Origin of the sequence: Brevibacillus nigriterrae (assembly GCF_049846925.1) — a bacterium.
GTDB lineage: Bacteria > Bacillota > Bacilli > Brevibacillales > Brevibacillaceae > Brevibacillus_H.
This window is the reverse complement of the sequence record NZ_JBNCMT010000001.1, coordinates 114518-172188: the sequence shown is the minus strand read 5'-3', so window position 1 is coordinate 172188 and position 57671 is coordinate 114518. Positions and strand designations below refer to the sequence as shown.

58 protein-coding genes, 1 tRNA gene and 1 pseudogene (1 of these 60 cut by a window edge) are annotated in these 57671 nt (G+C 43.0%); 41 read left to right on the top strand and 19 right to left on the bottom strand.

All coding sequences use genetic code 11. The features are described 5' to 3' along the window. Positions 1-306 carry the 5' portion of a hypothetical protein gene (locus ACPW7N_RS00920; protein ID WP_425649106.1) on the bottom strand. It extends 720 nt beyond the left edge of the window, so only the first 306 of its 1026 coding nucleotides appear in the window; it begins with the start codon at positions 304-306; its stop codon lies off the left edge, out of view. After that, positions 303-1064: an MBL fold metallo-hydrolase gene (locus ACPW7N_RS00915; RefSeq protein WP_425649105.1), complete on the bottom strand. Its 762-nt coding sequence runs from the start codon at positions 1062-1064 to the stop codon at positions 303-305. The genes ACPW7N_RS00920 and ACPW7N_RS00915 overlap by 4 nt, the downstream gene beginning before the upstream one ends. 76 nt (positions 1065-1140) lie before the next feature. On the opposite strand from ACPW7N_RS00915, the gene ACPW7N_RS00910 reads away from it, so the two are divergent. Both ACPW7N_RS00910 and ybaK read left to right on the top strand, forming a co-directional pair. Next, a complete protein-coding gene (locus ACPW7N_RS00910; protein ID WP_425649104.1) occupies positions 1141-1632 on the top strand; it encodes an Lrp/AsnC family transcriptional regulator in 492 nt (163 codons plus the stop codon). Continuing rightward, positions 1629-2108 carry a Cys-tRNA(Pro) deacylase gene (gene ybaK, locus ACPW7N_RS00905; protein WP_425649103.1) on the top strand — a complete coding sequence of 160 codons (480 nt, stop codon included), beginning with the start codon at positions 1629-1631 and terminating at the stop codon, positions 2106-2108. Before ACPW7N_RS00910 ends, ybaK begins: the two co-directional genes overlap by 4 nt. A 51-nt stretch (positions 2109-2159) precedes the next feature. On the opposite strand, the gene cbpB is transcribed toward ybaK, so the two are convergent. From cbpB to ACPW7N_RS00885, 4 genes are all read right to left on the bottom strand, one after another. Further along, positions 2160-2600: a cyclic-di-AMP-binding protein CbpB gene (gene cbpB / locus ACPW7N_RS00900; RefSeq protein ID WP_425649102.1), complete on the bottom strand. Its 441-nt coding sequence runs from the start codon at positions 2598-2600 to the stop codon at positions 2160-2162. Positions 2601-2785: 185 nt separating this feature from the next. Continuing rightward, complete coding sequence (locus ACPW7N_RS00895) at positions 2786-3895, bottom strand: acyltransferase family protein (protein WP_425649101.1); 1110 nt, start codon at positions 3893-3895, stop codon at positions 2786-2788. 99 nt (positions 3896-3994) lie between these two features. Then, a complete protein-coding gene (locus ACPW7N_RS00890) occupies positions 3995-4825 on the bottom strand; it encodes a lipoate--protein ligase family protein (protein WP_425649267.1) in 831 nt (276 codons plus the stop codon). A 174-nt stretch (positions 4826-4999) separates the two neighbouring features. Next, a complete protein-coding gene (locus ACPW7N_RS00885; RefSeq protein WP_425649100.1) occupies positions 5000-6244 on the bottom strand; it encodes an S-layer homology domain-containing protein in 1245 nt (414 codons plus the stop codon). 408 nt (positions 6245-6652) lie between these two features. Here ACPW7N_RS00885 and ACPW7N_RS00880 point away from each other — a divergent pair, with 408 nt between their 5' ends. The 10 genes from ACPW7N_RS00880 (at position 6653) to mutL (ending at position 20362) form a co-directional block, all read left to right on the top strand. After that, positions 6653-6802: a hypothetical protein gene (locus ACPW7N_RS00880; protein ID WP_425649099.1), complete on the top strand. Its 150-nt coding sequence runs from the start codon at positions 6653-6655 to the stop codon at positions 6800-6802. Between the two features lie 353 nt (positions 6803-7155). Then, on the top strand, positions 7156-9075 hold the full coding sequence (locus ACPW7N_RS00875; protein ID WP_425649098.1) for a DUF294 nucleotidyltransferase-like domain-containing protein: 1920 nt from the start codon (positions 7156-7158) through the stop codon (positions 9073-9075). After that, the gene (locus tag ACPW7N_RS00870; protein ID WP_425649097.1) at positions 9072-9806 is read left to right on the top strand and encodes a 3'-5' exonuclease; all 735 of its coding nucleotides are present in this window, start codon (positions 9072-9074) and stop codon (positions 9804-9806) included. Before ACPW7N_RS00875 ends, ACPW7N_RS00870 begins: the two co-directional genes overlap by 4 nt. 122 nt (positions 9807-9928) lie before the next feature. Further along, positions 9929-11470, top strand: a complete 1542-nt coding sequence (locus ACPW7N_RS00865) for a SpoIIE family protein phosphatase (RefSeq protein WP_425649096.1) — start codon at positions 9929-9931, stop codon at positions 11468-11470. Between the two features lie 113 nt (positions 11471-11583). Further along, positions 11584-13116, top strand: a complete 1533-nt coding sequence (miaB, locus tag ACPW7N_RS00860) for a tRNA (N6-isopentenyl adenosine(37)-C2)-methylthiotransferase MiaB (protein ID WP_425649095.1) — start codon at positions 11584-11586, stop codon at positions 13114-13116. A 3-nt stretch (positions 13117-13119) separates the two neighbouring features. Beyond that, positions 13120-13569 (top strand): YlbF/YmcA family competence regulator, encoded by a 450-nt coding sequence (locus ACPW7N_RS00855; protein ID WP_425649094.1) that lies wholly within the window; start codon positions 13120-13122, stop codon positions 13567-13569. A gap of 84 nt (positions 13570-13653) precedes the next feature. Next, positions 13654-14208, top strand: coding sequence for an outer spore coat protein CotE (cotE, locus tag ACPW7N_RS00850; protein WP_425649093.1), 555 nt, complete (start codon positions 13654-13656; stop codon positions 14206-14208). A 262-nt stretch (positions 14209-14470) separates the two neighbouring features. Further along, complete coding sequence (locus ACPW7N_RS00845) at positions 14471-15748, top strand: putative amidoligase domain-containing protein (RefSeq protein ID WP_425649092.1); 1278 nt, start codon at positions 14471-14473, stop codon at positions 15746-15748. Positions 15749-15799: 51 nt separating this feature from the next. After that, positions 15800-18391: a DNA mismatch repair protein MutS gene (gene mutS, locus ACPW7N_RS00840; protein ID WP_425649091.1), complete on the top strand. Its 2592-nt coding sequence runs from the start codon at positions 15800-15802 to the stop codon at positions 18389-18391. Positions 18392-18418: 27 nt separating this feature from the next. Further along, on the top strand, positions 18419-20362 hold the full coding sequence (gene mutL, locus ACPW7N_RS00835; RefSeq protein ID WP_425649090.1) for a DNA mismatch repair endonuclease MutL: 1944 nt from the start codon (positions 18419-18421) through the stop codon (positions 20360-20362). Positions 20363-20408: 46 nt separating this feature from the next. On the opposite strand, the gene ACPW7N_RS00830 is transcribed toward mutL, so the two are convergent. After that, a complete protein-coding gene (locus tag ACPW7N_RS00830; RefSeq protein WP_425649089.1) occupies positions 20409-21137 on the bottom strand; it encodes a hypothetical protein in 729 nt (242 codons plus the stop codon). A 324-nt stretch (positions 21138-21461) separates the two neighbouring features. Here ACPW7N_RS00830 and ACPW7N_RS00825 point away from each other — a divergent pair, with 324 nt between their 5' ends. Genes ACPW7N_RS00825 through hfq form a run of 3 tightly spaced genes read left to right on the top strand, consistent with a single transcriptional unit; the run spans position 21462 to position 23468 of the window. Then, entirely contained in the window at positions 21462-22232 is a 771-nt protein-coding gene (locus ACPW7N_RS00825; protein ID WP_425649088.1) for a class I SAM-dependent methyltransferase, read from the top strand. Positions 22233-22243: 11 nt separating this feature from the next. Further along, positions 22244-23200: a tRNA (adenosine(37)-N6)-dimethylallyltransferase MiaA gene (miaA, locus tag ACPW7N_RS00820; protein ID WP_425649087.1), complete on the top strand. Its 957-nt coding sequence runs from the start codon at positions 22244-22246 to the stop codon at positions 23198-23200. Positions 23201-23231: 31 nt separating this feature from the next. After that, a complete protein-coding gene (gene hfq / locus ACPW7N_RS00815; RefSeq protein ID WP_425649086.1) occupies positions 23232-23468 on the top strand; it encodes an RNA chaperone Hfq in 237 nt (78 codons plus the stop codon). Between the two features lie 322 nt (positions 23469-23790). Here hfq and ACPW7N_RS00810 read toward each other — a convergent pair whose 3' ends face one another. Together ACPW7N_RS00810 and ACPW7N_RS00805 are read right to left on the bottom strand one after the other, a co-directional pair. Beyond that, positions 23791-24960, bottom strand: coding sequence for an iron-containing alcohol dehydrogenase (locus tag ACPW7N_RS00810; RefSeq protein WP_425649085.1), 1170 nt, complete (start codon positions 24958-24960; stop codon positions 23791-23793). Continuing rightward, on the bottom strand, positions 24953-26215 hold the full coding sequence (locus tag ACPW7N_RS00805) for a cysteine desulfurase-like protein (protein ID WP_425649084.1): 1263 nt from the start codon (positions 26213-26215) through the stop codon (positions 24953-24955). Before ACPW7N_RS00805 ends, ACPW7N_RS00810 begins: the two co-directional genes overlap by 8 nt. Before the next feature lie 216 nt (positions 26216-26431). On the opposite strand from ACPW7N_RS00805, the gene ACPW7N_RS00800 reads away from it, so the two are divergent. Both ACPW7N_RS00800 and ACPW7N_RS00795 read left to right on the top strand, forming a co-directional pair. Further along, positions 26432-27865 (top strand): amidase, encoded by a 1434-nt coding sequence (locus ACPW7N_RS00800; protein ID WP_425649083.1) that lies wholly within the window; start codon positions 26432-26434, stop codon positions 27863-27865. A gap of 89 nt (positions 27866-27954) precedes the next feature. Continuing rightward, positions 27955-28236 (top strand): YolD-like family protein, encoded by a 282-nt coding sequence (locus tag ACPW7N_RS00795; protein WP_425649082.1) that lies wholly within the window; start codon positions 27955-27957, stop codon positions 28234-28236. Between the two features lie 114 nt (positions 28237-28350). Here the strand turns inward: ACPW7N_RS00795 and ACPW7N_RS00790 are convergent. Beyond that, positions 28351-28677: pseudogene (locus tag ACPW7N_RS00790) on the bottom strand (hypothetical protein); the annotation flags it as partial. Positions 28678-28827: 150 nt separating this feature from the next. Here ACPW7N_RS00790 and ACPW7N_RS00785 point away from each other — a divergent pair. From ACPW7N_RS00785 to glnA (ACPW7N_RS00750), 8 genes are all read left to right on the top strand, one after another. Beyond that, positions 28828-29268, top strand: a complete 441-nt coding sequence (locus ACPW7N_RS00785) for a ribosomal-processing cysteine protease Prp (RefSeq protein WP_425649081.1) — start codon at positions 28828-28830, stop codon at positions 29266-29268. A 97-nt stretch (positions 29269-29365) separates the two neighbouring features. Beyond that, a complete protein-coding gene (locus ACPW7N_RS00780) occupies positions 29366-30304 on the top strand; it encodes an AAA family ATPase (protein WP_425649080.1) in 939 nt (312 codons plus the stop codon). A 151-nt stretch (positions 30305-30455) separates the two neighbouring features. Next, the gene (gene hflX / locus ACPW7N_RS00775) at positions 30456-31751 is read left to right on the top strand and encodes a GTPase HflX (protein ID WP_425649079.1); all 1296 of its coding nucleotides are present in this window, start codon (positions 30456-30458) and stop codon (positions 31749-31751) included. A 43-nt stretch (positions 31752-31794) separates the two neighbouring features. Continuing rightward, positions 31795-33072 carry a methionine gamma-lyase family protein gene (locus tag ACPW7N_RS00770; protein WP_425649078.1) on the top strand — a complete coding sequence of 426 codons (1278 nt, stop codon included), beginning with the start codon at positions 31795-31797 and terminating at the stop codon, positions 33070-33072. Between the two features lie 225 nt (positions 33073-33297). Next, complete coding sequence (locus tag ACPW7N_RS00765; RefSeq protein WP_425649077.1) at positions 33298-33708, top strand: MerR family transcriptional regulator; 411 nt, start codon at positions 33298-33300, stop codon at positions 33706-33708. 40 nt (positions 33709-33748) lie between these two features. Then, positions 33749-35083: a type I glutamate--ammonia ligase gene (gene glnA, locus ACPW7N_RS00760; RefSeq protein WP_425649076.1), complete on the top strand. Its 1335-nt coding sequence runs from the start codon at positions 33749-33751 to the stop codon at positions 35081-35083. A 240-nt stretch (positions 35084-35323) separates the two neighbouring features. Continuing rightward, positions 35324-35734: a MerR family transcriptional regulator gene (locus ACPW7N_RS00755; protein WP_425649075.1), complete on the top strand. Its 411-nt coding sequence runs from the start codon at positions 35324-35326 to the stop codon at positions 35732-35734. A gap of 39 nt (positions 35735-35773) precedes the next feature. Further along, positions 35774-37108: a type I glutamate--ammonia ligase gene (glnA, locus tag ACPW7N_RS00750; protein WP_425649074.1), complete on the top strand. Its 1335-nt coding sequence runs from the start codon at positions 35774-35776 to the stop codon at positions 37106-37108. Between the two features lie 1385 nt (positions 37109-38493). Here glnA (ACPW7N_RS00750) and ACPW7N_RS00745 read toward each other — a convergent pair. The 5 genes from ACPW7N_RS00745 to ACPW7N_RS00725 form a co-directional block, all read right to left on the bottom strand. Continuing rightward, on the bottom strand, positions 38494-38676 hold the full coding sequence (locus ACPW7N_RS00745; protein WP_425649073.1) for a hypothetical protein: 183 nt from the start codon (positions 38674-38676) through the stop codon (positions 38494-38496). A gap of 209 nt (positions 38677-38885) precedes the next feature. Next, positions 38886-39053: a hypothetical protein gene (locus ACPW7N_RS00740; RefSeq protein ID WP_425649072.1), complete on the bottom strand. Its 168-nt coding sequence runs from the start codon at positions 39051-39053 to the stop codon at positions 38886-38888. Between the two features lie 482 nt (positions 39054-39535). Beyond that, positions 39536-39700 carry a hypothetical protein gene (locus ACPW7N_RS00735; protein WP_425649071.1) on the bottom strand — a complete coding sequence of 55 codons (165 nt, stop codon included), beginning with the start codon at positions 39698-39700 and terminating at the stop codon, positions 39536-39538. A 347-nt stretch (positions 39701-40047) separates the two neighbouring features. Beyond that, positions 40048-40593 (bottom strand): YdcF family protein, encoded by a 546-nt coding sequence (locus ACPW7N_RS00730; protein ID WP_425649070.1) that lies wholly within the window; start codon positions 40591-40593, stop codon positions 40048-40050. 191 nt (positions 40594-40784) lie between these two features. Continuing rightward, positions 40785-41357, bottom strand: a complete 573-nt coding sequence (locus ACPW7N_RS00725; RefSeq protein WP_425649069.1) for a DUF3231 family protein — start codon at positions 41355-41357, stop codon at positions 40785-40787. A 383-nt stretch (positions 41358-41740) separates the two neighbouring features. Between ACPW7N_RS00725 and ACPW7N_RS00720 the strand changes: the two genes are divergently transcribed. The 7 genes from ACPW7N_RS00720 (at position 41741) to ACPW7N_RS00690 (ending at position 47950) form a co-directional block, all read left to right on the top strand. After that, positions 41741-42676 (top strand): hypothetical protein, encoded by a 936-nt coding sequence (locus ACPW7N_RS00720; protein ID WP_425649068.1) that lies wholly within the window; start codon positions 41741-41743, stop codon positions 42674-42676. A 328-nt stretch (positions 42677-43004) separates the two neighbouring features. After that, positions 43005-43781, top strand: a complete 777-nt coding sequence (locus ACPW7N_RS00715) for an NUDIX hydrolase (protein ID WP_425649067.1) — start codon at positions 43005-43007, stop codon at positions 43779-43781. Between the two features lie 63 nt (positions 43782-43844). Continuing rightward, complete coding sequence (locus ACPW7N_RS00710) at positions 43845-44402, top strand: cysteine hydrolase family protein (protein ID WP_425649066.1); 558 nt, start codon at positions 43845-43847, stop codon at positions 44400-44402. Between the two features lie 18 nt (positions 44403-44420). Continuing rightward, positions 44421-45884, top strand: a complete 1464-nt coding sequence (locus tag ACPW7N_RS00705) for a nicotinate phosphoribosyltransferase (RefSeq protein ID WP_425649065.1) — start codon at positions 44421-44423, stop codon at positions 45882-45884. A 10-nt stretch (positions 45885-45894) separates the two neighbouring features. Further along, entirely contained in the window at positions 45895-46509 is a 615-nt protein-coding gene (gene nadD / locus ACPW7N_RS00700; RefSeq protein ID WP_425649064.1) for a nicotinate-nucleotide adenylyltransferase, read from the top strand. 17 nt (positions 46510-46526) lie between these two features. Next, positions 46527-47345, top strand: a complete 819-nt coding sequence (gene nadE, locus ACPW7N_RS00695) for an ammonia-dependent NAD(+) synthetase (RefSeq protein WP_425649063.1) — start codon at positions 46527-46529, stop codon at positions 47343-47345. A gap of 113 nt (positions 47346-47458) precedes the next feature. Further along, positions 47459-47950 (top strand): DUF456 domain-containing protein, encoded by a 492-nt coding sequence (locus ACPW7N_RS00690; RefSeq protein ID WP_425649062.1) that lies wholly within the window; start codon positions 47459-47461, stop codon positions 47948-47950. A gap of 61 nt (positions 47951-48011) precedes the next feature. Here the strand turns inward: ACPW7N_RS00690 and lexA are convergent, their stop codons facing one another. Beyond that, positions 48012-48635: a transcriptional repressor LexA gene (gene lexA, locus ACPW7N_RS00685; RefSeq protein ID WP_425649061.1), complete on the bottom strand. Its 624-nt coding sequence runs from the start codon at positions 48633-48635 to the stop codon at positions 48012-48014. Positions 48636-48788: 153 nt separating this feature from the next. Here lexA and yneA point away from each other — a divergent pair, with 153 nt between their 5' ends. From yneA to ACPW7N_RS00665, 4 genes are all read left to right on the top strand, one after another. Beyond that, positions 48789-49130, top strand: a complete 342-nt coding sequence (yneA, locus tag ACPW7N_RS00680; RefSeq protein ID WP_425649060.1) for a cell division suppressor protein YneA — start codon at positions 48789-48791, stop codon at positions 49128-49130. Positions 49131-49255: 125 nt separating this feature from the next. Continuing rightward, positions 49256-49456, top strand: coding sequence for a DUF896 domain-containing protein (locus ACPW7N_RS00675; RefSeq protein WP_425649059.1), 201 nt, complete (start codon positions 49256-49258; stop codon positions 49454-49456). Positions 49457-49555: 99 nt separating this feature from the next. After that, on the top strand, positions 49556-49924 hold the full coding sequence (gene crcB, locus ACPW7N_RS00670) for a fluoride efflux transporter CrcB (protein WP_425649058.1): 369 nt from the start codon (positions 49556-49558) through the stop codon (positions 49922-49924). A 141-nt stretch (positions 49925-50065) separates the two neighbouring features. Beyond that, positions 50066-52318 carry a HelD family protein gene (locus tag ACPW7N_RS00665; protein ID WP_425649057.1) on the top strand — a complete coding sequence of 751 codons (2253 nt, stop codon included), beginning with the start codon at positions 50066-50068 and terminating at the stop codon, positions 52316-52318. Positions 52319-52420: 102 nt separating this feature from the next. Here ACPW7N_RS00665 and ACPW7N_RS00660 read toward each other — a convergent pair whose 3' ends face one another. Further along, entirely contained in the window at positions 52421-52723 is a 303-nt protein-coding gene (locus tag ACPW7N_RS00660) for an iron-sulfur cluster assembly accessory protein (protein ID WP_425649056.1), read from the bottom strand. Positions 52724-52880: 157 nt separating this feature from the next. Beyond that, positions 52881-53261 (bottom strand): helix-turn-helix domain-containing protein, encoded by a 381-nt coding sequence (locus ACPW7N_RS00655; protein ID WP_425649055.1) that lies wholly within the window; start codon positions 53259-53261, stop codon positions 52881-52883. 101 nt (positions 53262-53362) lie between these two features. Between ACPW7N_RS00655 and ltaE the strand changes: the two genes are divergently transcribed. From ltaE to ACPW7N_RS00640, 3 genes are all read left to right on the top strand, one after another. Beyond that, positions 53363-54382 (top strand): low-specificity L-threonine aldolase, encoded by a 1020-nt coding sequence (gene ltaE / locus ACPW7N_RS00650; protein ID WP_425649054.1) that lies wholly within the window; start codon positions 53363-53365, stop codon positions 54380-54382. 246 nt (positions 54383-54628) lie between these two features. After that, positions 54629-55843: a helix-turn-helix domain-containing protein gene (locus ACPW7N_RS00645; protein WP_425649053.1), complete on the top strand. Its 1215-nt coding sequence runs from the start codon at positions 54629-54631 to the stop codon at positions 55841-55843. A 4-nt stretch (positions 55844-55847) separates the two neighbouring features. After that, on the top strand, positions 55848-55988 hold the full coding sequence (locus tag ACPW7N_RS00640) for a hypothetical protein (protein WP_425649052.1): 141 nt from the start codon (positions 55848-55850) through the stop codon (positions 55986-55988). Between the two features lie 124 nt (positions 55989-56112). On the opposite strand, the gene ACPW7N_RS00635 is transcribed toward ACPW7N_RS00640, so the two are convergent. Further along, positions 56113-56262, bottom strand: a complete 150-nt coding sequence (locus tag ACPW7N_RS00635; RefSeq protein WP_425649051.1) for a hypothetical protein — start codon at positions 56260-56262, stop codon at positions 56113-56115. 139 nt (positions 56263-56401) lie between these two features. On the opposite strand from ACPW7N_RS00635, the gene ACPW7N_RS00630 reads away from it, so the two are divergent. Together ACPW7N_RS00630 and ACPW7N_RS00625 are read left to right on the top strand one after the other, a co-directional pair. Beyond that, positions 56402-56477, top strand: a tRNA-Thr gene (locus ACPW7N_RS00630). A 490-nt stretch (positions 56478-56967) separates the two neighbouring features. Next, positions 56968-57519, top strand: coding sequence for a DJ-1/PfpI family protein (locus ACPW7N_RS00625; protein ID WP_425649050.1), 552 nt, complete (start codon positions 56968-56970; stop codon positions 57517-57519). The last annotated feature ends 152 nt before the right edge of the window (positions 57520-57671 follow it).

Here is a 57671-nt window from a genome sequence, read left to right as displayed (position 1 = left end):
CCATGTCATGGAATTGTTCATCACAGGGTCGTATTGAATTTCTTGTGGGGCTAGATAAATCAGTTCATAATTTTGTGAATCTCTTGCGCCGAATACCAGCCCAACAAAAGCAACTGGAGGGGGAATGGCAACTTCTGCTTTCAGACGAAAACTCTCAAAAGATATTTCTTCCTTTAGAAAGACCGGTTCTCCTAGCTTTTCAAGAAATAAAGCCTTTTGCCCTTGATACTCTCCTGGGGTTGCTCCAGAGTTGGATAAATCAAACGCTTCCCAATCATCCCACAGGCTCCAGCTTCGCTTACTCATACTGACACGTCACCCACCCATTCTCCGTCTTCAGGAATCAACACTCGGTGTATCAATGCTCTCGCCTCCAATTCGTGCCGCAAATCATTTCTTGTGAGCAAACAATGGTTAATGGAATCCATGTGAACGGCTATGATCTGCGTATTGGGAGCGAATTGACAAACTTGCACTATATCGTTTACATCCATTGTGATGGGATCACCTGTTGCAAATTGGGCCGCACCTGTATTCAAGACAGTGATCGTAGGGGTATAGGTAGCGAGAGCATGCTCCACATCCTCACACCAGATCGTATCTCCAGCAATGTATACCGAGGGTTCGCCCTCTGCATGAAGAACGAAGCCAGATACAATGCCCATCAGCTTACCGATTTCACCTGTGCCATGCTGACCACCTGTACGGTCCAACCGAATACCGTTCCACATCAATGTCTCCTGAATTGGGTTCACTTGTGAAAAGCCTGCTTCTTGCAATTTGTCCCGATCAGAAGGCTGGCAGAAAACCGGAATCTGCTTGGGAAGAAGTTGTTTGGCTGTTTCATCGAAGTGATCTGGATGACAATGAGTGATGATGATGGCATCCACTTGTGTTAAAGAGTCTGCCCTGAGTGGAAGATCAACAAGAGGATTTCTTCGATCATTAGTGGAATTCAAAATAGGAGGCATTGTTTCTTTCGGCGACAACATGGGATCAACGAGTATGCGATAACCGTTGAATTCCAGCAGAAGTGTTGCATGGCGAATCAGTTGCATTTTCATTTCATTCACTCCTTAGTTGATGGTAGATTAAGAATACGTGAAACCCAAGCGCAAATGAATGTTCTGGTGAAAGCAAATGTCACATTTTACTTACACTGTGAAAGGATTTATCCGTATGCTGATAGATGAAATCGATGTAAAGATTATCGAGTTGCTGATGCAGGATTCTCGTACACAATGGAAAACAATCGGTGAACAGATTCACATGACAGGACAAGCAGTAGCCGCACGCATCCGCAAAATGGAGGATATGGGCATCATCGAGGGGTTCACCTTGCGAGTCAATCCAACCAAGATGGGGTTGATCGTAACTGCCTTTATCACCGTATTTATGAAATCTCCCAATCATCAATCGTTTTTTCAATTTATCGAGACGCAGACAAACGTGGAAGAAGTCCATCGGGTCACAGGAGAAGGGTGTTATTTCGTGAAAGCGAACTTCCCGTCACACGATGAGTTGAATGAATTCCTTGATCAACTGCTCATGCATGCGAACTATCGGGTATCCATATCCCTGAAGAGAATGTTTTCTCATCAGAACAAGGTCACCAAGGAGGATGACAGATGAAACAGAGTAAAACGAATGCCATGCGGCTTTTAGACAAAGAAAAAATCGACTATGCGATGATGACCTATCAAACAGACGATGGGAAAATAGATGGGGTTTCAGTTGCCAATAAGATTGGAAGGGAAGCAGGGGTAGTATATAAAACCCTGATTTCTCAAGGTACCAGCAAGGCCTATTTTGTTTTTGTGATTCCAGTTGAGGCTGAGCTCGATTTGAAAAAGGCGGCAAGGGCTGTTGGAGAAAAGAAAGTGGAGATGATCCCGGTTAAGGATATTACGAAAGTGTCAGGCTATATTCGTGGGGGGTGTTCACCGATTGGCATGAAAAAGTTGTTTACTACAATCATCGATGAACGAGCTCAATCACTTGATACTATGATTGTCAGCGGCGGAAATATCGGAGTACAGATCGAGTTGAAGGCAGAGAATCTGGCCAAGGTAACAAAAGCAAACTTTGCTGATGTAGCACAAATCTGACGATACAGACGAAACGGAAGTCAATCAGTCTCCGATTGACTTCCGTTTTTTCTATTCAATCCCTCGTGCATGGCGATACAATTCGGCGAGAATGGATCGACGAGTCAGTATCCCTACAAATACACCATCTTCATTCTCTACACAAATAAACGGGTGGTTAATCGAGAGCTCCAACGCTCGCAGGAAATCACCCTGATCAGAGATTCTGGGAATCTTGTGGATCATTACATCTTCTACTTTGCGATCATCCAGTTTTTCATATTCAATCCGCTCGATTCCCAGGATAGATTCTACAATGACGGTAGTACTCAACAGGCCGTGAATACGGTATTCCATATCGAGAACGGGAATGACTGAGTATCCCGATTTGATCAGTACAAGCAATGCGTGTTGCAACGAATTGCCAAGCTGCACATGTGCAACGTTAGAAGCCGGGATGATTAAATCTGTTATGTTAGCCTGAGGAAGCTCTGGTATTGAGTTAGCCAACATGATCACTTCCTTTCAGTACAAACGTTTCTGTCGTAAAACGAAAAAAAGCCCAGCGTATGCCAGGCCAATAATCGAGGTGTGGGAGACAAACTGTTCCCACTACTAGTATGGCCCGAAATCGACTTATTTTCATTAGGAATTTGTTGCCACAGGGCACTGGTGACCAAGCGGTAAGACTGTTCTTTCTATGCACGGTATGGCTGCATTTGTTGCTGGTGTTGATGCTTTTTCCTTGCCTTTACCCATAACGTGCTGATGCGGGTGTTGTTATATAGTATTATACTGACAGGTACAGTCAGTATGAACATACTTGCCATAATCGCTGGAACTGACCAGAATCGTACGTGATAGATCACATAGCTTTCCAACAGGAACAGAATCAATGGATGCGTCATATAAATGGCCATATTATGTTTTGCCATTCTTGACAACCAAGTCCCAATATGTGGTATTCTGCCTAATCGTGCCATTACTGGATAAAAGGCAATCATCAAGCTAAGTGTGTAAACCATATAGAGCGGGGTAAAGATATTGAGCCCTTCCAGGTAGGTCATTTTGCCAGTCAGATAGCGATGGATAAGAATGAAAGAGGTTGTCCCTAAAATTATCCAACTAAACGGAGCAAGGCGACGTACCCAGATTCTCCACTGGTCAACATGGAGTCCGGCAAATGCACCCAACAGAAAATAAAACAAATACATATACACATACAGCTGGTTATACACATAGCTGTGTTTTAAAAGCGACAATAGCATGTTGGCATTCCAGTCAATCTGATTCAGTACAGGAGCAGAAAAAAAGTGTTGATAGGCTCCGTACAGCATCATCTGTAAAACGCCAATCAGGACGACGAGTCGGAATCGAATGTATTTTTCAATCACGCGTTTACTGAGCATGAAAAGTACAGTTACCTGTAAATACAACGGAATGTAATACAGGTGATAAAAGGAACTGCCGCTAATCAGACTGGTCAAGTATTCCGGAACCAATACAGATGGATCAGTTGTTTGGAATCGGGTGTAAGTATAGATTCCTGTCCAGATCAAATAGGGCAGAATAATATTTACCCAACGTTTGCGCCAAAAAACACTCCAATCGACGTCCCGATGTCGATACCAGTAAAACAGCAACATGCCTGTACCAAAGATGAAAAACGCCCTGCTGAATCGCAGTAAAATGATCAGTATGGCTTCAATGTCATAGTTCCATGCGAATTCATTCTGTGCTTCGATAAAGAAACCGAGAATGTGAAGTAAAAGGATTGACAGCGCCCCGAATACAAAGAAAGCGTTCAAATCCTCGAAAGATCCTCTACGGTTGCTCTCCATGATGTGTTTTTAAGAAACCTCCCGAAAAACGTCAAAACATTACTAGATGTCTGGCGTATTGATGAGTTATGGAAGCCTCCAAGTTTCTTCCATAATCTCTCTGGCTGTGAAAGAAAACAACTGCAACTTATCCTGCAGATGTTGCTTTGCCTGTTCAAATGCGGATACGTTTAATCGAAAAGGGACTTGCTCAGCTTTATGTGTCTGACAAAAAGAATCCCACAAGGAAGTTTTTACTTCATCAACGGTAACATGTCTCCCCGCCAACTCAGTAATACTTCCAATCGTAGTGGCGTCGATAAAAGGAATCGGTTTGTTGTTTTCCATCAAGTGTAGTCCTGCTTCCTGATAGAAATTCTCCATGAGAAGTCCCCGCTCCAGACCGCTTCCTTCAATATTAATGCATAACTGAAGAATCGAGCCATATCGTGTCCTGCGCTGGGCCATACCGCCAATTTTTTTGCCGTTGATAGCAAAGTCGTAGTCGCCTACGCAATAAGAGCCTGTCACTTCACCCACTTCTATTTTACCATACGACTCCAAACCTTCCTGTAACATCGTAGCTGCCAAGCGGAAAAACTCATCAATGGTGACAGAAAGATTTGGTAATAATATGGCAATATTCAATACTCCGGCATCCAAGGGCACACAAGCACCGCCAGAAGAGCGCAAAAGGGCGCCATAGCCATTTTTGGCAGTCGTCCGTAGGGCAGCTTCCAGATTAGGAAGTCTGGCGTCACGGCGTCCTAAAAAGAGAGCTCGTTCATATACCCAGAGATGTACGATCGGTTTCGAATCTGCCTCAGCCATAGAGTTTGCCAGGGCCTCATCCATAGCAATCGGAAAGACAGGACTTTGTGTATGAATGCCTGAATCCATCCAGAGAACCTGATCCATGATGGGAAATTGTGACAAGGTGCAGCCTCCTTTCCATGCCAAAAGTCGGTTCCCATTATACACGTGGTTTGTCTAATTTTCAAACAAAGCAGGCAAAATGGAAAGAATGCCCGGGATTGGTTAGCTTCCCGGGCATTTCTACATTAAATTAAATTGATAGGGTGAAGCGGGAGATTACCTAGTCAGTGCCTTGAAGGAGAAGTTATCGAAGAAAGTACCCTTCTCAGGCAATCCTTCACCGGATTTTCTTTGCAAGTAAAGGCCAACGGTGGTAGGTTGCTTCAATTGATCTTTTTGCTCAAATACAAAGTTTCCATTCAGATAGATGGAAAAGGAACTATCTTTGACAACCACCTTGAGTTTGTTCGTTGATTGCAACTTGTAGGAAACCTGGGTCAAAACCTTTACTTCACTGCTGTTTGCATCTTTTACGGTGCCAACAGTCAATTTGCCCTTTTCTACATAGATTACTTTGGGGTCATCGTCTTTACCGGAGATATAGAGTCCGCCTAACCCGTCTGTTCCTTTTGCAAGCACATCTACTTGCATCTCATAGTTTTGGGATTCATCTGATTTTTCCCAGTTTAACGGAAGGAAAAGATGATCCAGGTCTTTTTCAAATGTAAAAGCGGTAGCAGTTTTGTTGTAAACACCCCACGTACCTAAAGATGAGCCAGTTTTCCAGTTTGAGCTTAACTTGGAATCGGTAAACGAGTCAGTAATTGTTGTCCCTTGTGGCGGTTTTGGTGGCTCAGGCTTTGGTTCCGTGGTAGGCGGGAATACAACTTTGGTTTCATCCAGATTGGCACGGTACAGAAGAGAGGCAGCTTCTGCACGAGTAATCGGTGCCAACGGACGGAATGTACGGTCATTGAATCCCTTGATTAATTCATTTTTAATGGCTAGTGCAATATACGGACGAAGTGCTTTGGAAATATCATCTTCATCCCGGAAATTATCCAGCAAGTCAAGATCAGCATTTTGTGTTCTGTCGTAGCCCATCAAGCGTACCAGTGCGACGGCAATATCTTCACGTACAGCGTACTCATCTGGCTTATACAGATAGGAAGAGCCAGACTTGTAGCCAGTTAAATACGATTTAGCTAATTCGACATAATAGAATGCCCAGTGACGTTTGCTTACATCCTTGAAAGTTTGGCTCACAGAGTGGGACCGGTCGATATCAATATCTGCTGCAGCAATCATGATTTTGGCAAATTCGGCCCTGGTAATCTTGTTGTCCGGGCGGAATGTACGATCGTTGTAACCAGAAATAATACCTCGATCAGCCATATCCATGATCGCTTCATAGGCCCAATGACTCCTTGGCACGTCTGTAAAGCTTGTTGCTGCAAAAGCCTGAGGCAGCATACTGAAAATGAGCAATGTTGATAAAAGTAAAGTAAATATCTTTCTCATTACCTTATCCTCCTTCGATCGTCTGTGAAAGTTTCTGTCATGTATGACGTTGGGAATTACAGGAAAGTTGCAGGAGGACAGGCCTAACCCTAAAAAATAAGACAGCAGTCTGATAATCACTGCTGTCTTTTATCTGTTTAGTAGGTCAATAGCACGATTTTCTGTCACATCGTTTAGGAGGACATGAACAAGATTTTCGTTTTCTGCATTTTCTTCCACGATGGCAACTAGACGAAGAAGACGAAGAAGACGAGGAAGATGAAGATGATGAAGAAGACGACGAAGACGAAGACGACGAAGACTGATGACAAGACTCATTTTTAGGCGGTAATAGAGGTCTGGGCCTTGGTGGAGGTGGAGGGGGGGCAATTGGTGGAAATGGTGACACGATTGGTGGCCTTGGCGGCGGTGGCGGCAGCGGAGGCGGTAGAGGGCCAGGAACAACCGTTGTTTGTGGTGAAACAACCGTTGTTTGTGGCGAAACGACTGTTGTCTGTGGCGACACCACCGTTGTTTGCGGTGACACAATTACTGGTGGAATCGGGAAAGGCACAATAATGACTCTTCGCCGTTTGAATTTGAAGCATGGATCGGGAACATAAGGATTATTCAAGATTAGCCATTGTAAGGAAATGCCGAACTTGCAAGAAATTGATTCAAGAGATTCTCCTCGGGCAGCTAAGTATTGGTACAAATTGATATCCTCCTTTCATCCTTATTGGCTAATGTATGCGGTACAATGGACATGCGAAAGGACTAAAGCCTATTACTAGGAAAATGTGCGGATGAATGTAACAATTCGAAACGTCCTCCTTTTTGAACAACTTATTAAATCTGAAGATTTTACGTATAATTCAGAAAAATCTTCTGGTACGATGGTGGGAAAAGGTGTTATTGCAGGAGGAATTACGATGGACTCGTTGGAAATTCGGAAAAAGTGGGAGACTCATCCAATCCTTCAAGTGCTGACAGAAGAGCAGAAAACAATGCTGTTGCAAGCGATGGAGATTATTGAATTACCTGCAGGCAGTGTATTTATTCATGAAGGCATGATTGATTCTGATTTGTTTCTTCTAGTTGAAGGAATGGCCAAGAACACATTTATCAGTGACGAAGGAGAAGAAATTACGGTTCTTTTTTACCATCCGAATGATCTGATTGGGTTAGTGTCAGCCATTTCTCATCGAAGAACAAGGTTTTCCATTCAAACCGTTATGGACTCCATAGTTTTGCGAATGCCTCATGTCGTGTTTGAACAGCTCCTGCGAGTAAATTATCCTTTTGCAGAAAAAGTAATGAGAATCATCAGCCAACGCTTTGATACCTTGTATCAGGAAATTCAGCAAGAGCACTCCTACCATTCTACTGGCTTCGATACTTTCCCCTACCGCAAAAAAATCGGTGAAATCATGAGCTCTCCCGTCATAACAGCTTGGGAAGGCGACCGATTGACAAGCTTGGCGTCCAAGATGATGGAGTCACGAGTGTCATCGCTAGTCATTCTATCTTCCGGGGCCGAGGTCAAAGGAATTGTTACAAGAGAAGATATCATTCGCATTGTTGCATCTGATCCGTCCAACTTGACCACGTATCATGCGAGAGATGTCATGAGTACAACCCTGCTGACGCTTCCTCCAGAAGCATATTATTATGAAGCAATTGTCATGATGGCAAAGCATAAAATACAGCATATTCCTGTTGTCACGCACACCCATTCGCTGGAAGGGATCATCACCATGCGCAACCTTACGGAAGCCAAAGGAGGAACCATCCTCTCTGTTGTCGATGAAGTGGAATCCCAAACGACTGTGGAGGGATTGCAAAATTCTCGACAACAGATCTACCGAATTCTTGATTCAATGGTAAAGGAAAATGCGGCAGCGCACGAAATGTGCAGTTTGATAACCGAACTGAATGATCGTCTGGTTCGCAAAGTGATCACGATCAGCGAAGAGAGCATGAGAAACGAAGGGTATGGGAATCCACCGGTAGAGTACTGCTGGTTGACAATGGGAAGTGAGGGCAGACGAGAGCAGACGCTCAGCACCGATCAGGATAATGCGATAATCTATCAAGATGTGGAGCCGCATGGGAAGAAACAGGCAAATGACTATTTCGCTCGTTTGGCTGACAAAATTGTTACTGGATTGGAGCAATGCGGTTTTCCTAGATGTTCTGGCAATGTCATGGCAACCAATCCCCGTTGGCGTCATTCCGTCAATGACTGGAAGCGGGAAATTGATCAATGGTTGGAATCTGTGGAAGGGGATGAATTACGAAACTTTACCATTTTCCTTGACTTTCGTCCCGCATATGGCTCTTTTGCCCTGGCTGAAGAAGTTCGGACCTATTTGATTTCCCTGTGTATGAACGATCGTTACCTCTTGCATCGACTGGCGGAAGATGATGAGGAGCATCAAGTGCCGCTCGGGGTGTTTGGTCGAATTCTTACAGAACGCAATAAAGCCCATCACGATGAAATCAATATCAAGCATGGCGGAGTGATGCATATTGTGAATGCCATGCGGATTTTTGCCTTGCGCGAGGGAATTCACGCCAATTCCACCATCGAACGATTGCACGCACTAACACAGCGGCAATTGTTTTCTGCAGAAGACGCAAGCAATATACAGGAAGCATTTAATACGCTGATGGTCCTCCGTATTCGTCAGAATCTAAAACAAATACAAGAAGGAAAGGAAGCGAACAATTACGTCTGTATTAAAACACTGTCCAAACGGGAATACATTCGTCTGAAAAAATCGCTGTCTACCGCCAAGTGGTTGCAACAGTTGGTAGCACATCGATTGCAGGTAGGGGGGAGGCTATGATTCGTTTTGTCGCAAACTGGGTAACCGAGCGTTTCCTGAACAAACAACAGAAGTATCAATGTGATCAGGAGTTGGCTGAAGAAATGATCCGCCTGCTCTCCATCAATAAAAGCGTGAAACATAATCCGTATGAAAAATTGTTGGAAAAAACTTTTGTCGTTTTTGATACTGAGACCACAGGATTTCATCCTTATGGGGGAGATGAGCTTCTCTCGATTGGAGCTGTCGTCGTAGAGAAAGGGAAGGTTGCGAGCGACAAAACGTTCTTTGAATGGATTAACCCCAACCGTTCAATTCCTCCAGAAATCCAGGAACTGCTGCAGATTACGGAAACTGACATCGCAGGTGCCCCCAAGGCAATGGAAGTCATTCGTGATTTTTTACAGTTCACAGGACCGGCTTGCATCGTGGCCCATAACCTGGAATTTGATTTGCATTTTTTGAATCGGCATCTTACCCTGTGCTGCAAAGAAAAGATCAAGAATCAAGCAATAGACACGTTTACTCTCACCTATCATATGTTCTCTACCTTGCCTTCCCATAACCTCGATACACTCCTGGCTACTTTCGATATCTCTCTTCGCAGGCGCCACCATGCCCTGGATGATGCGATCATGACAGCAGAATTGTTTACTGAACTATTGCAGATTTTGGATGAAAGAGGAATCCATTCGTTAATTGGTCTTGAACATTACATCCGAATGCAAGCCACTCAATACGGTTCATTCTGAAAGTAAGTTTTTTAAAAGTAAAAAGATTTTTTATGAACTTTCTTAGAGATTGGTTGTATCGGTATCCAATGAAAATTATGATGATAAGATGAAGAATCTGCCAAGCGGAGTAGTGGGGAAAGATGAGTCAAGAAAATCGGACATTGAGTGAGGAACTGAAAAAACTGTCGATCATCCAAAAGACATTTGAGCAGATGGATGGAAATGAATCATTACTGGGGCTTTTACTCACCTGCTCCTATGAAGGGTGTCTGGTAATGGATTTGGACGGAATCATCCAGGCGGTGAATCCGGTATGCAAGCGTATGACGGGATTATCCGCCAATCAACTGGTCGGACAAGCCTTTTATTCGAGAATTCATCCCGAAGATATTGATGCTACGATGTTTCGTTTTTCCATGCTCAAAATGGATATTCCCACTCGAAAAGCAGAGTGCCGCTACCTTGATGCCCGTGGCTTCTATATATGGATGGAAGCCAAAGGGAAATTGCTAAAAGACCATGAAGGCAACTCGCTAGGCATACTCGTCCATTTTTACAACAGCACAGAGCGAAAATCGATTGAAGATCAGTATTTGTTAAAGGAGAAAGTGTTCGAGAACGCACTGGAAGGCATCGTCATTACGGATCCTGACGGGAGAATCCTGATGGTGAACCCGGCATTTTGTTCCATTACGGGCTATAGCAAGGAAGAGGTAATCGGACAAAATCCAAGAATGCTGAAATCCGAAATCCACGACAAGGCCTTCTTCAAATCACTCTGGCAATCGTTGAAAGAAACGGGCAAGTGGGAAGGGGAGATTTGGAACAAACGGAAAAATGGAGAGATTTTCGTCGAGTGGGCGACCATTCGTGCGATTCGCAGCGAGAAGGGTAAAGATATGTTTTATGCCTCCGTGTTTACTGACATTACCAATCGGAAACAGGTGGAGGAAAAATTGCATTATGATTTACAGCTAGCTAAACAGGTACAAAAAAGCGTACTTAGTTCCCCGGTGAAAAATGAGCGAGTCGAAATTGACGCCTTGTACATCCCTTCGGAAGAATTGGGTGGGGATATGTATGCATGGTATGAAATTGATGAATACCGATATGGTGTCATTGTGTTGGACGTGGTGGGTCACGGTGTTGCTGCCTCTCTGATCAGTATGTCCATCCGTTCGCTGCTGCAAGGACTCATTACACGACTGATTGATCCGGTTCTTGTCATGAAAGAGCTGAACCGCCATATGCGGGCATTGTACCACTCCAGTGATTTAATCGGCGATCAGTTCCTTACGGCGATCTATGTCCTGGTTGATACAAAGCAAAAGATGCTCTCCTACGCTAATGCGGGACATCCTGCTGGGCTTTTGCTGAAAAATGATCAAACCGTACTGCCGTTGGATCAGGGAGGGGTACCGATTGGCCTGTTTAGCGATGTTCCCGTGATGAAGTACCACATTCCCCTCGAGGGTTCTTCACGAATCATCCTGCTGACAGATGGTTTGATCGATGCAATCAGCCAAAACTACGAGGTGGCGTTGAAGCATTTGCAAAAAGAGATCATGGATCATCTGAATGGCTCGAATGAGGCTTTGTTGAAAAAAGTAATTTCTGCATTCGTAACCTCCAATCACCAGGATGATATTTGTCTGGTTAGTATTAAAGTTGAATCTGATTAAACAAATTGTAATAAACCTCCTTCATTTTATTTCATTTCAGGCATTTGACTATGCTATAATACTTTGATGTAGCAACGAATATTTGTCATGGAATATGATGTTGAGGTGAGATAATGGCAGAAAAGAACGAGGGAACGGACTTAAAATCCTGTACCCCTGCTCCAGAAGAAAAAGATTTCAGCAAGTACTTTCAGCCGCCAAGCTTGAAAGAAGCGAAAAAACGCGGTAAGGAAGAGATTATGGTTGTCAGCTTTTCCGATGACCCGGTAATCGAACAAGCGGTTCAGGAAGTTCGCCAGATTACAGAGGGTAAGGATCTGAAATTCACGCTGAGAACCTATGGATGCCAGATGAACGAGCACGATAGTGAAACGATTGCTGGTATTCTGATGCAACTAGGCTATGAGCCAACGGATGATGAGGATGAAGCAGATGTCGTTCTCTTCAATACTTGTGCCGTTCGTGAAAATGCCGAAGACAAGGTATTCGGTGAGTTGGGACACATGAAGCGCCGGAAACGGAATAATCCGAATCTCATCCTGGGTGTCTGCGGCTGTATGTCGCAAGAAGAAGGGGTCGTTAACCGGATTCTCAAGAGCTTCCAGCAGGTGGATCTGATCTTTGGAACACACAACATTCATCGTTTGCCAGTCTTGCTGCGAGATGCGATGTACTCCAAGGAGATGGTGATTGAGGTTTGGTCCAAGGAAGGCGACATCATCGAGAACATGCCGAAAATCCGTGAAGGCAATATCAAAGCATGGGTAAATATCATGTACGGTTGCGACAAGTTTTGTACATATTGCATCGTGCCATACACCCGTGGGAAAGAACGCAGTCGTCGTCCAGAAGACGTGATTGCTGAAGTGCGTGACCTGGCTCGCCAAGGGTATAAGGAAATTATGCTGCTTGGCCAAAATGTCAACGCCTATGGTAAAGACTTCGAAGACATGGAGTACGGATTCGGTGATTTGCTTGACGAAATCCGTAAAATTGATATTCCTCGTATTCGTTTTACCACGAGCCACCCTCGGGATTTTGATGATCATTTGATCGAAGTTCTGGCGAAACGTGGCAACCTGGTTGAATATATTCATCTTCCGGTGCAATCAGGCAGCACAGATGTACTCAAATCAATGGCTCGCAAATATTCACGTGAACATTACCTTGAGTTGGTTCGCAAGATCAAGGCAGCCATTCCTGATGTCAGCCTGAGCACAGACATTATCGTTGGTTTCCCTGGTGAAACAGAGGAACAGTTCCAGGAAACGATCTCGCTTGTAGAAGAAGTAGGCTATGATTTTGCCTATACCTTCATCTACTCGGCTCGTGAAGGGACACCAGCGGCTGGCATGGAAGATACCGTTCCTGAAGACGTGAAGAAGAATCGATTGCATCGTCTGATGGACGTTCAAAACAAGATCAGCTTGGAGAAAAATCTGAAGCTGCTCGGAGAAACAATGGAAGTATTAGTAGAAGGCGAAAGCAAAAACAACCCCGAAGTCATGTCCGGGCGTACTCGCACCAATAAGCTCGTCCACTTTGCCGGAGATAAATCTCTTATCGGACAAATTGTGAATGTGCGAATTATAGATGCGAAAACATGGACATTGCACGGTGAGGTTGTAACCAAAGTAGAGGTGTAAAAAATGGCAGAATCCACATTCATTACAGATAAGGAAATTCTTGAAAAAGCAAGAGAGATTGCGATGATGATTTCCAAGTCCAAAGAGGTAGATTTCTACAAACGAGCAGAAAACCAGATCAAGCACAATGAACGCGTGCAAGACCTGATTCATGAAGTGAAACAAAAACAAAAGCAAATCGTGATGTTCGAATCCATGAATAAACCAGAAGTAGTAACCAAGCTCGAAGAAGAGTACAACCAACTTCAAGAAGAGTTGGATAACATTCCGATCGTGGCTGAGTTCAAACAGTCTCAAATGGATGTAAATGATCTGCTCCAAATGGTTACCAATGTTGTGGTCAACACTGTTTCTGAGCGGATCATCATTGATACAGGCGGAGATCCACTGAAAGGTGAGACGGGCGGCGGACCAGAAAAACATCATCACCACGGCGAGTGCGGATGCTCCTAGGATAATATCTCGATCGAATCTTGCACCCTAGACGAATACCCTGCATACAAATGTACAGAAACGTTGTATGGAGGAGGTAACGAAATGTCGGGTACAGATAAAGATCTGCAGTGCCGGTTGCTTATTGCGAAAGCTGTAGTTGGCAAGGGACATAAATTCTCGCAGACAACACATACCATCACGCCATCACACACTCCTTCGACGATCCTGGGTTGCTGGATTATTAACAACAGTTTCCAAGCAGAGAAAGTCGGAGAAGCGGTTGAAATCTCAGGTAAGTATGATGTGAACCTGTGGTATTCTTTCGCGGACAACACGCAAACAGAAGTAAAGAAAGAATGCGTCTCCTATTGCGAGAAAGTCCCTCTTTCCTACTTTGACCACAATTGCCGAGGCGAATTAGAGATTCTTGCAACAGCAGTAGAACAACCAAAATGCATTAAAGCCGAGATTTCTGGTGGCAATGTTGTTGTTCGGGTGGAAAAAGAGTTTGCGGTTGAGGTAGTTGGCGAAACCAAGGTATGCGTGGTCGTTTGCAACAGTTGCGATGATAAAGACTTCGACTACAACGGAGACTTTAACGATAGCAACAGCGAATTTGACGAAGACTATGATGACTTGCTAGACGACTTGGATTAAGAGAGGATGCAGTTTCCTCTCTTTTTTCTTTTCTGTGAAAAACGTCTCGACGTTTTTACCGAAGTAAATGCCAGATGTTACGCTGAGGCACCTTGTTATAAAAGTGGATGTGACCGCTTGCGGGCAACACGTTTTGGTCCCCCGACGTTTCAGTCCCCCGATGAGAGGGGATGAGAGGGGAAAACGGTCATGACCGTTTTGGTACCCTATATTTGCCCATGGCATACCATAGGTAGTGGGAAATGGGGGGAGTGTTTGCGATATGCATAATGCCGTTCTCAGGTTACACGGAATTCCTGCCAGTATAATGCCTACCCGCAATAGAGCAGGTGAAGCGATACAGAGTGAGCCATTTATTCGCAGATATCTGGTATTTTTGGATCAATATAAGGTTCTCGGGATCGAACGAATGGATGGCAATGGAGTTTGGCTCAACCAGACAGTTACTCAGCAAGATCAGCCATCTTTTGAGGCAATTGAATATATACCGGAAGATCTGGAATTAAAGCGGGTTGTCACACTGGCAATCCGCAGTATATATGCACTTGGTTTTGATTTTGGTGTAGTAGCCATTGGCGTTCATTCCCAGACCAGAATGAGCGTGCTTGAAGTCTCTCAGGAAATCAATGACAAGAGTAAAGTAGCCTGGAAGAAAGGTTCCCTGGATATGCAGCGGGAACAAGCATCATCACACCCGCATCAGGTCATGCTGGGTGCAGATCCCGAGTTTGCCTTGCGTGATGCCAATCTCCAAATGGGTATCGCCTCCAGGTATCTCGACAAGCAAGGAGTAATCGGACACGATGCAGCACGACTGCGTGGGGAAGGACTGCAATCCCAACATCCGCTTGTCGAGTTGCGACCTGACCCTTCTCCCAATCCACGGGAGGTATTTCGTCATTTATTACAGGCTATGAGAAAGGGCTATAAGAAAATTCCTGCAAACTTGGAATGGATTGCGGGTGGGATGCCTTTTTGGGGGTACCCGATTGGGGGGCACATCCATTTCAGCGGTGTCCCTTTGTCGTTCGACTTGCTGCATAAGCTGGATTCCTATCTAGCGTTACCCTTGACCTGTATCGAAGACGAAGGCTGTAAAAAACGCAGGCCAAGGTACGGGTTTCTCGGCGATTTTCGAGAACAGCCATATGGCGGATTTGAATACCGGACTCTGCCCAGTTGGTTGGTGTCACCCGAGATTACCCAAGGAGTGCTTGCTTTGGCCAAATTGATCGCATCTACTTACAATCAACTGACACAACATCCCCTGCAAGACATCCACATGCAAAGAGCGTACTATCAAGGTGATAAAAGCAAGCTGCGTCCATTGATACCGAAGCTGTGGCAAGAGCTGAAATCACTGGCGATGTATAAGGATTTGCAAATTGAATTGGATGCCTTTTACCAGACCATTCAAAATACCGAGACCTGGGATCATCAACGTGATATTCGCATCGCCTGGGGTTTGCTTTCCCGGGAAAAAAAGTCAGTTTCCCGCTATCGCAATGATACACAACAACCCTATCGAACCACCGTTTGATGCATGGTATAATGAAGAGCGAGAAATACCCTTAGTAGGTGAATAATTGAGATGACACAATATACTCCGATGATTCAACAGTATCTGGCGATCAAAAAGGATTACCCAGATACGTTTTTGTTTTTTCGCTTGGGTGATTTTTATGAAATGTTTTTTGAAGATGCGATTCTTGCATCACGTGAATTGGAAATTACGTTAACTGGACGTGAAGGCGGAACCGAGGAGCGCATCCCAATGTGTGGCGTTCCTCATCATGCTGCCGAATCATACATCGCTGAACTGCTGCGCAAAGGGCACAAAGTAGCTGTGTGCGAGCAAGTAGAGAACCCCAAGGAGGCCAAAGGGGTTGTACGCCGAGAAGTCACTCGCATTGTCACGCCGGGTACCATGATGGAAGGAACCTGGCTGAGTGACAAAGAGAACAACTACCTTGTGGCGATCGCCGAATGGAACGGAAAAGAAGCGGTCAGTGCTTGTGACATGAGCACAGGAGAAATGTATGTCACTTCGTTTCACACATCTGGTACACATGCATATGAGGAAGCATTGCAATACAGACCACGTGAATTGGTGTTGTGCGGGTCTGTGCAAGAACGGTACAAACCGCAGATAACCGTGACAAATATACCGATGGAGCAGGTAGACCTTAATCTCGTGGAACAGCAGTACGGTACACAAGCTGCCCCATTGGATGATGCCATGCGCTTCGCTGTTAGTTCGCTCTTGCATTATATGGGGGCAACCCAGAAGCGAGGCCTTGCCCATCTGCGAGTGCTCAAACGGTATGAAGCAAGAGAATTTCTGCAAATGGATACGTATTCGAGACGGAATCTGGAGCTTACTGAAACGATTCGTGACAAAAGCAAAAAAGGTTCTTTGCTCTGGCTCCTGGATCGCACGGAGACAGCGATGGGCGGACGGATGCTTCGCCGCTGGATTGAGCGTCCACTTCTGAATCACTCAGAAATTGAAGAACGGCTCCAGGCAGTTGAATTCCTGAAAGATGATTTGCTGCTTCGTTCGGATATCCGAAAGTATCTGGATGAAATCTATGACCTGGAAAGGCTAGCAGGGCGAGTCGCTTACGGGAATGCAAATGCTCGTGACCTCGTTCAGCTCCGATACTCTTTGGAAGCGATCCCGGAGCTGAAGCAGTTGCTTCAATCTTGCGGTTCTCCGATTTTGCAGAAAATTGCAGACGATATGGATAGTTGTGAGGATATTAGCCAGATCCTGAAACAATCGCTTGTTGACGATCCACCAATTTCGGTTCGGGAAGGCGGGATCATTCGGGGTGGCTACAATGATTACCTGGACAAGCTGATTACGGCAAGCAGGGAAGGCAAGAGCTGGATAGCGCAGTTGGAGCAGACAGAACGGGAAAGTACGGGCATCCGCTCACTAAAAGTTGGCTTTAACAAGGTATTTGGCTATTACATTGAGGTATCCCGTGCCAATATCGGATTGGTCCCAACGGAGCGCTTTGAGCGGAAACAAACCCTTGCCAATGCTGAACGTTACATTACACCGGAATTAAAGGAAAAAGAAGCACTAATTCTGGAAGCAGAAGAGAAAATGGTAGAGCTGGAATATCAGCTTTTCACCGAGATTCGCAGTCGAATTGCTGAGCACATTCCTCGTATCCAAACATTGGCTGAGCGTGTGTCTGCCATTGACGTACTTCAATCATTTGCAACCGTAAGTGAGGAGCATGGATTTGTCCGACCGAGCCTTTCCGATCAGGGCGAGTTTATTGTAGAAGCGGGACGTCACGCTGTGGTAGAGGCGGTACTGGAGAATGAAAAATACGTTTCGAACGACGTACATCTTGACCCGCACAACAGACAAATTTTGTTGATTACTGGCCCTAACATGGCCGGAAAAAGTACCTATATGCGCCAGATTGCCTTAATTGCCGTCATGGCACAGATCGGCTGTTTTGTACCAGCCAAGTCTGCGAAGCTTTCCTTGATCGATCAAATATTCACACGCATAGGAGCTGCTGATGATCTGGTGGGAGGACACAGTACCTTTATGGTTGAAATGCTAGAGACCAAACAGGCACTCGTCAAAGCGACTTCGAGAAGTCTCATCTTACTGGATGAAATTGGGCGTGGTACATCCACCTATGACGGAATGGCTTTGGCTCAGGCGGTCATCGAGTACATCCATGATGTAATTGGTGCCAAGACGCTGTTTTCCACCCATTATCATGAGTTGACGCAATTGGAAGAAGCTCTCCCTCGAGTAGTTAATGTGAATGCCCGTTGTGAAGAGCGAAATGGCAAACTGCTTTTCCTGCATAAGATTGAGGCAGGCAGAGCCGATCGAAGCTATGGGATACATGTGGCGGAGCTGGCGGAAATGCCGACTCCTGTTATTGAACGAGCACGCACGATTCTGTCTGGATTGGAAGCATCGAAAAGCCGCCAGGACATCGAGCAACTTTCATTTGAGACATTATTCCGCGAACCGGCTGCGTCTGTCTCACTTGTTGAGGAAACAAGGGTACAAGCTCAATCAGCCGCTCCACAAGAGCATGTAGTCCTTACCGAACTGCGTTCTGTCAACCTGAACGATATGACGCCGCTGCAAGCGCTGATTACCTTGTCTGAGTGGAAACGAAAGCTCGACGAAAAATAGATGGATGAGCGGGAAGGAGGGAGATCGATGGGCAAAATTCAATTGTTGGACGAGCAGTTAAGTAACATGATTGCGGCAGGTGAAGTGGTTGAACGACCTGCTTCTGTCATCAAAGAGTTGGTAGAGAACTCGATCGATGCTGGTTCTACCAAAATTGAAGTCCTGATTGAGGAAGGCGGACTGCAAACCATCCAGGTGATCGATAACGGGCATGGCATGGAGCGAGAAGATTGCCTGATCGCTTTTGAGCGTCATGCCACCAGCAAAATCAGAACGGCTCGTGATTTGTTTCAAATCAGGACACTTGGCTTTCGGGGAGAGGCTCTGCCGAGTATCGCTTCTGTCTCCCGGATGGAACTGTTCAGTAGTTTGTCGAGTGGGGAAATAGGCACCAAGGTCAGTGTGGAAGGGGGGCAAGTAAAAAAGGTGGAGGATGTGGCCCGGGTTCAAGGGACACAAATCGACGTCAAGGATCTCTTTTACAATACACCTGCCCGCTTGAAATATATGAAATCGATTGCGACAGAAGTAGGACACATCTCCGATTATATGAGTCGCCTTGCGATGACGCATCCTACCATTTCTTTTTCGCTCAGTCACAATGGCAAAAATCTCTTGCAAACCTCTGGTGATGGTAAGTTGTTGCATGTCATGGCTGCCATCTATGGTGTCCAGATTGCCAAGCTGTTGATTCCGATTGAAGGGGAGTCGCTCGATTTTCGCTGGAGTGGATTTTTATCCAAGACAGATGTGACAAGGTCTAATCGGTCGTATATTTCGACCTTGATTAATTCCAGATATGTTCGGAGCAATGCTTTGACAGCTTCCATCATGCGTGGTTACCACACGTTGTTGCCGATCGGACGTTACCCGATTGCTGTTTTGGATATTGCGATGGACCCAAGTCTTGTAGATGTAAACGTGCATCCATCGAAGCTGGAAGTGAGATTCAGTAAAGAACAGGAGCTTTGTCAGCAAATCGAGCGATCTGTTCAACAAACACTGCGAGATGGCCTGCGAATTGTCAAGCCGATGGAAGTAGAGAAAAAAGCAAGAGTGATTACACAGCAACCAGTGCAGCCTCAGTTTGATTTAACATCTGCTTCAACTGTGGCTCCTGCTGTATCTTCAACTCAGAATTCTTCAGTGGTTTCACAATCGAGTTCACCTGTGGTTTCACAAACCAGTTCACGTGTGATCTCTCCTGCGATGGCTGTGCGGGAACAAGTATCAAAACCATATGAACAGGAATCGAGTCGGGGATCTTATCAGCAAGAACCATTCGCACCTCAACCTGTGCAAATAGAACAACAGACATACGAAACGGCAGTTTTACAAGTGAAACCTGCCGAACCTGCCGAACCTGCCACACCAGAGTCTCCCATTCCGCCCCTGTATCCAGTCGGACAGGTGCATGGAACCTATATCGTGGCCCAGAATGACGAAGGGATGTATCTGGTAGACCAGCATGCAGCGCAAGAGCGGATATTTTACGAGTTATTCATGCAAAAGCTGCTGGAAGAAACCGCAGTAAGCCAAATGCTTCTGTTTCCGCATACCATCGAGTGTACGGTTGCAGAAGAAGAAAAGCTGAAGAGAAGACTGCCTATCCTCCAATCACTTGGTCTGGATATGGAATGGTTCGGCAACCGCTCCTTCATGGTTCGTTCCCATCCACAATGGTTCCCTGATGGGGCTGAGTTGGAGATCATTGATGAAATCGTCCAGTACGTCATTGGTATATCGGATAAAGAATCGGCAGATATTCGTCCTATCCGTGAAAAGGCAGCGATCATGATGTCGTGTAAAGCCTCGATCAAAGCAAACCGCTTTCTGACAACTAGTGAGATGGAAGCTTTGCTGGAAAGACTTCGTACAACCTCAAGTCCGTTCACCTGCCCGCACGGTCGACCGATTGTCATCCACTTCACCACGTATGATTTGGAGAAGATGTTCAAACGGGTGATGTAGAAAAAAGAACAAGAGATCCTCGAATAAGCAGGATTTCTTGTTCTTTTCATTTGTCAGAGGCTAGCCGTGATTTTTTTTGTAAAAATTGTACCATCCAATATGTAAAGAAAATGATGCCAAATTGTCCAAGGATAACCACGATCAGGTACCAAATAGATGCAGTTTGCAGGATATTCCATTTGTATAGCACACAATCTAACAATACAAGCAAGAAAATGCCTACCCATCGATAGTAACGTTTTAGCATAAAACTTATCGTAAGTAGCAAAGCAGTCATTTCGTTAAATAGTCCTGCAAATGCCATATGATCTCGGGTAGGGTTATTGAACCAGCCGATATGAAATTTAACGATGTGCAAAAGATGTACAAGGAAAAATGTACTTCGACCATTGAGCATCAAATATAACAAAAAGAAATAGATGATAATAATGAAATTTTTTCGTTCTATGTTCTGCGTGTATGCCCATATTTTTTTTCCTATGCAAAAATAGATAAAGATTCCAATGCCTGTGTAAATGGTTTGCCACCAGAAATGTTTATATATGCCCAACGAAAGAAATAGCCATTCGATTCCCATAAATCCAATGGCAAAGATGACAGACCAAACGAGCCGTAAACGGAATACAGCAATTACTAAAGCTACGGAAGGAACAATAAAGAAATCGGAGACAAATGCACCTAATAAGTTGTCAACCCACTCATCAGGATTTATTTGTGGTAAGTACTGATATCCAGGCAATAATATCATTACAATGTATTCAAGAGGTTCAATCATACCTCCCAGCAAAAGATATAGAATAAGAATTCTACTATCTTTTATTCGATAAAGTGTATAGAACGTAAGAATCAAACTAAGTACAACTAAAATCAAATACCAAAAATAATTACTCATCATCTTCACCACCATTCTGTTATGGTAGATTCAGTTTAGTTTTTCCCAATGGGGTACGCACATAGTCAATAAAATCAATACCACAAGCAGGATAGGCCAGCTAATACAAGGATTGAATTAATATCAATTCTTGTATAAGATAAAATGTACTCGTTTACATCTGCCTATCTGTTTACTGTGTCTAAGCAAGGAAAAGAGTGATAGAAGTTGATCATTACGACAGGGCTGGAACCGAATCAGTTGACCTGTGAACATGCCGAGCAATTAGCCAAGCAGTTTGGTCTTCCGCTCATCAAACGCAGGGATGAATCACTAGCCAACCTGAGACGCAAGTATCAAGTGGATGCAATTCTTGTTGTATCGGCCAAGGGAGCCAGGATGGAGCAAGAAGGGAAACTATCTTTCTTTTTTCATCCGAACACGGCTGCGTTTCGTATAAAGCGACTGGAGCGCGGCGATACTGATACTATGCTCTCTGCCTGCCAAATTCAGACAGGCGATACGGTTCTTGATGCGACGGTTGGGCTAGGCTCAGATTCCATTGTCTTTTCACATGCAGTCGGAGCTTCAGGACGAGTGGTAGGACTTGAATCCGAACGAATGATCGCATTGCTTGTAGCAGACGGGTTGTCCAAATGGCAGGGGACACCTTCATTAACAGAAGCAATGCGCAGAGTGGAGATTGTAGCCTGCGATCACATGTCGTATCTGAAGGAACAACCGGATAAAAGCTTCGACGTGGTATACTTTGATCCCATGTTTGAATTAGCAATCGAGGAATCTTCGGGAATTTCCGGCATGAGAGAATTTGCGAACCATACTCCTTTGCAACAGGCAGCGATTGATGAAGCGCTCCGTGTTGCGAGGCGACGTGTAGTGCTAAAAGAAGGAAAAACTGGTAAACTATATGAAAGATATGGTTTTTTGCCATTTCGCAATCGGGAGCATCACGTCGTATATAGTTATAGAGACGTTTAGGAGGGAGTGACTTGGCGGAACAGAAAGAAAAGCTGGTTGTCATTGTGGGGCCTACCGCAGTTGGCAAGACTGCGTTAAGTTTAGAACTGGCGCAAGAGTTTTCCGGTGAAATCATCTCGGGGGACTCCATGCAAGTATACCGGCATATGGATATTGGTACAGCCAAAGCGACACCGGAAGAGCGTGCGCTTGTACCACACCATCTTATTGATATTATTGATCCGAAAGAGGATTATTCAGTAGCTATTTTTCAAGAGATGGCGAAAAATCTGATCACGGACATCAATTCCAAAAATCGCCTTCCATTTATCGTTGGAGGGACCGGACTATACATACAATCAGTGACACACAGCTATCAGTTTTCGGAAGCAGATCATGATCTAGAACTCAGAGACCAATTACAGCGTATGGCAGATACAGAAGGTGTAGAGGTTCTTCATCAACGACTCCGTGACATCGATCCCATCACAGCGGATCGACTTCATCCCAATGATGTGAAGCGGGTGATTCGGGCGATTGAGATTTATCAGTTAACGGGTCGTACCATGGCTGATTTCCAGCATCGTGCAGAGTTTTCGCCTTATGACATTGTGATGATTGGCCTTACGATGGAGCGGGAAAAAATCTATCAACGGATAAACCAGCGTGTTGATCTGATGATAGAAGCGGGACTGGTGGAAGAAGTGCGTTCATTATTGGACGCGGGCTACAATCCATCCCTTACCTCCATGCAAGGACTGGGTTACAAAGAGTTGATTCCATACCTCTATGGTGAAAGTTCGCTGGAACAGGCAGTCAATGAAATCAAAAAGAGAACGCGCCATTTTGCCAAACGGCAGCTCTCGTGGTTTAATCGTATCCCGGAAGTGCAGTGGTTTGATTTAACCAATCCAGGCGAGCACGAAAGGGTAAAGGAAACAATTCGCCAATCATTGGCAGGAAAGTTTCGCCAAATGCCGAATATATAAATTTACAAGTCCTTTTAGGGGGTATTTTCGAATGAAGCAATCCATCAACATCCAAGATACGTTCCTGAACCATCTACGGAAAGAAAACATTGCAGTCACCATCTATTTGGTGAATGGCTTTCAACTAAGAGGCTATATTAAAGCTTTTGATAACTTCACCATTGTTATCGATAGTGAAGGCAAACAACAGCTCGTATACAAACATGCGATCTCTACCTTCACACCTCAACGCCCTGTATCGTTGATGCCACAAGAAAATAATCAATAGTTACATATGTAATTTGCGAGCGAGAAGAGTGGACCTTGATTGACGAGGTTCACTTTTTTACTGTAAGTTTGGATTTTCTCATTCACCAAAAGAGTGGGGAGATTTGCGGTTGGCGACTGGAACGTAAACAGTTTTCAGGGAAAGTAACGCATGGATCAGCTCGACGCCATGGAGGACAATTTTTTCAGTGGCCGTGATAAAGAAAAATATCATCTACTGTGAAGAGAAGTATATAACAAGTATAAAAACTTGTAGCAAGACAAACAGGGTGAGTCCATCAACGAGCGGCTCACCCTACTATTCTTTTTGGGATAAACTTAATTTATTTTACTCCAGCATACGCCTCTTCAAACAATCGCAAGTAATCTTCCGCCGTAATCTCCCGACAATTGCTCGGTGTCGATCCGTTGATGAATGAGGCTTCAGCGAGAGCAGCAAAGTCCTCTAGTTTCACATAATCCAGACTACTGAATTGCGGAATACCGATTTCCTCTGCCATTTCATGCAAAGCGTGCACGAGCATGCGAGTAGCTTCCTTGTCATAGTGTGTTGCTTTGGCTACACCACAAATACGTGCCACATTTGCATGCTTGCCGATATCTGCTTCCGCATTAAATGAAGTAACAACGGGTAAAAAGATCGAATTAGCAATGCCGTGTGGTGTATCATACAATCCACCTAACGCTTCTGCCATACAGTGAACGCTTGCCACATCCGCATGAGAAAAGGCGATGCCAGCCATCACAGAGCCGATCATCATTTCCCGACGAGCGACGAGATTGTCTCCTTCCTTTACAACAATCGGCAAATGGGTCCAGATTCTCTGCATCGCTGACAAAGCCAACGCATCAGAAATGGGATTAGCCAGTTTGCAGGTATATGCTTCAATCGCATGGACGAACGCATCCATTCCGGTAGAAGCAGTTATCGCCTGAGGCAGTTTGACTGTCGTAAGTGGATCAACAATCGCCAGACGGGGAGCTAAACGAATATCCTTTACCGTCATTTTGAAAGAACGCTCCGTATCGGTTATAACAGATGATCTCGTCACTTCAGCGCCCGTTCCGGCTGTAGTTGGAACAGCGATAAGCGGAGTCACATCGTGCAGCACCTTGTTTCGACCCTCATACTGTTTCAGACGGCCTTCATGAGTATGTAAAAGAGCAATTGCCTTTGCGGAATCAATGACAGAACCACCGCCAATGGCAAGGACAATATCGGCCTGGAACGACCGAATCTGCTCTCCGCCAGCCTCACAATCAACGTCTTTGGGATTGGGTGCGACCCGATCAAAAACCTCTACCACATACCCGTTTTGTTCAAGCGAAGTGATGACAGGCTGAGCGATGTCAGCCCGCATGATTCCCGCATCGGTCACAACAAAAACTCGCTTGCCGCTGCATGTCTCTTGAATTAAATTTGCTGTTTGCTCCAGAATCCCGTCGCCAAAAGCAATCCGGGTGGGCAAGGAAAAACCAAATGAATTAAGCATGTCGGGCAACTCCTTTGCTTGCTATTGCTTGAACGGCCTCAATTAATCGATCAACTTCATCCAGTGTGTTGTATAGCGAGATGCCCACTCGAACCAAGCCGTGTTGCTCCTGAAGCCCCAGTGATTCAATTACTTGCATGGCATAAAAATGTCCGCCCCAGACGAATATTCCTTGATCCCCGAGAGTTTCCGCAACCTTGGGTGAAGCAATGCCGTCTACTACAAAAGATATGGTAGGTGCACGCAAGTCGGAATCAAACGGTTGTCCGTAAACAATCACCCCATCAATCGTGCATAACTTGTTGTACAGATGGTGCGCCAGGAACGTTTCGTACGCATGGATCTTGTTCATTCCACTTGTGAGTTGTTCTTGCAGAGTGGAGCCTTTTCCGAACGAGGCAATGTATTCTACAGCCGCAGTGACTCCAGCCAGAGCAGCGAAGTTAAGCGTACCCGTTTCGATTCGGTAAGGTGCTTCTGACAATTGCGGTCGGAGTTTATCAGTAGGCAACTGATTCAGTAATCCGGGTTTGCAATACAAAATACCCACGTGCGGACCATAGAATTTATAAGCGGAACATAGCAGGAAGTCAGGGTCCAGAGCAGCTACATTCATCGGGAAGTGTGGGGCATAGTGAACCGCATCTACGATCAACCAGGCTCCTACCTCACGAGTCCATTTGCGAATGGTTTCAAGATCGTTTACGGTACCGAGCGAATTGGAGGAATATCCAACAGCAACGATTCTGGTACGTGAAGAGAGGGCAGCGTGCAACTGTTGCATCTCGATTGTGCCACCAGAAGTCATTGGTATGGAACGAACAACGGCTCCATGCTCTTCGAGTGACAACCAGGGGCCACGATTGGCTTCATGATCCAAATCGGTAATAATGACTTCATCCCCAGGTTTCAACACACGAGCCAATGCTCGCTTTAACGAAAAGGCAAGAGTAGTCATGTTTGCTCCAAAGGAAATAGATTCCGCAGTTTCAGCTCCAAGCAGAGCAGCCATCGCTTCTCTCGTGCGATCAACAACCATATCTGTTTCTTGGCTCGTAATGAATGGCCCGTGAGCATTAGCGTTACTGGTCTCGTAGTAAGCTGAAATCGCTTGGATGACCTGTCTGGGTACCTGTGTACCACCGGGGCCATCGAAATAAGCGGCCGGATAACCGGAAACTGTTCTTGCTAATGAGGGAAAATCGGCACGACGTTCGACAAAAGCTTGTGAATCAAAAGTGCGTTCCAAAGACATTGCATTTTCACATCCTTAGCGAAGTTTGACTTACGACTTCTTCCATCCAGGGACATACAAATCCTGTTGCAAATGATAACAATCTAATGAAAGTTTAGATTATTTAAAAAATAATTGTCAATTTCGCTTGTGCATATCCCATTTACGACAAGAAAACTCGAGACGAAAAATCCGGAAATCGGTAAGATTAAAGAAAAGACTCGGGGGCGTGATCGTATGAACCGTGATGTGCTTGACTGGGATGCTACGACAGTTGCAGAGAAAATCAGGCAGAAGGAGATTTCATGTGAAGAGGCAACACGGACGTACATCCAGCAGCTTGAGAAGGTCCAGCCAACGTTAAATATTTTAGCTGAAGATCGGTTTGATGCTGCGATGAAAGAAGCGAAAGCGTGCGACCAGAAGCTCACAGGAACGGAATCCGGGCCGTTATTCGGGGTACCTCTCACACTGAAAGAAAGCTTTGATGTGGAAGGGATGAAAACAACGGGAGGTCTCTTTCACCGCAAGGATTTTATAGCAATGGAAGATGCAGTGGTTGTTGCCAAGTTGAAGCGGGCTGGGGCCATCATTTTGGGAAAATCGAATACACCAACACTCTGCTTTTGTCAGGAGACAGATAACAAGCTTTACGGCAGAAGCAACAACCCGTGGGATGTAAAACGCACAACTGGGGGATCGAGTGGCGGAGAAGGAGCGCTGATTGCGATTGGCGGTTCATCGGTTGGAATTGGTTCGGACATTGGGGGTTCTATCCGTTTTCCCGCTCATTTTAACGGGGTTGTCGGATTCAAATCAGGCAGCAATCAAGTTTCGCAAGTGGGACACTTTCCTTATACGGAGCACGAATTGCAAACGAGGATGTTAGGCATCGGTGCCTTGTCCAAGTCGGTCAGGGATGCGGAACAAATCAATCAGTTGATCAGTGATGCTCCTGAAAAGGACGTAGAATTAGCATCATTCAGCGTTTCCATCCCAGCACCACTTCCTGAGTATCCCGTAAGTGATGATACTCGCCATATCCTCACACAGGTTGAACAAAAAATCGCAGCTAATCTCTCTCATACATTCATCACTTCGATTCGAGATGATTATCCGCCGATGTTTGAACAGGTTGCCTTGCTTTGGCAGTACATCATGTCGATCGATGGGGGCAAAAGCATTGCTGAGCTGGCACTGGAAGGGCATTCACCGTGGATTGCTTTTTTGAAAGAGCGACTGTTGGGAACTTCTCGGGTTCACCACTACTTGTCATGGGCACTTATTGGGGCCAGCTTGTATAAACCGTCCCAAAAGAAAATCGAAAAACTATCCGACACGCTTAAACAACTGGATGCGGAAATTGCACAGTATTTCAACCATCATATATTAATTTTGCCGGTTTATCATACACATGCACTTCCGCATGGAGAAGTGTATCAGGAGATTTTCAATATCCGCAAAACGTTCTTGCAGTATTTACCGTATATTGCACTGGCAAATACAATGGGGCTACCTTCCCTGGTCATTCCAGCTGGTGTATCCTCGGAGGGACTTCCGATTTCCGTGCAACTCATCAGTTCGATTGGCAATGAAGGCGCCTTGTTTCGACTGGGCAAAATTTTGGAGCAGGAAGTAAGGGGCTATGTGAGATGTGCGTTACACGACTAGTTGCGATATTTTTGGATGTCAATCCTTGAAATATCAAAATGTATCGCACATAATAAGAACACACGTTCTTGTTATGGAGGATTTTTAAAATGGGAAATCATGATGAATTATTTCGTTCTCTTGTTCCATGCCCTGTCTTGGAAGATAATGAGATAGCAGAGATGCACTTTCGAATCTACGATAGTGTTACTTATGACTATGCTCTCAAGATCAGTTACTGGGAGCCTATTTATGGAAAGTTAGGTGTAATTTCGACAGTAAAAGGAGCCGTAAAGCAACTGGATGCAATAAATAAGAAAATTAAATTAGCTGATAAAGATGAAGATTTTATTTGGATTAAACTAGATAGTATTACCTCAATTAGCAAGTAATTTATAAGAATATCCTCTTCTAGGTAATTGGAGGGGATATTTATTTTTGCCATTGGAAAAACATTGAAAGTATCTAAATGAGTGGTAAGTTTGAATTAGAGAAAGGCTATCTGTTTAATTTGAAACTGTAGCTTGATCTTTAGTCTTGCTCTTGAGTAGGAACAAAACCCACCATACTAATAAAAACAAATAACCTAGGATTGTAAATATAGACCAAATAGCCCCTTGTTGTAATTGACTAATTAAATGTTCAAATTCATTCATTTCTTCTGCCCTTCCAATACTGTTTATTAAACTAATTATTGGAACTGTAACAGTAAAAGCAATGGCTAAAATGGACAAATGCCATATTTTCTTTCGTATAACACTAAATATTGCAGTTCCTAATGTTGTTAATAAAAAAAAGTAATATACTGCCCAACACCAATTAGGAAGAGTTTCCTAAAACATTTTTTTCATCCTCGTCTAATAGGAATTCAAATTTCTCAATGGAAATTCAATTACATATTTTAACCTAAAAGTGATTTAATAAAAACGTATTGGATAAAAGCATCATTTTTTTGAAAACAGCCACGAATTGTGAGGTTATTTATGGATGACATAAACAGCTTTTTTGATGAAATAGATTTCCAGAGGGAAATATTAGGAGAGGATGCTTATGACCCTTTCGTTATAACGTTTTACTTGAACAATAAAGGTGTGTTGTATGGTTTCACTGCATCTGGGGAGACAGGATTTATGCGATATGGTCTAGATATAATAGCTGCTGGTGTTTCCATTCTTATAATAAATACGATAAATAGTATAAGATCTTTAACCAATGAAATTGCTGAGGTCGAATTAGAGAGAAATTTTGCTAAATGCATACTGCCTAATGCGAAAAGAAACAAGAGTTGTAAAGAAGGAGTGCTATTATTAGAATCGTTGAAAATGGGTGTTTATTCCATTCAAGAATCATATGGAACGAAGTTTGTGACTATTGTTGAAATACAAGAAGAGAGAAGAAAGAATTTGTTCCACATTTTTAAATGAAATCCCACCCAAAAAAGCGGTTATTTTAATCGCTTTTTTTATTCAGCTTTTTAGGTATTTAGAGTATATATAGATATGGTTACGGGAGGTGAGTTCCATGAGTAATGAAAAATTGACAAACATAGATATGACAAAACACCCCCACAAAATTCAGGTAACTTTTAACCGTGTTGAGGAAACGAAGATACCAAAAACATTAGCAGAGTTAGTTCGAATTACAGCTAGTCCAAACTTGGTTTTAGCTTTTGATGAGTTGGAACGACTTGTAGGTTTAAGCGAAGCGAAAAAAACAATGTATGAAATTTATGCGTTGTTTCGAATCAATGCTGAGAGGGAGAAACATCAGTTAAAACGTGAAAAGCAAATGTATCATATGGTGTTTAAAGGGAATCCCGGTACGGGTAAAACAACAGTTGCCCGAATCATAAGCAAAATTTTTAAAGAACTTGGGGTTTTATCCAAAGGTCATATGATTGAGTGTGAACGTGCCGACCTAGTGGGGGAATTCATCGGACATACAGCACAAAAAACAAAAGAACTCATCAAACGTGCAATGGGTGGAGTTTTATTTATTGATGAAGCATATTCACTCGCTCGTGGGGGAGAAAAAGATTTTGGAAAAGAAGCCATAGACTGTTTAACCAAATCACTGGAAGATCAAGGGAATGATTTTATTTGTATCCTTGCAGGTTATACCGAGGAAATGGAATCATTTTTAGAGCTTAATCCCGGATTACCATCAAGGTTTCCGATTCGAATAAATTTTGTAGACTATTCAGTGGATGAACTGATGAGTATTTGCGAACAGATAGCCAAAGATAAACAGTATGAACTTTCAAGAGTCGCAATGGATAAAATCAAAAATCACTTAACGAAAATAACAGAAGATCCTTTCAATTTTAATTTTAGCAATGGCAGATACACCAGGAATTTAATTGAGAAAGCCATTCGCGTTCATTCCGTTCGGTTGTTATCCATATCGAATCTGACAAAAGAAGACCTCTTGTTGTTAAAGGCCGAAGATTTTACGATGTAAAGCCTGCGGTCAGACGACATCGCCTTTACATAACCCTGTAGTAAACGCCGCAAACTATGCTACAATAAGAGTTTAAAGAAGCAAAAAGTCCGGGTCTGTCCTCCTTTTCGAATTGGGGTTATAGGGCTGGCAAGGAAAGGATGTTGAGGGAATGGCCGAAGATTTGATTAAAACCCATGAAACCGCCATACTTGTAGGCTGTATCCTGGATAATCGTGATGAGGAACGGGTACGTTTATCCATGGAAGAGTTGCATGAACTGGCACGAACCGCCAATGTAGAAGTGCTGGAAGTAATCACGCAAAATCGTGATCGAATTGATAATGCTTGGTATTTAGGCAGCGGCAAAATTCAAGAGATTGCTGCACGATCCAAAGATTTGGATGTAAATGTCGTCATCTTTAACGATGAGTTGTCTCCAAGCCAGAATCGGAACCTGGAGACGTTGTTCGAGTGCAAGGTAATCGATCGTACACAGTTGATTCTCGATATTTTCGCTGGACGTGCGCACTCCAGTGAAGGAAAAATTCAAGTGGAATTAGCTCAATACAACTACTTGCTCCCGCGTTTGGCAGGTCAAGGGAAACAAATGTCACGCCTTGGTGCCGGTATCGGTACGAGAGGTCCTGGTGAATCAAAACTCGAAACAGATCGCCGTCATATTCGAAAACGGATCAGTGAGTTGAAAGCGCAACTGGAAGATGTTGCTCGTACACGTAACCTCCATCGAGAGCGGCGCAAAAAGAATCAAGCATTCGAAATCGCTCTTGTCGGATATACGAACGCAGGCAAATCAACACTTTTGAACAGCTTGACGAATGCAGGCACTCTTCAAGAGGATAAACTGTTTGCCACGCTTGACCCAACCACACGTCAGCTCATTTTGCCAAGTGGAACAGATGTCCTGTTAACTGATACAGTTGGTTTTATTCAGGATTTGCCGACTGCCTTGGTAGCTGCTTTCCGCTCTACGCTGGAAGGGGTAAAAGAAGCTGACCTGATTCTCCATGTTGTTGATATTCACCATCCGGATTATGAGATTCATATGGAAGTCGTGGATAAAGTGCTTCATGATTTGAAAGCGCAAGAGATTCCGCAACTGATCGTCTATAACAAAATTGATTTGCTAATGTCAGGCGGTTACCTGCCGAATAATGAGCACAGCATAGCGATTTCGGCATTAAATCAGGATGACCTGAAGCGTCTTTTGGAACGGATTGAGAAGATTGCTCTACAGGCGTTCCGTCCGATGGTATTGACCGTCCCGGTTGAGCGTGGAGACATTCTCTCCTTGCTGCACCGGGAAGGGGTAGAGATGGAGCAGGAATTTAATGAAGAATCTTCTGCCTATCATATCAAAGTGCGGGTGAATCAGGATAACCCGATATACGGCAAGATATATCCGTTTCTTGATGAAAAGCCAGTGATTGTAGAAGAGACCTGGTAAAAATATCGTTCTTGGTGCAAGCAGGAAAGGTGAGAGATTAGGGATGTTTCAGTTATTTTCGTATGGCAAAGAACTGCAACCAATTGTAGAAGAAGTCGAGAAATTAATCACACATCGCCATCATGAGATTGCAGCTATGGTTGATTACAATCAACTGCGTGTTTTGCGTTCTTTCCAGAAGCATGAAGTAAATGAGTTTCATTTTGCTCCATCCACCGGGTATGGTTATGACGATATGGGACGATCTACGTTGGAGTCGATTTATGCGGATGTATTCGGCGGCGAGGCGGCTCTCGTGCGTCCCCATATTATTTCAGGGACACATGCCATTGCGATCTGTTTGTTTGGGTTGTTGCGCCCGGGTGATGAGCTTCTTTACATAACAGGCAAACCATATGACACATTGGAAGAAGTAGTTGGTGTACGAGGTGAATCCCAGGGTTCACTCAAAGAATATGGAATTGGCTACGATGTCGTACCACTACGAGAGAACGGCGATATCGATTTCGAAGCAGTTGCGAAAGCCATTACACCCAAGACAAAAGTGATCGGGATTCAACGCTCCCGTGGGTATGCTGATCGACCGTCCTTTACAATTGCAAAAATTGAAGAGATGGTCAAATTCGTAAAAGAGATCAATCCCTCCTTACGTATCTTCGTTGATAACTGCTATGGGGAGTTCACAGAAGACAGGGAGCCACTTCATGTGGGAGCCGATATTATGGCAGGATCACTGATCAAAAACCCCGGCGGTGGACTCGTCAAAACGGGTGGCTATATCGTAGGGAAAGAAGAACTGGTGAAACTGGCTTCGTATCGCATGGCTGCTCCCGGGATTGGTGCAGAAGGCGGTGCATCACTGTACTCGCTATTGGAGATGTTCCAGGGCTTTTTCCTTGCTCCGCACGTAGTGGGTGAAGCTTTGAAAGGTGCTGTGTTTTCGTCTGCATTATTAGAAAAACTAGGGTTTCGCACCAATCCGCTCTGGCATGAACCTCGCACGGATTTAATCCAGTCCGTAGCGTTTGGTTCTGCAGAGCGTTTGATTGCGTTTTGTCAGGGCATTCAGAAAGCAGCACCCGTGGATTCTCATGTGACGCCTTACCCAAGTGAGATGCCGGGGTACGCAGACGAAGTGATTATGGCTGCGGGGACATTTATTCAGGGTGCCAGCATCGAATTCTCGGCAGATGGTCCTATCAGGCCGCCTTATCTCGGTTTTGTCCAAGGTGGTTTGACCTACTCCCATGTAAAAGTGGGGATTATTACAGCATTGGATCAAATGCTCTCCAAAGGCTTGCTTGATTTACCGAAAAACTGAAGTTTCGCTAAGGAACTCTTTTGCCAGTCACGGTTTGTTTTAAAGGAACAACTGTACGACAAATTTACGAAGATGCGAGGGCTATTCTTCCCTCGTATCTTTTTATTTTGGTGCAAAAGAGGCGTGTTATATTATCTGACCTTATTGACGAGTTCCGACAAAACACGTAAGATTGGAATTGATTGCTTACAAAGTTGTGAAAAATGGTAATTAGGGGGAGATTGTATGAGTGATCAGATTCGCCGTAATATGGCTCTCTTCCCGATTGGCATTGTGATGAAGCTTACTGAACTGACAGCACGACAAATTCGCTACTATGAACAGAACGATTTAATTCATCCGGCCCGTACGGAAGGTAAGCAAAGACTATTCTCTTTTAATGATGTCGATCGTCTTCTGGAGATCAAAGCGTTAATTGAAAAAGGACTGAATATGGCTGGTATCAAGCAGGTAATGGATATGAAAGGCGCTGAACCGGAGCATACAGTGATTACTGAGAATTCGGAAGCGAAGCGCAAGGAAATGTCCGATAAAGAACTGCGCCAGATATTGAAGCAACAAATTATGAATCCCGGTGCTTCTCGCTTAGGTGAGACGGCGCTGATTCGTGGAGAGCTATCACGCTTTTTCCACTAAAAAATAGAATTTTACATTTATTGGTCAGGGGGAGAATAATTTGAGTCGTTTTACGAAAGAAGACATTATGCGTTTAGCCGAAGAAGAAAACGTCAAGTACATCCGCTTGCAATTCATTGACTTGTTGGGTGTAATTAAAAACGTTGAGATTCCACTTGCTCAACTTCCGAAAGCACTTGACAACAAAATGATGTTCGACGGTTCTTCCATCGAAGGATTCGTGCGTATCGAAGAATCCGATATGTACCTGTATCCAGACCTTGACACATGGGTTGTTTTCCCTTGGGGAACAGAAGAGGGCAAAGTTGCTCGTCTCATCTGTGACGTCTATATGCCAGATGGAAAACCTTTCGAGGGTGACCCACGCCAAATTTTGAAAAAAGTAATCAAGGAAGCAGAAGAGCTTGGCTTCACGGACTTCAACGTAGGTCCAGAACCAGAATTCTTCCTGTTCAAATTAGATGAAAAAGGCAATCCAACCCTTGATTTGAACGACCAAGGTGGATACTTCGACTTCGCACCACTCGATCTTGGTGAGAACTGCCGTCGTGATATCGTACTGACTCTTGAAAAAATGGGCTTCGAAATTGAAGCTTCTCACCACGAAACTGCTCCAGGTCAGCATGAGATCGACTTCAAATATGCAAATGCAGTAGAAGCAGCAGATCAAATCCTTACTTTCAAGTTAGTAGTTAAAACTATCGCTCGTCAACATGGATTGCACGCTACGTTCATGCCAAAACCATTGTACGGTGTAAATGGTTCAGGGATGCACACACACCAATCCTTGTTCCGTGGCAACGTAAATGCATTCTATGACGAGTCTGATGAACTTGGTTTGAGCGAAACAGCGAAACAATACTTGGCAGGAGTCCTTCTCCATGCACGTGGTTTCGCAGCGATTACGAATCCATTGGTTAACTCGTACAAGCGTTTGGTTCCTGGTTACGAAGCGCCTTGTTACGTGGCTTGGTCTGCGAAAAACCGTTCTCCATTGATTCGTATCCCATCTTCTCGTGGAATGGGTACTCGTATTGAAATCCGTAACCCAGATCCGGCAGCTAACCCATACCTTGCTCTTGCAGTAATGTTGAAAGCTGGTTTGGACGGAATCAAAAGCAAACTGAAAGCTCCTCCTGCAATCGATCGCAACATCTATGTGATGGACGAGCAGGATCGTGCCGAGAATGGCATCGAGAGCTTGCCAGCTTCTTTGAAAGAAGCGATTGATTGCTTGAAAGCAGATCCAGTTATTTGTGAAGCATTAGGTGAACATGCACTGCTTCACTTCATCGAAGCAAAAGAAATTGAATGGGATATGTTCCGCACTCGTATTCATGATTGGGAGCGCGAACAATACATGAGCACATACTAGTATCATCAGCCCTTACGTCTCTAGGCGTAGGGCTTTTTTGTTATCTGTCTGTAACATTCATAAAGGACTAGCTAGGAGAAAGTTTTTTAAAATGATACATGGTGATGTTAAATAAATTACTTTTTTCATGTAATATTTACTGACATAACTATTGACGGTTTTCATCTGAGAGCGTATGATATGAAATATAAATCGAATATGAAATGCATCGATTGGAAAAAGTGAATAGGGGGAGAATGTATGAGTGATCAAATTCGTCGCAACATGGCTCTCTTCCCGATTGGTATTGTGATGAAGCTTACTGAATTGACTGCACGCCAAATTCGCTACTACGAACAAAATGATTTAATTCATCCGGCCCGTACGGAAGGTAAGCAACGACTCTTCTCTTTTAATGATGTTGATCGACTTCTGGAGATCAAAGCACTCATTGAAAAAGGACTCAACATGGCGGGTATCAAGCAAGTGATTGACATGAAAGGCGTAATACCGGAGAAAACGGAGATCACCGAGAAATCCGAAGCGAAGCGCAAGGAACTGTCTGACAAAGAGCTGCGCCAGATGTTGAAGCAACAAATTATGAATCCCGGTGCTTCTCGCTTCGGTGAGACGGCGCTGATTCGTGGAGAGCTATCACGCTTTTTCCACTAAAAAATATAATCTACATTTATTGGTCAGGGGGAGAATGATTTGAGCCGCTACACGAAAGAAGACATTATGCGTTTAGCAAAAGAAGAGAATGTGAAGTACATTCGCTTGCAATTCACAGATTTGATGGGTGTAATCAAAAACGTTGAGATTCCACTTTCTCAACTTCCAAAAGCACTCGACAACAAAATGATGTTTGACGGTTCTTCCATCGAAGGATTCGTTCGTATCGAGGAATCCGATATGTACCTGTATCCAGACCTTGACACATGGGTAGTATTCCCTTGGGGAACAGAAGAGGGCAAAGTTGCTCGACTCATCTGTGACGTCTTTATGCCAGACGGATCTCCTTTCGCAGGTGACCCACGTCAAATCTTGAAAAAAGTAATGAAAGAAGCAGAAGAACTTGGTTTCACAGACTTCAACGTAGGTCCAGAACCAGAATTCTTCCTCTTTAAATTAGATGAAAAAGGCAACCCGACACTTGATCTGAATGACCAAGGTGGTTACTTTGACTTCGCGCCACTCGATCTCGGTGAGAACTGCCGCCGTGATATCGTACTAACCCTTGAAAAAATGGGCTTCGAAATTGAAGCTTCTCATCATGAAGTGGCTCCAGGTCAACATGAGATCGACTTCAAATATGCGAATGCGATTGAAGCAGCAGACCAAATCCTTACTTTCAAATTGGTAGTTAAAACAGTCGCTCGTCAACATGGATTGCACGCTACGTTCATGCCAAAACCATTGTTCGGTGTAAACGGTTCTGGTATGCACGCTCACCAATCCTTGTTCCGTGGCAAAGAGAATGCCTTCTATGATGAATCTGATGAACTTGGTTTGAGTGAAACAGCGAAACAATACCTTGCTGGAATCCTTCTCCATGCACGTGGTTTCGCAGCGATCACAAACCCATTGGTTAACTCGTACAAACGTTTGGTTCCTGGTTACGAAGCACCTTGCTACGTGGCTTGGTCTGCGAAAAACCGTTCTCCATTGATTCGTATCCCTGCATCTCGTGGTATGGGAACTCGTATTGAAGTGCGTAACCCAGACCCGGCTGCTAACCCATACCTTGCTCTTGCGGTTATGTTGAAAGCAGGTTTGGACGGAATCAAAAACAAATTGCAAGCACCTCCTGCAATTGATCGCAACATCTATGTAATGGATGAACAAGATCGTGAAGAAAATGGCATCGAAAGCTTGCCGTCCAGCTTGAAAGAAGCAATCGAATGCTTGAAAGCTGACCCCGTTATTTGTGAAGCTTTGGGTGAGCATGCATTGTTGCACTTCATCGAAGCAAAAGAAATCGAGTGGGATATGTTCCGCACCCGTGTACATGAGTGGGAGCGCGAGCAATACATGAGCACTTACTAAGATGCTCAAACCCCCTACGCCTCTAAGCGTAGGGGGTTTTGTTGTTTTTAGGCATAATCTGGTTTGGTAATTTGTTATCACCTTGCATATGGATATATGACCAGTTTCAAAGATTGGTATAAGTTTTCATCAGGTGGATCATAAACAATCATACCTGGTGAAACTTTTAATTCGTGTGTCCGAGGCCGCTTTGTATTGTCAATTATCAACCATCATCTCTAAGAGATTGTAGAAGATGATTTTACTTTTTCTCAATTAAGTAAAGGGAGAGATTCATATGGACGATTATCGGTTCCTTGGGATATGACAAGTGTGATTAGAGACAGAGATAATAAACAGCGACAAGGTTTGTTTGGGGTGCGAAAGCGAAGTCGAGTAGAAGAGACATTGCTCAAACCGGAAAAATTCCTGCTTTGAGTCCCTTTATTATTAGATATCCGTCTTTTATTTCAACACTTTTAATCACTTTGATTTGGTCAGAGTATGTACCGTCTTGAGTTTGACCAACTTCAAAATATAATGAATCATTTTCGCTTAACTCTGACAACAGAATCTTGTATTTAAAGCGCTTGCCATAAATCCTTATACCACCTCATCCAGTAGACTCTTCATAAATTTTAGGTGGTATGTAAAGAGAAAGCAAAGAATATTTAACAAAATGTGTATTGAGAAAACGGAGGGTTGAAGTATGTCAATCGAGGCACATTAATGCAATGTAATAAGATGTACAGGTCATGTGGTTTTTGAAAATGCCGACTTTGATTTGCAAAAGCCGGATACGATCAATGGGATATATGCGTATGACAATCCAAAATGTAATAAATGTGGAAAAGAGTTTTTGGTCGTTCCTAGCTATGTGGTGATCGACTTTAACGGCGAGACTTACGATTCAGAAAGATTGGAATCAGCTTGCATGTCTAAGGTAAAAAGTCGGGCTTAACACTTTAGTTAGGGGAGAGAAATAAGAAACCTTAAGCAGGAAATGCTCAAAGTTTAAATTCACTTCTTGGATTTTAATTCTTCAACTTCACGAGTAAGCACCGCAACTTGTCTTATGAGTTCGTTAGATGGCTCTGTAAATCTTCGTACTATAACAATAGCTGTACAAAGTATCAGCCCAATAACACTGAGGAAAGAAACAAAAAAGAAAACATTTACCCCCATCATATTTACACCTCATATACATGTTGGTTATGAACCATATTATTACAAATTTTAATAAATGTATACAACAGGTGGTTTCAAACCCTTTAGATGGCTGCGCTATAAGCGTCATTTACGACTATTAACACAACGGTAAATCAATAAAAGAGGGGTACAAACTTAAATTTGACCGGAATACAATATGTTTGGATTCCGGTCAAACAGAGGTCCTGCCAGAGAATTTAAACGAAATCTTCTACATCGGGCGGATCGGTATGTGTGCCACCCTCTACGATTTGGACGTACTTGCTAGATAGTGCAAATCCGTCAACATCAGGAGGATCGGTGTGACCACCTCCATCTGTTAAATGGATGCCCACAGCGAGTGTAGCCAGAGTGTAGATTGCAAACAAAAATTTCTTCATCAAATCACCTCTTCTGCTACATGTAATTGATCTTAATGTAGCAAAAATTGAAGCAAATAATAATTATTCTGATGTATATTTCTTGGGGTTCAGGATATACAAAGGTATAAATTTTACAAAACATTACGTTTGTTATGACATAGGAAGGGTAAGACCGGAACTCCTACTGTCATTCCGGTCTATTTTAAACAAATTATGATGGAGGTTTATCAGGTTGTAGGAGGATCGTTATGACCTCCATTTGAAAAAGCTAAACCTGTAACAGGAGGCTCGTTATGCCCTCCATTGGTAATACCTGCGGCTACAGCGACTGATGCACCTTGTACTCCTCCTAATAGACTTACAACAGCTACTGCAATAAGGAGAAAATTACGCATTTATTTCACCCCTTTTTGTTTGTAAAAACAAGAATAACTTTTTTGTTCAAGATAATCTGTAGTGCATTTCACGAAATAAAACATTACTTTTGTGCATTTTTAATAACAAAAGACTAAGCTTCACAGCCTAGTCTAAAGGAAATTTGTTGATTGGTTCTTTCTATGTGCAGCAAACAACATGACCATGACTCCATACACAACAATGGGGCTCTTGGGCTGAAGCGCTTGGAATTACACTCAAAAGGCTTCCTATAACTACTGACAAAATTATTAATTTTTTCACTATTTTCACCTCCTATACTAAGTGAAAATAACATTTTTTCCCAAAGTCTTATGTAGTACAATTCACAAATTAAAAAATTATGTGGCTATTAGGAAGTTTGATTGAAATCGAGAATGATCAGAGTCACTTAACAAAAGAGAAATTATGTTAATGTTACCTACGATCACTAACAAGGCTAGTGATACAAAAGCGAAAGTTGTCAAAGTCCCGAGGCTGACCATTTTGATGCACCTCCTTCGTAGATCCAAAATAGCGAGACATTTTCCCAATCTGGATTGTTTTCTAACTCAGCAAGCGATTTATTAATAAATTCAATTAAGTCTTGCTTTGTGTATGCATGCCCATCTTTTTGACCAATGTCCATTCAATATCCTCCTCAATGAGTAACGATAGCTCAATGTTTAAAAAAACCTGGTTGATGGGAAGTAGCAGCAATTTCATTTAACAAAATGTGTAGAGAGATCATGGCAAATCTAAATCTCTAAAAATGTAGATATACAAACATATATAAACCATAAAGCATAGAATTCCAACAAGATTTAATCCACTTTTTCTTAACAAAATGCCGAGAATTAATAGGAAAAATGATAGTAGTAAAAGTACTTGCATGATTTTTGAAATTAACATTACTTATCTCCAGTTTTTCTTAATTAATATCAAAAATGTAAATGTCGTACATTTAGCAAAATAGTTAGAAAGTAAAAAAGACGATTAAATAGTCCCTTTCAACAACAATGATATTTTTTCAAGCTCTCCGATGACTCTTTTTGTTCCGGTTTCAGTGTCCATCCAGTTGTTTTTTGTAATGCCTCTATCATCAGTTAGCCCCATAACATCAAGATTGGTATCGTCGGGAGCATATTTTTCACCCAACATTAAGAAACGTCTCATAAAAAAAGCTTTCCCGACTAAAAGTACGTTCTTGTACTGTATCGATTGTTGGAGAGGAATTTGAAAGGAGTATTTAACAATTTCTTCAATGGTGTAACCTTCTGTAATGTGAATGATGTCATTTTCTGGGATACCAACATCAACTAGGATTGTTTTATACACCTCATATTCTGACTTTCCGTTCATAAACCGATTGGGAGCACAAGACAAAGTAATTTTTGAAAACCCCTCATGTTTGTAGAATTGTATGATTTGTTGGTTTAATTCAACATAATGTCCAGGATGAAAAATGACAAGGTCAGGGTGCGAAAATAGGTTTTTGCGTTCTGCAAAGATGAATTCTGAGATTGCTCGATGGGAAGACATTTCCAAAGTCACCACCTTTTAGAAAACTACTTTGATATTACTCTTTGATTTGGCTTAACACAACGGTAATTGAGTGGAAGGAGGGGGGGCAGATGCAAAAGGAAAACAAGGCAGAGATCAAACCAACATTGAGTGTAGGTGTTCTTGATTCACAAAAGAATAGGGTGACAAAATGTCACCCGTCGTAAATGTTAATCATTTGTTTGTATAGATTTCGTTGGTTGAGTGGAACCAGGAGGAATGTAGAACGGTGGCATTCGAATCCAACCTCGTTTACGCATAGAGTGTTTCAATTTGGCCGCAAATGCTAATTTTTCACTTTGGAACTGAATAAACAACATACCGACATCAGCACGGATCGATTCGGCAGAAATCCCGGCGGCCCGGACAATTAGGCTTAATATCTTAAGCGATAATTCATTGGCGAGAACATCGTCCGTTAATTTAACTCCAAGTGGAATATTATTTGGATCTGTTTTTGGCATATCTTCGGAAGAAGGGGGTAAGGTAATTCCATTATTAATCATGAAATCATGAAGCCGTTTTCTTTGGCTGGTTCCAAGCGCCAAATCTTCTTCCAGCAATTCTTTTAATTCGTGATCGGTTGTAGAGTTAATTGCTGCTTGAACCGTTGTTTTGGCTAATTCAAGACCTGCTAAATATAACCAACATCCCATTACCTCTCCAACATGAAGAGGTTGATCTTCATCTTGATCTATCATTGTTTTGATCGTATCTACGGTTGCTTCCAATAAGTTAACCATGTATTACTGTCGCCTCCTATAAAATATTTTGCCACATAAAGGAGTTTCAATTCTTGTTTCTTCAGGCGACATTCATTTTTATCGCAACACACGATGTACTTCTAATTCAAGATTACGAGCAAGTAACGAATTTGATTTATTTTCCACATGGGCCCTCCTATGACAAAAAATACGAATAAATTATACAAGTCATTTAATTTTTTAATAGTACCAACAGATTTTCTGTTTGGACAACAGGCTTCCTCAATGCTGAATTTTACTAATCATTACTCGAGGAAATAAAATTACGAACTATCTGCCTTGTCAATTTGTCCAACTCCTGCACCATTCATCTCTAGGCTAAATATGATGAAATGGAAAAAATCTATGCAGGAGAGATGTGTATGCCTCGAATTGGCGAGCGGAGAACGGTAAATGCTTTTATATTGGATGCCCGTGCGAGAGGGGGACCAAACCCAACAACTGATAACCCTCCTGCACAAGAATATTTTCCTGATGATGGATGGGTTATCGTTGATTACAAAGTTCATGAGGAAGTACGAAGAGGTGATGCCACGTTTAATGTAGGCTATCAACCTGCTGGAAATCGCATTATTACTATAGATTCTATTGAAGGAGATCTAAAATCCAGAGTGGAATGGCAGTATGCGGAAGTATGGGGAAAAGGTGATTTAGATACTAAATGGAATAATACGAGGCGTCAAGTTCAGGAGTTCCAACGACTAAAAAGACGATTAGTTGGAAGTGCTCGCGCGAGAGGCGAACGCTTTGGAGCTGGTGCAAGTATACGTGAAAGAGTTGAAGCAGTTATTGAATATGTGGGGACTCCGAGTGATGCACCTCAATATGTGAACCGATTGTTGACTTCTTCATCTCTACCTAAAAAGATTTATTATCTAGCACCTCGTTGGAACGGGTCTTCTCCTAGTATAAAAATAGATCACCGAAAAACAGGCAACAAAGCCTGGAACTATGAGGCATCTTTTTCTAACACAAATCCAAATTCAAATGTAAATATGGTTTATCAGGGGCATGGCGGATTAGTTGCCGGTCTATACACATTCAGGCTAGCTTTACGAACAGAGGGAGCCCCACGGACTGTCGAAATTGCCATAGTTGAAGAACCAGAGGGATCTGACGTTAAACTTGGATCCAAAGTTCAGACTTATACGATATCTACAAATAAACAGCCGATCAAAGTTTCTTACACCAAACAAAAAGGTGCTGAAACGGACATATATACGACCATCACCTGGAGAGACACGCGATCCGACCGAATCTTGTTAGACGGTAATTATTCATTTCTAGATCGGGCTTGAAACTAGAGAACCCTTTCTTTATTGCAATAATACCAGAAATGGAAATTGCAATGAAGAAAGGGATAGAAAGAGCAAGGAGAATGCTTTACCATCGAGAATGGGACAAGCTACCAAAGGTTACTTAACAAAAGAGAAAATGTATCTTTCTTTTGTACTCGAAACACGAGTCAGGAAGGATTGTTCCCACAAAGTGAGTGTTGTCGGAAACTTCAAAATCATAATGCTTATTTTCTTCAGGTGGAAAAATCAGGTTGACAATCAAAAATAAGTCCAGTAAAATACAATTAACAAAATGATAATTGTTAATTTCGATTGAGGGAGATCAGCAATGTCAAATGAACAAGCACTAAAAGAGTACGATGTTAAAAAATATCGGACACCAGATGGCTACACATCGGATATCGCCGTTTTTACCATTGTTCCGATCAAGGTGGAAAACTTCAAACCGCCCGTCTATGATCTACAAATTATGTTGATTAAACGAAGCATGGTGGACAGTGAGAATCGACCAAATATCGAAGCGGGGAAATGGGCTTTGCCTGGTGGATTTGTGAATCCTAATGAGAATGCGTTCCAATCTGCCGAGCGAGAACTGAAGGAAGAGACAGGTGTAGAACATATTCACCTCGAACATTTTGGTGTTTACGATGATCCTGGTCGTGATCCGAGAGGCTGGATTATCTCGAATGCTCATTATGCGATCGTACCAGAATTTACACTTTCCAATCGACAAGCCAATGATGATGCAAGCGAAGTAGAGTTGTTCTCCGTAAAAGATGTTTTAACGCTTGATCTGGCATTTGATCACGCTAGGATCATTAAAGACGCGATCAAAGTGATTCAGAATAAGCTGCTTGGAACAACAGTGGCAAAAGAGTTTTTACCTGAAGAATTTACGTACTCAGAGCTGCAAGCAGTCCTTTTAACAGTCACAAACGATTCTGCCATCGTAGTGGAATCTGCATTTGCAAGGAAAGTGAAAACCTTGCCGTTTATCCAGGAAATCAAAGGAAAGAAAACAACACGAACTTCCAAACGACCCACTCAGTTGTATCGCTTTATAGAGGTAGAGTTGAACAAGTCGATTTACCATACAAAAATATAATTTTTTTAAAATAATCAATTAACAATTATGCAAATGTTAATTTGAATTAAGGAGGAATCCAGTATGGACAAAAAGAGAAGAGCCTTGATTAATATCGATTACACAAATGATTTTGTTGCAACCAATGGGGCATTAACGTGTGGGGAACCGGCTCAAGCAATTGAGAAAAAGATTGTGGAGATCACAGAAACGTTTATCCAAAATGATGACTATGTTGTTTTTGCGATTGATCTGCATACAGAAGACGATTCCCTCCACCCTGAAACCCAATTGTTTCCGCCACACAATATCGAGGGGACAGAAGGGCGAAAACTGTACGGCAAATTAGAAGAGATTTATCAAAAGAATAAACAGGCAAATCATGTGTACTGGATGGACAAAACAAGATACAGTGCATTTGTCGGAACGGATTTAGAATTGCAACTGCGGTCAAGAGGGATTACGGAGCTTCATTTGGTAGGAGTTTGCACCGATATTTGTGTACTGCATACAGCAGTCGATGCTTATAACAAAGGATTCAACATCGTGATTCATCAAGATGCGGTTGCAAGCTTTGATCAAGAGGGTCATTCTTGGGCCTTGCGTCATTTTAAAGGATCACTTGGAGCAGATATTCAGTAGCGGAAGGGGAAGGTGAACATGAACAAGAACATAGATGACAGCCTTGCTTTGCACACCGATAAATATCAAATTAATATGACGCAAGTGTATTGGCGGGATCAGATTCATAACCGTAAAGCGGTTTTTGAAGTCTACTTCCGTAAAAATCCTTTTAAAAACGGGTACGCCATATTTGCCGGCCTTGAACAGGTGATCAGCTATCTCAGTGATTTTCGGTTTACAGAAAGTGATCTTGATTTCCTGAGAGATGATGGCTACAGCGAAGAATTTTTAAACTATTTACAAACGCTTCGCTTTACGGGAACGGTTTATTCCATGAGAGAGGGCGAATTGGTTTTTGCAAATGAACCACTGATGCGAATCGAAGCGCCCTTGGCAGAAGCCCAATTAATTGAAACAGCAATCTTAAATATCGTTAACTACCAAACGCTTATTGCCACGAAAGCATCTCGGATCAAGCAGGTAATTGGAAATGAAGTCAGTATGGAGTTTGGAACCAGACGAGCACAAGAAATGGAAGCTGCCATTTGGGGAACAAGAGCCGCTTATCTTGCTGGATTTGATGCGACATCCAATGTGCGTGCTGGTAAGCTTTTTGGAATTCCAACGGCAGGAACACATGCCCATGCGATGGTTCAAGCTTACCTAGACGAGTACACTGCTTTTTGTAAATATGCTGAGGTACACAAGGATTGCGTATTCTTGGTGGATACGTACAATACGTTAAAAATGGGTGTTCCTACAGCGATCCGAGTTGCAAAAGAATTTGGAGATCGAATCAATTTTAAAGGAATTCGTTTGGATAGCGGTGATTTGGCTTATCTATCTAAAGAAGCACGTAAAATGCTTGATGAGGCGGGCTTTCCCCACGCAAAAATCTACGCATCCAATGATTTGGATGAATACACCATCATGAACCTGAAAGCGCAGGGAGCAAAAATTGATGTATGGGGCATAGGTACCAAACTCATTACGGCTTATGACCAACCAGCTCTGGGAGCCGTTTATAAGCTGATCTCCATTGAAAATGAAAACGGCGTGATGGTAGATACCATGAAAATCAGCTCCAATCCTGAAAAAATTTCAACACCTGGACGAAAAAAGGCTTATCGCATCATAAACAAAGGAAATGGCAAATCAGAGGGCGACTATATTGCTCTGGAACACGAAGACGTTCAAAATGAAACTCGTCTTCACATGTTTCACCCCGTTCATACGTATATATCAAAATTTGTTACGAATTTTGAAGCGAGAGAACTCCATCAAGTCATTTTTACAAATGGGGAATTGGTCTATCAGCTTCCAACAATTCATGAAATCCAGGGGTTTGTAAAAGAAAATCTGGATGTATTGTGGGATGAATACAAACGAACGATGAATCCTGCGGAATATCCAGTTAGCTTAAGTCAAAATTGTTGGAGTAACAAAATGAAACTCATCGAAGAAATTCAGCAAAAAGTAAATCAGCTCAATCAAAAATAAGGAGGAGACTATGGCCAAGATTGGAATCTACGGATCTTCGTTTGATCCGATTACCAATGTTCATCTGTGGACAGCGAGTACAGTGGCTCACCGGTGCAAACTGGATAAGGTGATTTTTCTGCCTTGCTCTAGTCAACGTACAGATAAAGACATGAATATCACTGACGAGCATCGTTGGAACTTGGTTGTCAAGGCAATTGAAAACAACGATAAATTTGTAGCTGATGATTATGAAATGAAACAATTCGGTTGGGAGATTGCCACCTACCTCACGCTGAAACACTTTAAAGAGAAGTATCCTGACGATGAAATTTATTTCATCATGGGAGCCGATTTGCTGGTTGATATCGGTGAGGGAAAATGGAAGAATGCAGAGGGTTTAATCAATGAAAACAAATTTATCGTCATGGCAAGAGACGGGATCGACATGTTAAAAGCGATCAGCAAATCTCCTGTTCTGCGAAACGCCGATAATGGAAGTACTTTTCATTTGATCGACAAAGGATTGGCGATGGAAATCAGTTCAACCTATATTCGTGAAGAATTCAAACGTGGAGGGGAACCTCGATACTTGGTTCCAGACTGTTGTTACGACTACATTAAAACCAACAAACTTTATCGATAGTGAGGGGTAAAGATAAGATGGACACTCAAAAACAAATAATAGACGCTTTGCATGTCAAACCAACTATTAATAGTAAAGAGGAAATTCGCAATCGAATAGAGTTCCTAAAGGCTTATTGTAAAAAGGCAGGTGCAAAAGGTTTTGTCTTAGGAATCAGTGGAGGGCAAGACTCCACATTAGCAGGAAGATTGGCTCAATTAGCGGTAGAAGAGCTACGTATTGAAGGATATGATGCAAAATTCTGTGCGGTACGATTGCCATACGGAGTACAAAAAGACGAAGATGATGCTCAGGAAGCTTTGGTATTTATAAAACCCGACGAAACGATTGTTTTTAACATTCAAGATTCTGTAAATGCCCTTGTATCTACACACCGTGATGTTACTGGTCAAGAGTTGGCTGATTTTCACAAAGGAAATGTGAAAGCAAGAATGAGAATGATCGCTCAATATGCTATTGCAGGAGATCGAAATAGCTTGGTCATTGGGACCGATCATGCGGCAGAAGCAATAACTGGTTTCTTCACCAAGTTTGGAGATGGCGGAGCAGATATTCTTCCACTTACAGGTCTTACAAAAGGTCAAGGCAGAGAGCTTTTGCGAGCATTGGACGCATCTGAAAAACTCTATTTGAAAACGCCAACAGCCGATTTGTTGGATAACAGGCCACAACGAGCCGATGAAGATGAATTGGGAATATCTTATCATCAGCTTGATGAGTATTTGACAGGAAACATCGTTGATGCAGGTGTGAAAGCGAACATTGAAAAACGGTACAAAACAACCCAACACAAGCGGGAATTGCCTGTCACTCCTTTTGATCAGTGGTGGAAATAATACAGACCCTTCTTTTGCCAAGTGCAAGAGAAGGGTTTTTGAAACTTTGGGAAACATACCACGTAAACAACTAGTGTTCACATTGAATGATAGGGTGATTTCAGGAGGTTGCCATGGAGATATTGTTATGGATTATGATTGTAGTGTTGTTCGGGATCAGCATTGCGGGAATCTTCTTGCCGGTGCTGCCTGATCTGATCTTGTTATGGATTGGTTTCTTGCTTTATCAGTTTGTTCTGGTTGATCCAGGAGCAGCGGGCTTGCCTCCGTCGTTTTGGTGGGGGATGGGAATTTTAAGCTTGTTCTCTTATGGAGCGGATTTGTTGACAAACCTGTATTTTGTGAAAAAATCTGGTGGTTCCAGATTGTCATCCATTGCGGGTATTGCTGGGATCTTGCTGGGGATCTTTATTATTCCGCCTTTCGGGATGATTCTGTTGCCATTTGCGTTGATTATCGCTGTTGAAACGCTCATCCAGAAGCAGCCGCTAGATAAGGCGGTCAAAGTGGGGGTCGGTTCCCTGATCGCATTCCTCGGTAGTGCTGTAGTTAAAGTGTTCATCCAGTTGACGATGATTGCATGGTTCTTTATTGCGATATTCTAGTATGAAAAAAGCTTGGTGGCTGCTCCTTGAGTTCAGCTTCCAAGCTTTTCTTATGTAGACACTAGTGAATGTTTCTGTAGACACCAATCACTTTGCCGAGGATAGAAACGGATTGAAGGATGATCGGTTCTAGTGATGAATTCTCCGGTTGCAAACGGAAATGGGTTTTTTCCTTGAAGAAGCGCTTAACCGTTGCTTCATCTTCTTCTGTCATGGCAACAACGATATCGCCGTTGGTAGCGACGTTTTGCTGGCGAACGATGACATAGTCACCATTGAGAATGCCTGCCTCAATCATACTGTCACCTGATACCCGCAGCATGAAGACGTTGTCAGAAGAAACGAGATTTTCAGGAAGTGGGAAATACTCTTCGACTTGTTCGACAGCAGTAATCGGCTGTCCGGCTGTAACTTTACCAAGCACAGGGACTCGAACAACTGAAATATCAAAATCTTCCTGATAACGATCGCCGTCACCAAGTAACTCAATTGCCCGTGGCTTGGTAGGATCGCGACGGATCAGACCCTTTTTCTCCAAACGAGCTAAATGCCCATGAACAGTAGAACTGGAAGCTAGTCCAACAGCTTCACCGATTTCACGGACGGATGGGGGATACCCTTTATCTTTAACTTCTCTACGGATAAAGTCAATAATCGCTTGTTGTCGATTAGAAAGCTTGGACATTATTACACCTCGACTCTCTCGAACCTTTTTCTACATTATACCATGGGATCTTGCGTTCGACAAACATAAGTTCGTTTTTTTCTATTGACATGAACACACGTTCGCATTATGATAAAAACAACAAATGAGAACGAATGTTTGGGGGTAGTCGTTATGGAAGCAACTCTTTATTATCAACCGCAGGCGAAGAAAGCTGGCAGTAAGCGTGTGAAAATCGGAATTACTCGTGGGCAGGCAATCTTGTACACGTTATTATTAGGAATTGTATTTTATCTGATGGGCAGTTTGATGGTTGGGTCTGTAAATGCGGATACCACTCAATATAAAGTTGTTACAGTGAAAGCAGGTGAGAGTGTCTGGCAATTGGCAACGGAGCATTCCCAATCGGCTGATGCGGATATTCGTGAGATAGTTGATCACATCATCGAAGTGAATGGGTTGGAGAATGTTTTAATTTATCCTGGACAGTCTTTGAAAATACCTGTTCGAAATTGATAGAGGTTTCTTCGTTTTTTCCAAGCTTCCTCCCATCCAGCTTTGTGCTATAATGAAATGATAGTACGCAGCGTATCTCCTGATTTTAAAAGGAATGCGTTGATGTGGAAGGAGGGAACGAAATCGTGGTTTCAGATGAAGAGATCAAACGAATCAACGAATTAGCCAAAAAGTCTAAAGAGGTCGGACTGAACGAAGAAGAAGCCAAGGAACAGTCTGAACTGCGTCAGAAATATATTCAAGCTGTACGCACCTCCCTCAAATTCAATCTTGATTCTATTCGATATGTAGAAGATATTGAGGAAGAAAAAGGACCAAAACATTAATATAGCGTCAACCCAGGTTTTCAACGATGAGCACCCCTCTGTAGCGGGTGCTTTTCTGTCGTATGTTGATTGGTTACATAAAAGGTGGGTGGAGATACTATGAATTGGCTTGCGGTCGCTGTTGGTGGAGCTATCGGTAGCGTGCTTCGTTATATGCTTTCCTTGTTGCTGAACCAGCCTAACTTGCCTTACGGAACATGGATGGCCAACGGTGTGGGTTCACTTTTGATCGGTATGTTTTTCGTCTGGGGAAAGCAGAAGGGCATCATGTCCCCTGTTCTCTATATTTTTCTGACAACTGGCATCATGGGTGGGTTTACGACTTTCTCTACCTTTTCTCTTGAAGTCGTTCAATTCATTCAAAGTGGGATGTGGGAACGAGCGTTCGTGTACTCGGTTTTGAGTCTAGGCGTTGGCCTTGTCGGAGTCTTCTTGGGTATAGTTGCTGGTCGTCAGTTTTTTCTCTAAGAGACTCATGCCCTGCAACGCTTTGATTCACACTTTATTTTATAGCCAACAAATCCGTTATTTGATAAGATGGATAGTGCTTTCCATTTTTTAGTTGATAACAATTACACCACAAATGGGTTATTTAAGGAGGGGAACGCTTTGTCGGTTCGCCATTCAGCCTATCAATCGGAGCAAGAACATCTTGACCGAACAGTATCAATCATAGAGAAAGAAATTACACAACTGAGTGAAGATATTCGTGAAGCAACGGATGATTACGTCAAGCAGGTGGTGAATTATAACAAGGCAAAAGAACTCCGCCACCTCGAATATGCTAGAACCAAACCGTATTTCGGTCGTATCGACTTCCTGAAAGAGGAAACCTATGACCTGGATCGTGTTTACATAGGAAAAAGAGGCGTGGTGCGAAGTGATACTTTCGATGCTGTCGTTGTAGACTGGAGGGCACCGATTGCTAGTCTTTACTACAGCGGAGAAAGCAAAGATGCATTCTATCGCATCCAGAATGGGATCGTCAGAGGCGAAGTGAAGTTAAAACGAAACTTTGCAATTGAAGAGGGACAGATCAAAGGGATCTATGACGGTGCGTTGAAAGAGACGATTGATCGTGAAGTAGGAGATCCGGAAGAGTATCTTGATGAAGGATACATCGATGAATTCCTTGCTTCTACGTTAAATGAGAACAACGATGGCAGGCTCAAGGACATAGTTGCTACGATTCAATCAGAACAAAATGATATTATTCGTGCCTTGAAAGATCGCCCGGTTGTCGTTCAGGGGGTTGCAGGAAGCGGGAAAACAACGATCGCACTGCATCGCCTTTCTTATTTGATTTATAACTATCAGGATACGTTGGCATCCAAGCGGTTCATGGTGTTTGCTCCCAATAAATTGTTCCTGAATTATATCTCTGATGTTCTGCCGGAACTAGGAGTAGAAGATGTGCAGCAGTCTACCTTTGTGGATTGGGCGGCCAAGCTGATTAAAGCTGACATTCCAAAAGGCTGGCGGATATTGGACCCGAATCGACCGCTGACCTTGTTCTTTGGTGAGTTGCCTGATCAGGATTCTCCACGATATACGGAATGGCTGAAGGAATGCTCGGTGGCCAAGAATCGAATGCTGTTTAAGGGATCGCTTGCTTGTAAAGAAGCTCTTGATTCATTCATTCCTTATTTGATCGAGGAACATATCTCTTTCAAAAATTTACGTTTCCTATACAACAAAACAGAACAATCGTTCGGGTTGGGCGGAAATGAAATCAAGCAGCTATTTATCGAAGTTTATGCCCATTTGCCATTAAGTGCACGGATGGTTGCCCTACGGAAACACATGAAGCAAGACATTAGCAAGCAGTTTTACTCCCATCTGCGTGAGCGAAAAATTGATCTGGACAAACAAGGTCTTGCCAAATTTGAAAAGAAAATTGATCAAATCGTAGAGAACTATCTTAAGGATTGGCCAACCTTTGAGGCATTTTCTTTGTATCGCATGCTCATGAGTGATGAACAGAACCTTCGCAGACTGGTTTCATCCGATATTCCAGATGAAGTTCTTTCCGATGTAGCTCTTTCCTCCAAAGTGATTTTTGAGGAAAGCCGGTTGGAAGCCGAAGACTTGGCGCCACTGCTTTATTTGAAGGATATGGTGGAAGGGTTGGAGCCGAATGGGGTATTTGACCATGCGGTAGTCGATGAAGCACAGGATTTAAGTCCATTGGAGATTGCTATGATTTCTCGAATGACTAAACAAAATTCTGTCACGATTGTTGGCGATATCGCTCAGGGAATCCATAGCTATCGTGGATTGGATACATGGAATGATTTGCTTGCTGGCATTTTTGCCAATCGAACAGTGGAGTATTACAAATTGGAGCAGAGCTATCGTTCGACTATTGAAATTATGAATTGGGCCAATCGGGTCATTGCTCATGTAAAGAGGCTGGAGGGGACTCAGGCAGTTCCAGTACTCCGCCATGGCGAGGAACCGCAAGTTGTCTCGGTCGCGCCAAATGAAAAACTGGATCAGCTTGTACTGAAAAAAGTGCAGGAATTGACGGCAGAAGGATTTACATCAGTTGCCATTGTTACGAGAACCATCGAGAAAAGCAAACAGTTATTCAAACGCCTCAAGGCAAATGTAACTGATCTCGTTTTGTTGTCTGCCAAAGATCAGGAGTATCCGGGTGGAGTAAGCGTTATTCCAGCATTTCTGACCAAAGGGCTACAGTTCGATTGCGTCCTTCTGGTCGATGCCGATCAGGATCATTATCAGATGAATGAAGAAGAAGCCAAACTTCTGTATGTTGCGATGACGAGACCCGTACATAGACTGTATCTCTTTGCAAATGAGGGAAAGCTTACACCGCTTCTACAACAGGAAAATGAATAAGCAATAAAATAAAACGTGGAGCCATGAAGGTTCCACGTTTTGTTTGAGAGGTTAATTGGGGCCTCGCCCGAAGCCAGCGATAGCTAGAGTCGGGAGGGTTTCTTAATGATCGCCGCTGTTGCCTTTGCTTGGGTTCGTCAAAATAAATCTTTCTTCTGGTATGTAAAGGTAATCAATGACGAGACCATCTAATAGCTCTTCGTCCTTTTCCAGGATGACATCGATTTCTTTGTCAGTTGAGATAACAACATCTTTTTCAGTAGGCGTATCCAATGCCAGTCCATAATGGGCATGGTCACCATGCTTGTGATCGACGTAAGCACGGATTTTGAGTTCTTTATTTTCTTCGTGTTCCAAAACTTCACGTAATTTTTTTGCAGCATTGCGAGTTATTTTGCATTTCATCGCAGTCAGTCTCCTTGTTATTGATAGATTTCATTCATACGATTTCTTCATCTTAACAAGAATAGGGGCAATCTGCAATGAATGCCAATGGTGCGCCTCTTATCTTTTTTTGCGAGGATTTGTATAATGGTACAAAAGTGAGCTTTCACAACACTGCTTATTTTGGCTGAACTTTGTACTTTCTACCTGATTCCAGAAGCCATTGATCGAGTGCGTTTACAGGAAAGAATTTGATCTGATTCACCTGAATGTATGGAATATCTGTCTGCTGAATCAGCATGGTAAGATCAGCCCTGGATATTCCGAGATACTCAACTACATCGCTTTCTGTCAGAAGCTTTTTCTTTTGAGCGATGTTTGCTGCAGGTTGTTCTTCTTGCATTCGGTAGGCGATGCTGTTTAACCCATTAGTTATACTGCTTGTATCCAAATCGGCACTAAAAGACACCCTGCCCAAACCGTTGTAGATGAACCAGGCGCCGATGATAATGGAAACACCTAGAAATAGATAATTTTTTTGTGTCGATTGATTATCCATAAATAAATCTCCCCTCGTAAAACAATGGAAATATTGTAACATAAATCCAGGTAGGAGCGGCTGATAATTTATGGCTATTAATATAGAAGGAGTGAAGAAACTTGATCGATTTACGAAGTGATACCGTTACAAAACCGACAGAAGCAATGATCCATGCCATGGCTACGGCTGAAGTGGGAGATGATGTGTACCGTGAAGACCCTACTGTAAATCGTTTAGAGAGTATTGCTTCCGAAATTTTGGGCAAAGAAGCAGCTCTTTTGGTAACCAGTGGAACACAAGGGAACCAGGTAGCCGTGCTTACCCATTGTCGTAATGGAGATGAAGTCATTCTCGAAGCAGATTCCCATATTTTTTATTATGAGAGTGGTGCTGTGGCAGCCCTTGCAGGTGTGCAGACGAGAACGATCGCAGGGGATAGAGGTGCCATGGCGCCAGATCAAGTGAAATACGCGATTCGTGGGCAAAATATTCATTATCCTCGCACATCATTGCTCTGTTTGGAGAATACGCATAACCGTGCAGGTGGGGCGATTATCATGCCTGAACAAATGAAAGATGTGTACGAGGTTACACAAGCGCATCAGATTCCCGTTCATTTAGATGGGGCAAGATTGTTTAATGCTGCTGTTGGCTTGCAACGGAATGTGCAAGAGTTTACTCGATATGTTGATACCGTTCAAATTTGCCTGTCCAAAGGGCTCAGTGCTCCGATGGGGTCCATTCTTGCGGGAACCAAAGATTTTATCGAGGAAGCTCGTTGGTGGCGTAAAAAACTGGGGGGAGGAATGAGACAAGCCGGATATATGGCTGCTCCGGGAATTTTGGCACTGACAGAAATGGTTGATCGGTTAGCCGAAGATCATCATCATGCACAATCCCTGGCAGATGGATTAAAAGCCTTGTCTCTCTCCGTTCAGAAAGTTGATACAAATATCGTTCTGGTTGATACTACCAATACAGGCCTCACAGCCGAGCAGCTCCTATCTGAATTAGCTGATCGCGGAGTGTATGCCGTTGATTTTGATCAATTCGTCGTTCGTTTTACCACCCATCGCCATATTGCAGAAAATGATGTTCAGGAAGTCTTGCGAGTAATGGGAGAAATTTTGAACAAATAAAAGAATAGTGCATCGCATTTAGGAAGAGTGTAGAGATTAAGTTCTTTACACTCTTTTATGTAATATTATTTGTTCATTTTTCAGACATTTACAACAAAAGCAAGCAATGATAACATCCAAATAAGGTAAAAAAAGTAAAACAGAGAAAAGAATGTAGGTGAGGGAATGGCTACGTGCCAAGAGGTGTTGATGTACACCACGTTGGGGGAGCTAATTCAGAAAAACCGGAAACAGGCTGATATAAAATTGTCTGAATTGTCAAGAATGTCTGGAGTTAGCAAAGGGGTTATCTCCAAGATCGAAAACAGCGAAACCAAGCGACCGGAGTTTAAAACGATTCTATCTTTAGCCAAAGCGTTACATATTCCTTTTGAACAAATTATTGAATATTACATAATAGTAGAGCAGCGTCCTGACGTCTTGAAAGAGATACTCATGGAGTCGATTCAGCTTTCCAATATGCCTTTGGCTTGCAAAGTTGCTCTGCATTTTCTTCAAACTCATTACGAAGATAGCGAAACGCTGATGGAGAAACTGCATCGTTTTGTCGGTGATCTTTCAGATAATAACAGTAAGCTTCCACTGTATGAAGTGATCATTAAGTATGCAAGAGAGCGTGGGATGCAGCGATTCTATGCGAAAGGGCTCCTGCAAAAGTTTTTAATTGAAATGCAAGATTTGAAACGTTTGGAAGAGTCGTTTCGACTGGGCGAGGAAGTGCTGCATTATGTAGATTTCTTGAATCAGGAAGAGAGAATTCATTTCTACTACCAGATGGCTTTTCAAGCACATGATTTAAAGAAATATGAGAAATGTATTGAGCTTGGAAAAATGGGACATGCCGAAGATTTGACGAGTAATGAAATGAAAGAGAGAGTTGCTTGGGCGATATGCAACTCGTATTATCGGATGGATGATATTGTAGGTTTGGAAGAACATCTAAAGATGTATGAAGTATTGGAATATCAGTTTGTTATTGAGCGACTGAAATACTATCGAGCCATCATTCTCTCAAGAAATGGTCTATTTGATGAAGCAATTCCATTGCTGAAAGAGTGTGTGCAGGAAGCGTCAAAAAACAACAGATTACATAGGGTCAATATTTTGCTTGAGATATTGATATTAATAAAAGATATAGATGCAGTCTTGAAAATTTTTAAACAAGAAGAGAAAAATTTTGCGTTTGATTTTACAACTCCTTACAATTTTACTGAATTGGGAAAATACTATAAACATAAAGGAGTCTTCCTTGTTTCCAACGATTGTTTTGATGAGGGAATTGAAGCCTATCTACAGAGTATGACTTATTTTTCCAAGATAAATGCTCGTGAAGAAATTATGTTATGTTCAGAAGAAATATACACACTTCATATAAAAAAGAGGAAAGAAATAAAATTAGATCTACTTGAAAGGTTGAAAAATGTGTATAATAATGTCAATACAAGGAAAGAAAGGGAGTGATAATATGAAGAAGAATTCGGCAATTCTTGCAACACTTTCGTTGGCACTGGTTTTCTCATTAGGCTTTGTACCAAACCTCGGAACAGAAGATAGCAAATCGTCAACAATTACGATTATTAAACGTACTGACGACCCAAGAGGTTGATCTATTATAAAATTGGACAAGCTGGCAATAAGCAATCATTAAGAACGCTCTCGTAGCGTTCTTTTTTCTCATATATGTCTAAAAAAAAGGTACAGCACCAAATGGGCTGTACCTCTTCCACGCATTACATCGGGTCAGACCACTCCGACCAATCTACCAACGCATGGTGTATTTCTTCATCCCGAGGTGGAAAGTACAATTCATATAAATCATTCAGCATCATGTCTGATGGCTCAGGATAGCGTTCCGGGTCAAGTCTGTCCAAGCTAGTCAACTATATCCCTTCCTTTCCATATCATCTTCACCATCTTTCCCAATGGAAGGGAAAAACATGAGCCGATTTTTATAAAAAAGCTATTGATTTTTCGTGGCAAACATAGTATATTTTTTCTTGTCCACAAGAAGCATCAAATGCCGGTGTAGCTCAATTGGTAGAGCACCTGACTTGTAATCAGGGGGTTGTGGGTTCAAGTCCTATCGCCGGCACCATAACAACATCCCCAAAAAGTGAAGCGATGCTTTGTAGCTTACACCGAGTACTTTTCGGGGGCCCCACAGTAAAAAAACAAATACATAACAAGCGTCTCGGGATGTCCGGGGCGCTTTTTTGTTAACTCAGTAAGCTCAAAAACTTTAATATGTTAAAGTTTTTGAGCTTTTCCTTTTGCGTGAGCCCAACAAGAAAAGACTTCGTTCATTGAGGTCTCCTTGGAAGTGATACCTAGCTTTTTCACGGAGAAAGGAAAAAGAGTCGGCACCCAACCCCTTTAGGGGCGCGTAGCGTTTGTCGACTCCCTTTCGGAGTGAAAGAGCGGACTTTACAATCTGCTTTGCGAACTTCCACAGAGCGTAAAGGAACGAAGTCTTTTCTTCTCTCTTGTTGAAAAATCTTCATTTTCCCCTGAAAGGAAATTTAAGCCCCTTGAAGAATTTGGTAATCGGGTAGGGATACCCTGACCATTGAAAGGGAGGCTGAATGATGAGTAAGAAGGTGCTTATCGTTACGGGAGATGCAGTAGAAGCGTTAGAGGTTTTTTATCCATATTACCGATGCTTGGAGGAAGGCTTTGAAACGGTAATTGCAGCACCAACGAAGAAAACCCTTCATACGGTATGTCATGATTTCGAGGCGCATAGCGAGACGTATACCGAAAAGCCAGCTTATCAGCTTGCAGCACATGTTTCATTTGAAGAGGTGGATCCACAAGAGTATGCAGGATTAATCATTCCAGGGGGGAGGGCTCCTGAGTATATTCGGTTAAACCCTCATCTGAAACCGATAGTTGCCCATTTCTTTGAAGCAGAAAAGCCTGTTGCCGCCATTTGCCACGGATCACAAGTGCTTGCCTTGGTCAGAGAGCATATCGAGGGCAAAGAAATGACCGCGTACCAAGCGTGCCGTCCCGATGTGGAAGCGTGCGGGGCCATTTATCAAACGAACACGCTTCATGTTCATGGTAAACTGGTTTCTGGTCATGCCTGGCCGGATTTGCCTGGGTTCATGCGAGAGTTTTTACACCTACTAAAATGACGAAGTCTTCAAAACCGCAGTCTGTAATGGACTTGCGGTTTTTTTATGTATACAGCCAACTATGGTATTCAGATTAGTACGTCAACAACAAAAAATGTCTTTTTTTTGACATGTGTATTATGTCACGATGATCCTGTTATAGTAACTGTTAT

Bases quoted from the DNA above. Each gene is read 5' to 3' on its own strand.
- ACPW7N_RS00915 (WP_425649105.1), bottom strand. From the start codon at position 1,064: ATGAAAATGCAACTGATTCGCCATGCAACACTTCTGCTGGAATTCAAC.
- ACPW7N_RS00910 (WP_425649104.1), top strand. From the start codon at position 1,141: ATGTCACATTTTACTTACACTGTGAAAGGATTTATCCGTATGCTGATA.
- ybaK (WP_425649103.1), top strand. From the start codon at position 1,629: ATGAAACAGAGTAAAACGAATGCCATGCGGCTTTTAGACAAAGAAAAA.
- cbpB (WP_425649102.1), bottom strand. From the start codon at position 2,600: ATGTTGGCTAACTCAATACCAGAGCTTCCTCAGGCTAACATAACAGAT.
- ACPW7N_RS00890 (WP_425649267.1), bottom strand. From the start codon at position 4,825: ATGGATCAGGTTCTCTGGATGGATTCAGGCATTCATACACAAAGTCCT.
- ACPW7N_RS00885 (WP_425649100.1), bottom strand. From the start codon at position 6,244: ATGAGAAAGATATTTACTTTACTTTTATCAACATTGCTCATTTTCAGT.
- ACPW7N_RS00875 (WP_425649098.1), top strand. From the start codon at position 7,156: ATGGACTCGTTGGAAATTCGGAAAAAGTGGGAGACTCATCCAATCCTT.
- ACPW7N_RS00870 (WP_425649097.1), top strand. From the start codon at position 9,072: ATGATTCGTTTTGTCGCAAACTGGGTAACCGAGCGTTTCCTGAACAAA.
- ACPW7N_RS00865 (WP_425649096.1), top strand. From the start codon at position 9,929: ATGAGTCAAGAAAATCGGACATTGAGTGAGGAACTGAAAAAACTGTCG.
- miaB (WP_425649095.1), top strand. From the start codon at position 11,584: ATGGCAGAAAAGAACGAGGGAACGGACTTAAAATCCTGTACCCCTGCT.
- ACPW7N_RS00855 (WP_425649094.1), top strand. From the start codon at position 13,120: ATGGCAGAATCCACATTCATTACAGATAAGGAAATTCTTGAAAAAGCA.
- cotE (WP_425649093.1), top strand. From the start codon at position 13,654: ATGTCGGGTACAGATAAAGATCTGCAGTGCCGGTTGCTTATTGCGAAA.
- ACPW7N_RS00845 (WP_425649092.1), top strand. From the start codon at position 14,471: ATGCATAATGCCGTTCTCAGGTTACACGGAATTCCTGCCAGTATAATG.
- mutS (WP_425649091.1), top strand. From the start codon at position 15,800: ATGACACAATATACTCCGATGATTCAACAGTATCTGGCGATCAAAAAG.
- mutL (WP_425649090.1), top strand. From the start codon at position 18,419: ATGGGCAAAATTCAATTGTTGGACGAGCAGTTAAGTAACATGATTGCG.
- ACPW7N_RS00830 (WP_425649089.1), bottom strand. From the start codon at position 21,137: ATGATTGAACCTCTTGAATACATTGTAATGATATTATTGCCTGGATAT.
- hfq (WP_425649086.1), top strand. From the start codon at position 23,232: ATGAAGCAATCCATCAACATCCAAGATACGTTCCTGAACCATCTACGG.
- ACPW7N_RS00810 (WP_425649085.1), bottom strand. From the start codon at position 24,960: ATGCTTAATTCATTTGGTTTTTCCTTGCCCACCCGGATTGCTTTTGGC.
- ACPW7N_RS00805 (WP_425649084.1), bottom strand. From the start codon at position 26,215: ATGTCTTTGGAACGCACTTTTGATTCACAAGCTTTTGTCGAACGTCGT.
- ACPW7N_RS00800 (WP_425649083.1), top strand. From the start codon at position 26,432: ATGAACCGTGATGTGCTTGACTGGGATGCTACGACAGTTGCAGAGAAA.
- ACPW7N_RS00795 (WP_425649082.1), top strand. From the start codon at position 27,955: ATGGGAAATCATGATGAATTATTTCGTTCTCTTGTTCCATGCCCTGTC.
- ACPW7N_RS00785 (WP_425649081.1), top strand. From the start codon at position 28,828: ATGGATGACATAAACAGCTTTTTTGATGAAATAGATTTCCAGAGGGAA.
- ACPW7N_RS00780 (WP_425649080.1), top strand. From the start codon at position 29,366: ATGAGTAATGAAAAATTGACAAACATAGATATGACAAAACACCCCCAC.
- hflX (WP_425649079.1), top strand. From the start codon at position 30,456: ATGGCCGAAGATTTGATTAAAACCCATGAAACCGCCATACTTGTAGGC.
- ACPW7N_RS00770 (WP_425649078.1), top strand. From the start codon at position 31,795: ATGTTTCAGTTATTTTCGTATGGCAAAGAACTGCAACCAATTGTAGAA.
- ACPW7N_RS00765 (WP_425649077.1), top strand. From the start codon at position 33,298: ATGAGTGATCAGATTCGCCGTAATATGGCTCTCTTCCCGATTGGCATT.
- ACPW7N_RS00755 (WP_425649075.1), top strand. From the start codon at position 35,324: ATGAGTGATCAAATTCGTCGCAACATGGCTCTCTTCCCGATTGGTATT.
- ACPW7N_RS00745 (WP_425649073.1), bottom strand. From the start codon at position 38,676: ATGAAGAAATTTTTGTTTGCAATCTACACTCTGGCTACACTCGCTGTG.
- ACPW7N_RS00740 (WP_425649072.1), bottom strand. From the start codon at position 39,053: ATGCGTAATTTTCTCCTTATTGCAGTAGCTGTTGTAAGTCTATTAGGA.
- ACPW7N_RS00735 (WP_425649071.1), bottom strand. From the start codon at position 39,700: ATGGACATTGGTCAAAAAGATGGGCATGCATACACAAAGCAAGACTTA.
- ACPW7N_RS00730 (WP_425649070.1), bottom strand. From the start codon at position 40,593: ATGTCTTCCCATCGAGCAATCTCAGAATTCATCTTTGCAGAACGCAAA.
- ACPW7N_RS00725 (WP_425649069.1), bottom strand. From the start codon at position 41,357: ATGGTTAACTTATTGGAAGCAACCGTAGATACGATCAAAACAATGATA.
- ACPW7N_RS00720 (WP_425649068.1), top strand. From the start codon at position 41,741: ATGCCTCGAATTGGCGAGCGGAGAACGGTAAATGCTTTTATATTGGAT.
- ACPW7N_RS00715 (WP_425649067.1), top strand. From the start codon at position 43,005: ATGTCAAATGAACAAGCACTAAAAGAGTACGATGTTAAAAAATATCGG.
- ACPW7N_RS00710 (WP_425649066.1), top strand. From the start codon at position 43,845: ATGGACAAAAAGAGAAGAGCCTTGATTAATATCGATTACACAAATGAT.
- ACPW7N_RS00705 (WP_425649065.1), top strand. From the start codon at position 44,421: ATGAACAAGAACATAGATGACAGCCTTGCTTTGCACACCGATAAATAT.
- nadD (WP_425649064.1), top strand. From the start codon at position 45,895: ATGGCCAAGATTGGAATCTACGGATCTTCGTTTGATCCGATTACCAAT.
- nadE (WP_425649063.1), top strand. From the start codon at position 46,527: ATGGACACTCAAAAACAAATAATAGACGCTTTGCATGTCAAACCAACT.
- ACPW7N_RS00690 (WP_425649062.1), top strand. From the start codon at position 47,459: ATGGAGATATTGTTATGGATTATGATTGTAGTGTTGTTCGGGATCAGC.
- lexA (WP_425649061.1), bottom strand. From the start codon at position 48,635: ATGTCCAAGCTTTCTAATCGACAACAAGCGATTATTGACTTTATCCGT.
- yneA (WP_425649060.1), top strand. From the start codon at position 48,789: ATGGAAGCAACTCTTTATTATCAACCGCAGGCGAAGAAAGCTGGCAGT.
- crcB (WP_425649058.1), top strand. From the start codon at position 49,556: ATGAATTGGCTTGCGGTCGCTGTTGGTGGAGCTATCGGTAGCGTGCTT.
- ACPW7N_RS00660 (WP_425649056.1), bottom strand. From the start codon at position 52,723: ATGAAATGCAAAATAACTCGCAATGCTGCAAAAAAATTACGTGAAGTT.
- ACPW7N_RS00655 (WP_425649055.1), bottom strand. From the start codon at position 53,261: ATGGATAATCAATCGACACAAAAAAATTATCTATTTCTAGGTGTTTCC.
- ACPW7N_RS00640 (WP_425649052.1), top strand. From the start codon at position 55,848: ATGAAGAAGAATTCGGCAATTCTTGCAACACTTTCGTTGGCACTGGTT.
- ACPW7N_RS00625 (WP_425649050.1), top strand. From the start codon at position 56,968: ATGAGTAAGAAGGTGCTTATCGTTACGGGAGATGCAGTAGAAGCGTTA.